Source organism: Saccharopolyspora sp. SCSIO 74807 (assembly GCF_037023755.1).
GTDB lineage: Bacteria > Actinomycetota > Actinomycetes > Mycobacteriales > Pseudonocardiaceae > Saccharopolyspora_C > Saccharopolyspora_C galaxeae.
This window is the reverse complement of the sequence record NZ_CP146100.1, coordinates 3,149,086-3,206,126: the sequence shown is the minus strand read 5'-3', so window position 1 is coordinate 3,206,126 and position 57,041 is coordinate 3,149,086. Positions and strand designations below refer to the sequence as shown.

The 57,041-nt window shown below is 69.3% G+C and carries 53 protein-coding genes and 3 tRNA genes (2 of these 56 only partly in view); 34 read left to right on the top strand and 22 right to left on the bottom strand.

The genetic code is table 11. The features are described from left to right. The 11 genes from V1457_RS14815 to V1457_RS14765 all read left to right on the top strand — a co-directional run. Positions 1-728 carry the 3' portion of a nitronate monooxygenase gene (locus V1457_RS14815; RefSeq protein WP_338604545.1) on the top strand. Its footprint begins 352 nt before the window's first position, so the window shows 728 of its 1,080 coding nt (coding positions 353-1,080); the start codon falls outside the window, past its left edge; the stop codon is at positions 726-728. A gap of 7 nt (positions 729-735) precedes the next feature. Beyond that, positions 736-1,938, top strand: a complete 1,203-nt coding sequence (locus tag V1457_RS14810; protein WP_200071051.1) for a YbfB/YjiJ family MFS transporter — start codon at positions 736-738, stop codon at positions 1,936-1,938. Positions 1,939-2,000: 62 nt separating this feature from the next. Next, complete coding sequence (locus V1457_RS14805) at positions 2,001-2,192, top strand: tautomerase family protein (protein WP_338604540.1); 192 nt, start codon at positions 2,001-2,003, stop codon at positions 2,190-2,192. A gap of 52 nt (positions 2,193-2,244) precedes the next feature. Further along, on the top strand, positions 2,245-4,179 hold the full coding sequence (locus V1457_RS14800) for an FAD/NAD(P)-binding protein (protein ID WP_233627643.1): 1,935 nt from the start codon (positions 2,245-2,247) through the stop codon (positions 4,177-4,179). A 114-nt stretch (positions 4,180-4,293) separates the two neighbouring features. Then, positions 4,294-4,698 (top strand): carboxymuconolactone decarboxylase family protein, encoded by a 405-nt coding sequence (locus V1457_RS14795; RefSeq protein ID WP_338604536.1) that lies wholly within the window; start codon positions 4,294-4,296, stop codon positions 4,696-4,698. Next, positions 4,691-6,199, top strand: coding sequence for an FAD/NAD(P)-binding protein (locus tag V1457_RS14790; RefSeq protein ID WP_338604532.1), 1,509 nt, complete (start codon positions 4,691-4,693; stop codon positions 6,197-6,199). Before V1457_RS14795 ends, V1457_RS14790 begins: the two co-directional genes overlap by 8 nt. A gap of 24 nt (positions 6,200-6,223) precedes the next feature. Continuing rightward, positions 6,224-7,033 (top strand): class II aldolase/adducin family protein, encoded by an 810-nt coding sequence (locus tag V1457_RS14785; RefSeq protein ID WP_200071047.1) that lies wholly within the window; start codon positions 6,224-6,226, stop codon positions 7,031-7,033. A 64-nt stretch (positions 7,034-7,097) separates the two neighbouring features. Beyond that, the gene (locus V1457_RS14780; protein ID WP_338604529.1) at positions 7,098-8,705 is read left to right on the top strand and encodes an acetolactate synthase large subunit; all 1,608 of its coding nucleotides are present in this window, start codon (positions 7,098-7,100) and stop codon (positions 8,703-8,705) included. Then, positions 8,695-10,245, top strand: a complete 1,551-nt coding sequence (locus V1457_RS14775) for a 4-hydroxyphenylacetate 3-hydroxylase N-terminal domain-containing protein (protein WP_200071045.1) — start codon at positions 8,695-8,697, stop codon at positions 10,243-10,245. Before V1457_RS14780 ends, V1457_RS14775 begins: the two co-directional genes overlap by 11 nt. A gap of 126 nt (positions 10,246-10,371) precedes the next feature. Then, the gene (locus V1457_RS14770; protein WP_338604526.1) at positions 10,372-11,388 is read left to right on the top strand and encodes a VOC family protein; all 1,017 of its coding nucleotides are present in this window, start codon (positions 10,372-10,374) and stop codon (positions 11,386-11,388) included. A 62-nt stretch (positions 11,389-11,450) separates the two neighbouring features. Beyond that, a complete protein-coding gene (locus tag V1457_RS14765; RefSeq protein WP_200071043.1) occupies positions 11,451-12,194 on the top strand; it encodes an SDR family NAD(P)-dependent oxidoreductase in 744 nt (247 codons plus the stop codon). A 118-nt stretch (positions 12,195-12,312) separates the two neighbouring features. Here the strand turns inward: V1457_RS14765 and V1457_RS14760 are convergent, their stop codons facing one another. After that, complete coding sequence (locus V1457_RS14760; protein WP_338604523.1) at positions 12,313-14,745, bottom strand: PEP/pyruvate-binding domain-containing protein; 2,433 nt, start codon at positions 14,743-14,745, stop codon at positions 12,313-12,315. 234 nt (positions 14,746-14,979) lie between these two features. On the opposite strand from V1457_RS14760, the gene V1457_RS14755 reads away from it, so the two are divergent. Further along, complete coding sequence (locus V1457_RS14755; RefSeq protein WP_295150888.1) at positions 14,980-15,714, top strand: SDR family NAD(P)-dependent oxidoreductase; 735 nt, start codon at positions 14,980-14,982, stop codon at positions 15,712-15,714. A gap of 55 nt (positions 15,715-15,769) precedes the next feature. Here V1457_RS14755 and V1457_RS14750 read toward each other — a convergent pair whose 3' ends face one another. Beyond that, positions 15,770-16,345, bottom strand: a complete 576-nt coding sequence (locus V1457_RS14750) for a TetR/AcrR family transcriptional regulator (protein WP_200071040.1) — start codon at positions 16,343-16,345, stop codon at positions 15,770-15,772. A gap of 834 nt (positions 16,346-17,179) precedes the next feature. Here V1457_RS14750 and V1457_RS14745 point away from each other — a divergent pair. The 6 genes from V1457_RS14745 to V1457_RS14720 all read left to right on the top strand — a co-directional run bounded on the left by V1457_RS14745 (position 17,180) and on the right by V1457_RS14720 (position 22,778). Further along, positions 17,180-17,563 (top strand): ectoine synthase, encoded by a 384-nt coding sequence (locus V1457_RS14745; RefSeq protein WP_338604520.1) that lies wholly within the window; start codon positions 17,180-17,182, stop codon positions 17,561-17,563. 74 nt (positions 17,564-17,637) lie between these two features. Beyond that, entirely contained in the window at positions 17,638-18,207 is a 570-nt protein-coding gene (locus V1457_RS14740) for a nucleoside 2-deoxyribosyltransferase (protein WP_338604517.1), read from the top strand. Then, positions 18,204-19,130: a hypothetical protein gene (locus tag V1457_RS14735; RefSeq protein ID WP_338604514.1), complete on the top strand. Its 927-nt coding sequence runs from the start codon at positions 18,204-18,206 to the stop codon at positions 19,128-19,130. The genes V1457_RS14740 and V1457_RS14735 overlap by 4 nt, the downstream gene beginning before the upstream one ends. Further along, positions 19,114-19,893: a creatininase family protein gene (locus tag V1457_RS14730; RefSeq protein ID WP_295150897.1), complete on the top strand. Its 780-nt coding sequence runs from the start codon at positions 19,114-19,116 to the stop codon at positions 19,891-19,893. The genes V1457_RS14735 and V1457_RS14730 overlap by 17 nt, the downstream gene beginning before the upstream one ends. Positions 19,894-19,943: 50 nt before the next feature. Beyond that, entirely contained in the window at positions 19,944-21,296 is a 1,353-nt protein-coding gene (locus V1457_RS14725; protein ID WP_295150899.1) for an ATP-grasp domain-containing protein, read from the top strand. 3 nt (positions 21,297-21,299) lie between these two features. Continuing rightward, the gene (locus V1457_RS14720; RefSeq protein ID WP_295150901.1) at positions 21,300-22,778 is read left to right on the top strand and encodes an MFS transporter; all 1,479 of its coding nucleotides are present in this window, start codon (positions 21,300-21,302) and stop codon (positions 22,776-22,778) included. Between the two features lie 234 nt (positions 22,779-23,012). Here V1457_RS14720 and V1457_RS14715 read toward each other — a convergent pair. From V1457_RS14715 to V1457_RS14705, 3 genes are all read right to left on the bottom strand, one after another. Then, positions 23,013-23,084: transfer RNA gene (locus tag V1457_RS14715), tRNA-Val, on the bottom strand. 67 nt (positions 23,085-23,151) lie between these two features. Beyond that, entirely contained in the window at positions 23,152-23,616 is a 465-nt protein-coding gene (locus V1457_RS14710; protein WP_200071039.1) for a peroxiredoxin, read from the bottom strand. A gap of 120 nt (positions 23,617-23,736) precedes the next feature. Further along, positions 23,737-24,171: a DUF3052 domain-containing protein gene (locus tag V1457_RS14705; RefSeq protein WP_200071038.1), complete on the bottom strand. Its 435-nt coding sequence runs from the start codon at positions 24,169-24,171 to the stop codon at positions 23,737-23,739. A gap of 220 nt (positions 24,172-24,391) precedes the next feature. Between V1457_RS14705 and aceE the strand changes: the two genes are divergently transcribed. Beyond that, a complete protein-coding gene (gene aceE, locus V1457_RS14700) occupies positions 24,392-27,220 on the top strand; it encodes a pyruvate dehydrogenase (acetyl-transferring), homodimeric type (RefSeq protein WP_407074766.1) in 2,829 nt (942 codons plus the stop codon). Positions 27,221-27,431: 211 nt separating this feature from the next. On the opposite strand, the gene V1457_RS14695 is transcribed toward aceE, so the two are convergent. Next, positions 27,432-28,070: a nicotinamide mononucleotide transporter family protein gene (locus V1457_RS14695; RefSeq protein WP_338604505.1), complete on the bottom strand. Its 639-nt coding sequence runs from the start codon at positions 28,068-28,070 to the stop codon at positions 27,432-27,434. A gap of 371 nt (positions 28,071-28,441) precedes the next feature. Here V1457_RS14695 and V1457_RS14690 point away from each other — a divergent pair, with 371 nt between their 5' ends. Then, positions 28,442-28,684, top strand: coding sequence for a DUF3263 domain-containing protein (locus V1457_RS14690; protein WP_200071035.1), 243 nt, complete (start codon positions 28,442-28,444; stop codon positions 28,682-28,684). 190 nt (positions 28,685-28,874) lie between these two features. Continuing rightward, positions 28,875-30,641: an FAD-dependent monooxygenase gene (locus V1457_RS14685; RefSeq protein ID WP_338604502.1), complete on the top strand. Its 1,767-nt coding sequence runs from the start codon at positions 28,875-28,877 to the stop codon at positions 30,639-30,641. A gap of 57 nt (positions 30,642-30,698) precedes the next feature. On the opposite strand, the gene V1457_RS14680 is transcribed toward V1457_RS14685, so the two are convergent. From V1457_RS14680 to V1457_RS14670, 3 genes are all read right to left on the bottom strand, one after another. Further along, positions 30,699-31,790, bottom strand: a complete 1,092-nt coding sequence (locus V1457_RS14680; RefSeq protein ID WP_295148418.1) for a maleylacetate reductase — start codon at positions 31,788-31,790, stop codon at positions 30,699-30,701. Between the two features lie 78 nt (positions 31,791-31,868). Next, entirely contained in the window at positions 31,869-32,777 is a 909-nt protein-coding gene (locus tag V1457_RS14675) for a dioxygenase (protein ID WP_338604498.1), read from the bottom strand. A 68-nt stretch (positions 32,778-32,845) separates the two neighbouring features. Further along, on the bottom strand, positions 32,846-33,790 hold the full coding sequence (locus V1457_RS14670) for an N-acetylmuramoyl-L-alanine amidase (RefSeq protein WP_295148421.1): 945 nt from the start codon (positions 33,788-33,790) through the stop codon (positions 32,846-32,848). Between the two features lie 198 nt (positions 33,791-33,988). Between V1457_RS14670 and V1457_RS14665 the strand changes: the two genes are divergently transcribed. From V1457_RS14665 to V1457_RS14635, 7 genes are all read left to right on the top strand, one after another. Next, positions 33,989-35,191: a CdaR family transcriptional regulator gene (locus V1457_RS14665; RefSeq protein ID WP_200071030.1), complete on the top strand. Its 1,203-nt coding sequence runs from the start codon at positions 33,989-33,991 to the stop codon at positions 35,189-35,191. Between the two features lie 169 nt (positions 35,192-35,360). Next, on the top strand, positions 35,361-36,311 hold the full coding sequence (locus tag V1457_RS14660) for an ACP S-malonyltransferase (RefSeq protein WP_338604492.1): 951 nt from the start codon (positions 35,361-35,363) through the stop codon (positions 36,309-36,311). Continuing rightward, a complete protein-coding gene (locus V1457_RS14655; RefSeq protein ID WP_200071028.1) occupies positions 36,308-37,288 on the top strand; it encodes a beta-ketoacyl-ACP synthase III in 981 nt (326 codons plus the stop codon). The genes V1457_RS14660 and V1457_RS14655 overlap by 4 nt, the downstream gene beginning before the upstream one ends. Positions 37,289-37,355: 67 nt before the next feature. Next, complete coding sequence (locus tag V1457_RS14650) at positions 37,356-37,595, top strand: acyl carrier protein (RefSeq protein ID WP_200071027.1); 240 nt, start codon at positions 37,356-37,358, stop codon at positions 37,593-37,595. Next, positions 37,592-38,839 (top strand): beta-ketoacyl synthase, encoded by a 1,248-nt coding sequence (locus tag V1457_RS14645; RefSeq protein ID WP_200071026.1) that lies wholly within the window; start codon positions 37,592-37,594, stop codon positions 38,837-38,839. Before V1457_RS14650 ends, V1457_RS14645 begins: the two co-directional genes overlap by 4 nt. A 34-nt stretch (positions 38,840-38,873) precedes the next feature. Then, entirely contained in the window at positions 38,874-40,322 is a 1,449-nt protein-coding gene (locus V1457_RS14640) for a carboxyl transferase domain-containing protein (protein ID WP_338604486.1), read from the top strand. Positions 40,323-40,460: 138 nt separating this feature from the next. Beyond that, complete coding sequence (locus tag V1457_RS14635) at positions 40,461-41,345, top strand: alpha/beta hydrolase (RefSeq protein WP_338604483.1); 885 nt, start codon at positions 40,461-40,463, stop codon at positions 41,343-41,345. A gap of 9 nt (positions 41,346-41,354) precedes the next feature. Here the strand turns inward: V1457_RS14635 and V1457_RS14630 are convergent, their stop codons facing one another. Together V1457_RS14630 and V1457_RS14625 are read right to left on the bottom strand one after the other, a co-directional pair. Next, the gene (locus V1457_RS14630) at positions 41,355-41,930 is read right to left on the bottom strand and encodes a hypothetical protein (RefSeq protein WP_338604480.1); all 576 of its coding nucleotides are present in this window, start codon (positions 41,928-41,930) and stop codon (positions 41,355-41,357) included. Positions 41,931-41,990: 60 nt separating this feature from the next. Beyond that, positions 41,991-42,494 (bottom strand): DUF3145 domain-containing protein, encoded by a 504-nt coding sequence (locus V1457_RS14625; protein WP_200071022.1) that lies wholly within the window; start codon positions 42,492-42,494, stop codon positions 41,991-41,993. Positions 42,495-42,892: 398 nt separating this feature from the next. Between V1457_RS14625 and V1457_RS14620 the strand changes: the two genes are divergently transcribed. Then, a complete protein-coding gene (locus V1457_RS14620; protein ID WP_338604477.1) occupies positions 42,893-43,750 on the top strand; it encodes a hypothetical protein in 858 nt (285 codons plus the stop codon). Between the two features lie 247 nt (positions 43,751-43,997). Here V1457_RS14620 and V1457_RS14615 read toward each other — a convergent pair whose 3' ends face one another. Further along, a complete protein-coding gene (locus tag V1457_RS14615; RefSeq protein ID WP_338604474.1) occupies positions 43,998-45,035 on the bottom strand; it encodes a hypothetical protein in 1,038 nt (345 codons plus the stop codon). Further along, positions 45,032-45,580: a SigE family RNA polymerase sigma factor gene (locus V1457_RS14610; protein WP_200071019.1), complete on the bottom strand. Its 549-nt coding sequence runs from the start codon at positions 45,578-45,580 to the stop codon at positions 45,032-45,034. Before V1457_RS14610 ends, V1457_RS14615 begins: the two co-directional genes overlap by 4 nt. A gap of 408 nt (positions 45,581-45,988) precedes the next feature. On the opposite strand from V1457_RS14610, the gene V1457_RS14605 reads away from it, so the two are divergent. From V1457_RS14605 to V1457_RS14590, 4 genes are all read left to right on the top strand, one after another. Then, a complete protein-coding gene (locus V1457_RS14605; protein WP_200071018.1) occupies positions 45,989-46,813 on the top strand; it encodes an LLM class F420-dependent oxidoreductase in 825 nt (274 codons plus the stop codon). A 296-nt stretch (positions 46,814-47,109) separates the two neighbouring features. Beyond that, positions 47,110-49,230, top strand: coding sequence for a carbon starvation CstA family protein (locus tag V1457_RS14600; protein ID WP_338604987.1), 2,121 nt, complete (start codon positions 47,110-47,112; stop codon positions 49,228-49,230). Then, positions 49,227-49,472: a YbdD/YjiX family protein gene (locus V1457_RS14595; RefSeq protein WP_200071017.1), complete on the top strand. Its 246-nt coding sequence runs from the start codon at positions 49,227-49,229 to the stop codon at positions 49,470-49,472. The genes V1457_RS14600 and V1457_RS14595 overlap by 4 nt, the downstream gene beginning before the upstream one ends. Positions 49,473-49,695: 223 nt before the next feature. Then, positions 49,696-50,175 carry a VOC family protein gene (locus V1457_RS14590; protein WP_295148905.1) on the top strand — a complete coding sequence of 160 codons (480 nt, stop codon included), beginning with the start codon at positions 49,696-49,698 and terminating at the stop codon, positions 50,173-50,175. Here V1457_RS14590 and V1457_RS14585 read toward each other — a convergent pair whose 3' ends face one another. The 3 genes from V1457_RS14585 to V1457_RS14575 form a co-directional block, all read right to left on the bottom strand. Beyond that, the gene (locus V1457_RS14585; protein ID WP_200071015.1) at positions 50,176-50,787 is read right to left on the bottom strand and encodes a pyridoxamine 5'-phosphate oxidase family protein; all 612 of its coding nucleotides are present in this window, start codon (positions 50,785-50,787) and stop codon (positions 50,176-50,178) included. A 114-nt stretch (positions 50,788-50,901) separates the two neighbouring features. Continuing rightward, positions 50,902-51,324, bottom strand: coding sequence for a nuclear transport factor 2 family protein (locus V1457_RS14580; RefSeq protein ID WP_200071014.1), 423 nt, complete (start codon positions 51,322-51,324; stop codon positions 50,902-50,904). A 28-nt stretch (positions 51,325-51,352) separates the two neighbouring features. Further along, positions 51,353-52,471, bottom strand: a complete 1,119-nt coding sequence (locus tag V1457_RS14575) for an NDMA-dependent alcohol dehydrogenase (RefSeq protein ID WP_200071013.1) — start codon at positions 52,469-52,471, stop codon at positions 51,353-51,355. A gap of 225 nt (positions 52,472-52,696) precedes the next feature. Here V1457_RS14575 and gdhA point away from each other — a divergent pair, with 225 nt between their 5' ends. Then, positions 52,697-54,055, top strand: coding sequence for an NADP-specific glutamate dehydrogenase (gene gdhA, locus V1457_RS14570; protein ID WP_374220947.1), 1,359 nt, complete (start codon positions 52,697-52,699; stop codon positions 54,053-54,055). Between the two features lie 215 nt (positions 54,056-54,270). Here gdhA and V1457_RS14565 read toward each other — a convergent pair. The 6 genes from V1457_RS14565 to dnaG form a co-directional block, all read right to left on the bottom strand. Then, positions 54,271-54,344 (bottom strand) — tRNA-Ile (locus V1457_RS14565). A 153-nt stretch (positions 54,345-54,497) separates the two neighbouring features. Further along, entirely contained in the window at positions 54,498-54,698 is a 201-nt protein-coding gene (locus tag V1457_RS14560) for a hypothetical protein (RefSeq protein WP_200070995.1), read from the bottom strand. Positions 54,699-55,039: 341 nt separating this feature from the next. Continuing rightward, positions 55,040-55,111, bottom strand: a tRNA-Asn gene (locus V1457_RS14555). Positions 55,112-55,211: 100 nt separating this feature from the next. Continuing rightward, positions 55,212-55,964, bottom strand: a complete 753-nt coding sequence (locus V1457_RS14550) for a trans-aconitate 2-methyltransferase (protein WP_338604465.1) — start codon at positions 55,962-55,964, stop codon at positions 55,212-55,214. Positions 55,965-55,988: 24 nt separating this feature from the next. Beyond that, positions 55,989-56,519 carry a hypothetical protein gene (locus V1457_RS14545; RefSeq protein ID WP_338604462.1) on the bottom strand — a complete coding sequence of 177 codons (531 nt, stop codon included), beginning with the start codon at positions 56,517-56,519 and terminating at the stop codon, positions 55,989-55,991. After that, positions 56,516-57,041 carry the end of a DNA primase gene (gene dnaG / locus V1457_RS14540; protein ID WP_338604460.1) on the bottom strand. It continues 1,367 nt past the right edge of the window, so the window shows 526 of its 1,893 coding nt (coding positions 1,368-1,893); its start codon lies off the right edge, out of view; it ends in the stop codon at positions 56,516-56,518. The genes V1457_RS14545 and dnaG overlap by 4 nt, the downstream gene beginning before the upstream one ends.

Below are 57,041 nucleotides of genomic sequence, written 5' to 3'. Positions count from 1 at the left end.
ATGACGACTGGGAGGCCAAGGTCGCGCTGCTGCTCGCCGACCCGGTGCCGGTGGTGAGCTTCACCTTCGGCTGCCCGCCCGCCGACGTCGTGTCCAGCTTGCACGACGTCGGCAGCGCCGTGGTGGGCACGGTCACCGGCGTCGCCGAGGCCGAGCAAGCGCAAGCCGCCGGAGTCGACGCGCTGTGCGTGCAGGGCAGCGAGGCGGGCGGGCACCAAGCATCGTTCAACGACGCCGAGGAGCGCACGACGCCGCTGGTGGACCTGCTCACCGCCGTGCGGGGGCGGAGTTCGTTGCCGCTGATCGGTGCCGGCGGCGTGATGAACGCCGAGCACGTCCGGGCAGTCCTCGACGCCGGTGCCGTGGCCGCGCAGCTGGGCACCGCGTTCCTGCGCGCGGCGGAGTCCGGCGCGAACCCCGGGCACAAAGACGCTTTGGTCGATCCCCGCTACAGCGAAACCGCGGTGACCCGCGCGTTCAGCGGCCGGCGCGCCCGCGGCCTGGTCAACTCGTTCATGCGGGAGCACGACGCCCAGGCACCCGCCAACTACCCGCACGTGCACTACCTGACCGCACCCCTGCGCGCCGCGGCGGGCAAGGCCGGGGACATCGACCGATTGAACCTGTGGGCGGGGACCCGCCACGAGCTGGCCGAAGCCCGTCCCGCCGGGGAAATCGTGGCCGCGGTCGCGGACCGACTCGCCACGCAGTCCGACCGAGGGCAGTGACCTGGCGATGACCGACAAACTGGGGGCCCGGATTTCCGAGGGAGCGGTGACGCCGTCCCCGCAGGGCTTGATCACCGCGGGTGCGCTGGCGTTGGCGGCCGTGATGGGGATCGGACGCTTCCTCTACACACCGGTCATGCCCGAGATGCAGCGCGCCGCCGGGTTGTCTGCACACGTGGCCGGCTCGCTGGCGACCGCGAACTACCTCGGCTACCTGGTCGGGGCGCTGGTCACGGTGTTCCTCGACGTCGCCAAGCTGCGCCGGCCGCTGCTGGTGGCGGGGCTGATCGGCAGCGCCGGATTGACCGCGAGCATGGCCGCCACGACTTCCGCGGCGCCGTGGCTGTTCATGCGCTTCGGCAGCGGGGTGGCGAGCGCGCTGGTGTTCGTGGCCGCCACTGATTTCGTGCTCGACTCGGTGCAGCCCGGACGACGCTACGCGGTCGGCTGGTTCTACGGCGGCGTCGGCACCGGGATCGCCCTGTCCGGACTGATCACGCCGCCGTCCGTGGATTTCGCCGGCTGGCGCGGCCCGTGGCTGGCCGGCGCGGTGCTGATCGCGCTCGTGATCCCGTTCGTGCTGCTGAAAAGCCCCGGTGGCGCCCGCCATCGACACGCGGCCGAAGCGGCACCGGCCGGGCCGGACCCGATGCGGCTGCCGTTCGCGCTGCTCGTCATCGCCTACCTGTTGGAAGGCGCCGGTTACATCATCACCGGGACCTACCTGGTGACCATCGTGGGCGAATTCGGCCCGGCTTGGCTGAGCGCGTCCGCGTGGGTGCTGGTCGGGCTCGCCGCCATCCCCTCCTGCCCGTTGTGGGCGTGGGCCGCGCAGCGCTTCGGGCAGACGTCGACGCTGCTGGGGTCCCTGCTGCTGCAAGCTGTGGGGCTCGCGTTGCCCGCCTGGAATCCGCATCCGGTGTCGGTGGTGATCTCCTCGCTGATCTTCGGCGGCACGTTCATGGCCATCGTCACGCTGATCATGCCCTTGGGCAGGCAGTGGGCCGGGCGTAGCGCCGCGGCCAGCGCACCTGTCCTGATCACCAGCTACGGACTCGGTCAGGTGCTCGGGCCGCCTGCCGCGGAGGCCATGTCGACGGGTGGTTCGCTCCTGCCCGCGCTATGGCTCGCGGGCGGGCTGGTGCTGGCGGCTGCGCTGATCGTGCTGCTGGCCGCTTCGCTGACCAGGAGGAGGCCGTCGCCCGGCTGACCGGGCCGCTCCTGCTACCGGCTGTTTCACGCCGCCATTCGGCACCGACTCTGGGGGTCAACTTGCCGTTCATCGTCGTCCGCATGCTCGAAGGCCGCGATGCCGAGCAGCGCCGGAAATTCGCCCGCGCCGTCGCGGACGCTGCGCAGCAGCACTTGCGCGCGTCCGCCACAGACGTTCAGGGCCATTTCGTCGACGTGCCCCGCACACATTTCTTCCGGGGCGGAACATTTCAATCCGATCTGGCCGATTGAAGCTAACCGCAGTTCTCAAATAAAGCCGTAGCGCACGCTGATAAATGGAAACTTGGGGGTTTCTGTGCGCCGTCATATCGAATTGTGCATCGTCGGCTGCGGTCCGCGCGGCACCGCAGTGCTGGAAAGAATGGCCGCGAACGCGGTCGCTCTCGAAATCGAAGCGTCGATCACCGTCCACGCAGTAGACGCATTCCCGCCGGGTCCTGGAAAGGTGTGGCGCGTCGATCAGTCCGGTGAACTCCTCATGAACACCGTGAGTTCGCAGGTCACGTTGTTCACCGACGACAGCGTGGTGTGCGACGGGCCGATCAGGCCCGGGCCGAGCCTGTACGAGTGGGCGCAAGCTGCCCACCACGACCAGCACGACGAGCAAAATCGCCGGGAAATCGCCGAGCTCGGCCCGGACGACTACCCGACCCGACGATTATACGGGCGCTACCTGCGCTGGTTCTTCGAGCGGGCCATCGCCTCTGCCCCGCCGAACCTGCGCGTTCAGGTCCACCAGGCCGAGGCGCGGGAACTCGACGACGAGCCCGACGGTTCGCAGACCGTCCTGCTTTCCAATGACGAACGGTTGCGCGGGCTCGATGCCGTCGTCCTGGCACAGGGCCACCGCCCGGCCGAGCCGACCGCTCAGGAGCAGCAGCTGCGCAGCTTCGCCGACGAGCACGGGCTGACCTACCTGTCCCCGGCCAACCCGGCCGATCTGCACCTGGACGACATCCCAGCTTCCGAAACGGTGCTGCTGCGCGGGATGGGCCTCAACTTCTTCGACCACATGGCCTTGTTCACCGCAGGGCGTGGTGGCCGCTTCGAACCGGATGGCGATGGACTTCGTTACCGGCCCAGCGGCAACGAGCCGCACCTGGTCGCCGGGACTCGCCGAGGTGTGCCGTACCACGCGCGGGCGGCGAACCAGAAGGGCGCGCACGGCCGGTACTTCCCGCGGTTGCTCACCGACGAGGTGATCGCGGACTTCCGGCGACGGGCGGACGGCGGCGATCCGCCGCACTTCCGCACGGACGTGTGGCCGCTGGTCGACAAGGAGATCAAGCTCCTCTACTACACCACCCTGCTGCGGGAACGCGCCGGCGAGCACGCGGCCGTGCTGTTCGAGAAGCGCTTCCTGCACGACGTGTGGCAATCCGAGCAGGAGCTGCTCTACCAGTTCGGCATTGCGCGAGGGCAGCGCTGGAGCTGGGACTGGATCGCCAAACCGTACGGGGACCGCGTGTTCTCCGGGCGGTCGGAGTTCCGCGACTGGTTGCTGGGCTACCTGCGCGCGGACGTTGCGGAGGCGGCCAAGGGCAATGTTTCCGGGCCGTTGAAGGCGGCGCTGGACGCCATGCGCGACCTGCGCAACGAGATCCGGCTGATCGTCGATCACGGCGGCATCAGCGGCACCTCCTACCGGGACGAACTCAAGCCCTGGTTCACTCCGCTGACGGCGTTCGTCTCGATCGGCCCGCCGATGCGCCGCATCCAGGAGATGATCGCGCTGATCGAGGCCGGTGTCCTGGAGGTGTTGCCGCCCGGCGTGCGGGTGGACGAGGACTCCGGGGCGTTCCGGATGTCTTCGGCGCACGCACCCGAGGACATCGTGCGCGGCCGGAACCTCATCGAGGCACGGCTGCCGGAACCCGGATTGCGGGGGACGGCGGACCCGCTCCTGCGGCACTTGGCGGAAACCGGCCAATGCCGCCGCTACGAGATCGGCGACCCGTCGGAACCGTATCTCAGCAACGGCCTGGCGGTTTCCGGACGTCCGTTCTTCCTCCAGAACGCGCACGGGCAGGGGCACCCCGCACGCTTCGCCTTCGGGGTGCCGATCGAAGCCGTGAACTGGGTGACCGCAGCAGGCGCGCGGCCCGGTGTGAACTCGGTGTCGCTGTCCGACGCCGATGCCGTCGCGCGCGGCGCGCTGAGCGCCGCCGACACCCGGAGGACTGCCGAGGCAGGCCCCGCGACCAGCGCACCGGCGTGATCCGCGCGCCGAGCACGCGCCGACCGCTGCACCCGCGAACTTCCACCACTACTGCGGGCATCCCCGCAACCGCCGCCGTTACCGGCAGGAACCGCAACGACGAGGAGGCAGAACGTGGACACCGATGACCGCTACCGCGCCGGTGATCGCGCCCGGCGAGAAGTGCTCGGCGACGAGTACGTCAACAACATGCTGCGCGGATGGAGTCCCGCAGCCCCGCTGCTGGAACTCATCACGGAGTACTCCTGGGGCTACCTGTGGAACCGCGATGCGGTGGACCGGCGCGCCCGAAGCCTGATCACAGTAGCGCTGCTGGTCGCCCTCAACCGGCCGCGGGAGCTCGAACTGCACGTCGGGGGTGCCCTGCGCAACGGGTGCACTGTCGAGGAACTGGCGGAATTGGCCTTGCAGGGCGCGGTCTACGCCGGGATCCCGTCGGGGATCGACGCGATGCACGTCATCAGGCGAGTCGCCGACGAAATGCACGGCTCCGCGCAGCAGGAACCCACCGATGGGTGAGGGATTGCGGATCGGCGTGGTGGGCAGCGGTGCCTCCGCGGTGTGCCTGCTCGACGCGCTCGCGCAGGCTGATTGCGAGCCGGGATCGATCACGCTGTTCGAGTCAGCCGAGAGCTGGTGGCGGGGCCGCCCGTTCCAGGACGACGACGCCGTGCTGCGGGTGAACGCACCACCGCAGGACATGTCCGTGCGCGACGGGGACACCGGTCATTTCGCCCGCTGGCTCGCCGTGCGCGGAGCGGCCTGGCACGAAGATCCGTTCACCGGCACGCCTTACTGCCCGCGCAGCGTTTTCGGCGAGTACCTGGAGGAATCGGCGCGGACGGCGCTGCGGCGGCTGGCCGAGCGAGGATGGTCGGTTCGGCTGCTCGGCGAGCGCGTGAATTCGGCGGTCACCTGCCACGGGGGCGTGCGGTTGCAGACCAGCAACGGACAGCAGGTGTGGGCCAGCCACGTCGTGCTCTGCGTCGGCGGCGGGCGGCCCGCTGATCCATACGGCTTGACCGGGCGACCGGGGTTCGTCGCGGATCCTTACCCGGTCGCGCACCGGTTCGAATCGGTGGCACCAGACACCGATGTGGCGGTGCTGGGCAGCGGACTGACCGGTGTGGACGCGGTGCTCGCGCTGGCAGCGCGGGGCCATCGCGGCCGCATTCACCTCGTCTCGCGCACCGGTGCGCTCCCGGCGGTGCGCCAGCGCCCGGTCGAGCACCCGCTGCGGTTGTTCACCCGGGAGCGCCTGAACGCTGCCGCCAGGCGCAACGAGACCATGACCGTGGGGCAGCTGACCGAGGTGATGCGGGCCGAACTGGCCTCCGCGGGCGAGGCGCTGGAAGCGGTGGCCGACGCCGTGCGCTCGTTGACCGCGGGCACTCCCGTATCGCGGCTGCGACGTGCCCTCGCGGGCGTCGATTCCCCGAGCCTGGCCCTGCGCATCGTTCAGCGGGCGGTGCCCGAGGCGGGCCCGGACGTCTGGACGCTGCTGCCCGAACACGAGAAGTCGGCCTTGACGCACTCGTGGCTGCGGACGGTGATGAGCCTTTGCTGTCCGATGCCGCCGACGAGCGCGGCCGGTCTTGTCGAGCTGGCCGAGTCGGGACAGCTGCGGTTCGTCCATGGAGTGCGCGGTGTGGCCAAGCCTTCCGGCGAACCGTTCCGGATCAGCGCCTCGGGCGGCCGGTACCGGGCGACCACCGTGATCAACGCGGTGCCTGCGCACCGGGCCGCCGCGGCGGACCAACCGCTGATCAAGTCGCTGGCCCGCCGTGGAATCGCCGAACTCCATCCCCGCGGCGGTGTGCGCGTCGACCCGTTCACCAGCCGGTTCGTCGTCGGCGGCACCGCTGATCCGCGGTGGTACGCGCTCGGCGACCTGGCCGGCGGCTCGCTGTTCTTCACGTTCGGAGTCCCGTCCCTGGTCGACCGCGCCCGCGACATCAGCAACGCACTTCTCGAGCACCTGCGGTCGCAATCCTCGATGACCCGGGTGCCGACCGCTTGAGCGGGAAACACAGGAAGGAAGCACATGAACGCCGCACCCCAGCAAGAGCAACAGCACCTCGCTGACACGCGCACCGGCCTGCCACTGCCCGGCGGTCCCGTCTTCGACTCCGCGCAGGACGAGCGCCGGGACCGGAAACGCCGGCTCGTCGCGGCCATCCGGCTGTTCGGCAAGTACGAATACGGAGAAGGCATTTCCGGGCACCTGTCGGTGCGCGACCCCGAACATCCGGAACACTTCTGGGCCAACCCGTTCGGCGTGTCCTTTCAGCAGGTGAAGGTCCGGGATCTGGTGCGGGTGGACGCGGCGGGCAACGTCGTCGAAGGCATGCACAAGATCAACCCGAGCGCGTTCGTCATCCACTCCAAGATCCACGAACTGTGCCCGGACGCGGTCGCCGCGGCACATGCGCACACCGAATCCTCCCGCGCACTGGGCGCGCTGGGGCGATTGCTCGAACCGCTCGACCAGGAATCCGCCGCCTTCTACCAAGACCAGGTGCTCTACGACGCCTACGAGGGACCGTCCATCACGATCGACCAGGGCCGCGACATCGCGGAGAAGCTCGGCGGGAGCCGGGCCATCCTGCTGCGCCACCACGGGCTGATCACCGTCGGTGCTTCGCTCGACGAGGCGGTGCACCGGTTCGTCACCTTCGACGGGTGCGCGCGGGTGCAGCTGCTGGCCGCGGCAGCGGGGCAGCCACTGCCCATGACCCACGAACAGGCGGTGAGCGCCAAGGCGGGGTTCGGCGACTCGCAGCTCGGCTGGTTCAGCTTCCAGCTGCTCTACGACGAGATCACCGCGGAACAACCGGACATGTTCGAGGAGTGAGCCCCGTGCGCAGAAATGGCGCGCCCCGGCGCGTGCTGACGCCCCCGAACACGTGGAGGACGGCGTGAACGGAGCACATGCCCTGTTGCGCACGCTGGTCGACTCCGGCGTCGACGTGTGCTTCATGAACCCGGGCACCTCGGAGATCCACTTCGTGCACGCGCTGGACGCCGTGCCTGAGCTCCGCGGCGTGCTGACGTTGTTCGAGGGAGTGGCCACCGGCGCGGCGGACGGCTACGCGCGGATCGCGCAGCGGCCCGCATCGGTCCTGCTGCACTTGGGCCCCGGGCTCGGCAACGGTTTGGCGAACCTGCACAACGCCTGGCGGGCTGGCACGCCGATGGTCGCGCTCGTCGGTACCCATGCGACCTGGCACGAGCGCTACGACGCCCCGCTGCAGTCCGACATCCGGCCGATCGCGGGCACGGTGTCCGGCTGGGTGCGCACCACCGGTCACCCGCGCGACCTGGCGCGAGATGCCGCATCGGCGGTGGCCGCGGCGCGCGGACCGGCCGGTCGGATCGCGACGCTGGTCGTGCCCGCCGACGTCGCCTGGTCCGAAGGGGTGGTGTCGGCGCCGCCGCGGGAAGCGCGGACTCCCGAGCCCGTCCGGGAAGCGGGGCTGGAAGCGGTCACCACGACGCTTCGGGACGACGCGGAACGGCCGTTGCTACTGCTCGGCGGTGCTGCCCTGGGCGAGCGGGGACTCCGCGCGGCGGGCCGGCTGCGCTCGGCGACCGGTGCGACGGTGCTCGTCGAGCGCTTCCCCGCACGGATGCGCGGCGGCGCGGACGTGCCGGCGTTTCCGCGGGTGGCCTACCCGCCTGCGGCCGCCGCGCAGCAACTCACCGGACACGACCGGATCGTGCTCGCCGGAGCCGATTGGCCGGTGACCTTCTTCGCCTACCCCGAGCATCCGGGCGACCTGGTACCGCCGGATTGCGAGGTCGACGTCCTGGCCGAGCCGGACCAGGACGTCGTTGCCGCGCTGGAAACCCTCGCCGACCGGCTCGCGCCGGGTCACCGCCCGGTCGGAGCAGCATGGTCCGCGCGACCGATGCCGACGAGCGGCCTGCTCGGCGTCGCGAACTTCGCCGGTGCGGTCGCGGCTGCCCTGCCGGAAAACGCCATCGTGGTCGACGAGGCCAACACGGCGGGTTCCGGCCTCCCGCAGGCGTTCGCGCGGGGTCCGGCACACGACCTGCTGACCGTCACCGGCGGCGCTATCGGACAGGGGCTGCCGGTGGCCACCGGCGCCGCGCTGGCCGCACCGGACCGGCCCGTGGTGCTGCTGGAAGCCGACGGCAGCGCGATGTACACCATCCAAGCCTTGTGGACGCAGGCCCGTGAAGGGCTCGACGTCACGACGGTAGTGATCAACAACGGCGCCTACGCAGTACTTCAGTCCGAATTGGACGGTGTTGGTCGGCCGGGCCGCCGCGCCCGGGAAATGCTCGCCCTGCAGCGCCCAGGACTGGATTTCACCGCGCTCGCAGCGGGCACCGGTGTCCAGGCCGTGCGCGTCCGCACCGCCGAAGAGCTCACCACCGCGCTCCGGCGAGCGGTGTCCGAGCCCGGACCGCAGCTGATCGAAGCCTTCATCGCACCCACGCCTGCTGCTGCGACCAGCATGCCTTCCCCGACTTCGCAGAGGACCACAGATGGCAGTTGAAGCGACCACTGATTCCGCCACCCGCAACGAGGTCCGCCCGTTCACCGGCACGCAATTCCTGGATTCGCTCCGCGACGACCGCGAGGTCTACATCTACGGCGAGCGCGTCGGTGACGTGACGGGCCATGCGGCGTTCCGCAACAGCGCGCGTTCCTTGGCGCAGCTCTACGACGCGATGCACGAACCTGCCGCAGAAGGCGTGCTGCGCGTTCCCACCGACACCGGGAACGGCGGGTTCACCCATCCGTTCTTCCGCACCGCCCACAGCGCCGACGACCTCCTGCAGGCCCGGGACGCGATCGCTGCCTGGCAACGCCTGGTCTACGGGTGGATGGGGCGCACACCGGACTACAAGGCGTCCTTCCTCGGAACGCTGGGCCCGAACGCGGAGTTCTACGGGGAATTCCGGGACAACGCGCGCCGTTGGTACAAAGACGCGCAGGAGCGCGTGCTGCACCTGAGCCACGCGCTCGTGCACCCGCCGATCGACCGAGACCGGCCCGCGGACGAGATCGCGGACGTCTGCGTACACGTCGAGCGGGAAACCGACGCAGGGCTCATCGTTTCGGGGGCGAAGGTCGTCGCGACCGGTGCGGCGCTGACGAACGCGACGTTCGTGGCGCACTACGGGATTCCGGTGCGGGACAAGCGGTTCGGGCTGGTGTTCATCCTGCCCGCGGACACCAGCGGGATGAAGTTGTTCTGCCGCACGTCCTACGAGCGGATCGCCGCGGCCACCGGTAGCCCGTTCGACTACCCGTTGTCGAGCAGGATGGACGAGAACGACGCGATCCTGGTCCTGGATCGCGTGCTGGTTCCGTGGGAGAACGTCCTGATGTACGACGCGGACGCGGCCAACTCGTTCGCTTCCAGCACCGGGTTCCTGGAGCGGTTCACCTTCCACGGATGCACCAGGCTCGCCGTCAAACTCGACTTCATCGCCGGCTGCGTGCTCAAAGGGGTGGAGATGACCGGCACCGGCGAAACCCGGTCCGTGCAGTCCCGGGTGGGCGAGATCCTCAACTGGCGGGACCTGTTCTGGGCCCTCTCCGACGCGATGGCCGGCTTCCCAGAACCGTGGACGGGCGGCAGCGTGCAACCCAACCTGCACTACGGGCTCGCCTATCGCACCTTCATGGGCACCGGCTACCCGCGGGTCAAGGAGATCATCCAGCAGACCTTGGGCAGCGCGCTGATCTACCTCAACTCGCACGCCGCCGACTGGCAGCACCCGGACATCCGGCCCTACCTGGACAAGTACGTGCGCGGCTCGCACGGCATCGAGGCGGTCGACCGGGTGCAGCTGCTCAAACTCCTCTGGGACGCGGTCGGCACCGAATTCGCCGGCAGGCACGAATTGTACGAGCGCAACTACGGCGGAGACCACGACAGCGTGCGCGCCCAAACCCTGTTCGCTTACCAGAAATCCGGCAGGGACGGCGAGCTGAAAGGTTTCGCCGAGCGGTGCATGTCCGAGTACGACCTCGATGGATGGACCCGGCCAGATCTGTTCGGCCCCGCCGACCGAGCAGCGCGTTGAACCTGGTCAGCGCCACCCGGACGAACGCCGCGACCACGCCGCTGAGCGGGTCGCTGCCGCGGGCGCCCGCGGCTCGTGTCCGCAGAAGTCCCTGCAAGGTCCCCACCAACCCCGAGGGAACCGACCATGCACGAAACCCGTCCGCACCACGAGATCGCCCATCTGGCCTGCATCGAGCTGTGCTCCCCGGACCCGGCGGGCAGCGAGTGGTTCTTCACGCAGCTGCTCGGCATGTACGTGACCGAACGCCGCGGCCAATCGGTCTACCTGCGCGGTTACGAAGACCCGTATAAGTGGAGCCTGAAGATCACCGAAGGCCCGACGCCGCGGATGGTGCACGCGAGCTTGCGGACCTCGTCCGCGGACGCGTTGCACCGACGGGTCCGAGCCGTCGCGGCCGCGGGACTCGGCGACGGGTGGATCGACGGCGACTTCGGCCACGGTCCGGCATACCGCTTCCACACCCCGGACGGCCACGAGCTCCGCCTGCTGTGGGAGACCGAGCAGTACCTCGCTCCTCCTGATCTGCGCAGCAAAATCTTGACCCGGCCGTCGAAGAAGCCGTTGCACGGGGTTCCGGTCCGGCGCATCGACCATTTGAACCTCATGGCCGCCGACGTCAGCGCCGTCCGGCGCACCTGTGAGGACCTGCTCGGGATGCGCACCCGCGAACGGCTCGTCGACGGCGACGCCGAGGTCGGTACCTGGATGAGCAGCAACAACCTCGGGCATGAGGTGGCGGTCATGCGGGACGCGCGGGGTGCGCTCGGTCGCTTCCACCACGTCGCCTTCTACTACGGCGTCGCGCAGCACAACGCCGACGCCGCCGAGATGTTCCGGGAGCAGGGCGTGCCCATCGAAGCCGGCCCCGATCGGCACGGGATCTCCCAAGGAGCGTTCCTGTACGTCTTCGAGCCGGGTGGCAACCGGGTGGAACTGTTCGGAGACCCGGGGGTGCTCGTGCTGGAGCCGGATTTCCGAACCAGGACTTGGACGATGGACGAGATCGATGTGGGCATGGCCATCGGCGGAGCACAACTGCCTTGGGAAACGTACTTCACCTACGGCACGCCTCCCGTGGAAGCGCCGCACGACGGCACCACGGGTGCCGCCACCTCCGATCCGGCTCCGGTGCCGGACTGACACTGCCGCACGCCGAACGATCGCATTCCGCACAGCACTTCCCCAGCGAAAGGATTTCTGCGGTGTCTGGACAGCTGAACGGCAAGGTCGCGCTCGTGACGGGTGCGAGCTCCGGCATCGGAGCCGCGATCGCCCGCGGCCTGGCCCGCGAAGGAGCCGCCGTCGCGATCGCCGCGCGCAGGTACGAGCGGCTGACGGCGATGGCCGACGAGCTCACCGCAAGCGGTGCGACCGTCCACCCCATCGCACTCGACGTGAGCGATGAGGACGCCTGCCGCGCCGCCGTGGAATCCACTGTGGACACGCTCGGCGGGCTCGACGTCCTGGTCAACAACGCCGGGGTGATGTTGCTCGGTCCGGTGGAGGATGCCGACACCTCGGACTGGACGCGGATGGTCAACACCAACGTGCTCGGCCTGATGTACTTGACGCACGCTGCATTGCCACACCTACTGGCGGCGCGCGGAACGCTCGTGCAGGTCTCCTCGCTGGCCGGGCGGGTCGTACGCAACGGGTTCGCCGGTTACAACGCGACCAAGTTCGCGGTCAACGCCTTCAGCGAATCGCTGCGTCAAGAGGTCACGGCCCGGGGCGTGCGGGTCATCGTGATCGAGCCGGGAATGGTCGACACTGAGCTGCGCGATCACATCACCCACGCGGCCACGCGCCGCTCCGCGAACGAGTGGGCGGCGTCGATGCGCCAGCTCTCCCCCGAAGATGTCGCTGATTCGGTCCGTCACGCCGTGCTCGCACCACCGCACGTATCCGTCAACGAAGTGCTGATCCGGCCGACGGACCACGTCTGAGGTCCGGCGACCGTTCCGCAGCACGCGCCGATTCCCGGTCGGGCTCGCACGAACGCCGCCGGCCCCGACGGGGCAAGAACATGCCGCGGCCCAGCAGGGGAATCCCGGGCGCACGGCCTCATTCCGGAGTGACCGTGCCCGAGGTCGCATCCACGGTGACGACCTGACCCGTCTCGATTTCCGCGGTCGCGTTCCGGACGCAGATCACCGCCGGAATCCCGTACTCGCGGGCGACCGTAGGACCGTGCGCCATGGGCGAGCCGGTTTCGGTGACGAGCCCGGCCGCGGTCATGAACAGCGGAGTCCAGCCGGGATCGGTCGTGCTGGCCACCAGGATCTCGCCGGGTTCGAGCCGCGCGTCGGCCGGATCGCGGACGACGCGCGCACGGCCGGTCACCTTGCCCGGGGAGGCGCCCAGACCGGTCATCGCGCCATCGGCGACGGCCTCGGGCGCGCCCGTCGCCTCCAGGTCCGTGCCGTCGGAAAGCACCGCGATCGGGACCGCACGTCGACGCATTTCCCTGGTGTGGCGGTACTTTCGTTCAACGGCGAGGTCCCGTTGGTCGGTTCCGCGCACCGCCGCTCGGATCTCGTCGAGGTCCAGGAACATCACGTCGCCGGCTTGCTCCAAGCGTCCCTGCCCGCTGAGATCCTCGCCGACGCGCAACAGCTGCGTGCGCATCGAGCTCAGCGAGTACAGCCAGGCGAACTTGCCGAGTTCGCGCAGGCCGGTGAGCCGGCGGGCGCGGCGCATGCAGAACCGGGCGAGGCGGGCACGGATCGGGCGCTTGCGACGGGCGCGCTCGTGGAGCTCGTCGATCATGGCCTCCGCGCGTTCCGCGGCTTGGGCGAACCGGCGGTCCGGAGCCTGCTCGGGATCGGTGATCCGCAGGTATCCGGCGATGGTCGACAAGATCTGCGTCGGATCCTCCGACCAGCGAGGCACCCCGATGTCGACTTCCGACGCAGCGCGGTGGCCGTAGCGGGACAGGAAGTCGTCCAGCCCGATGTCGGGGAGTTCGCCTGCCTGATAGCGGGTGGCGAGCTCCGCGGGCGGTGTGAACCGCAGCAGTTCCCGCTCCGGCTCGTCGAGGTCGGCGGCCAGCCGCCACAGCGCGAGGTCCATTTCGGTGGTGACGTTGTGCGGCAACCCGCCCAGGACGGTGTCCAGCTCGGCGTCCGTGGCGATGCCCTTGAGCAGCGCGTTCGGGAACTGGCTGACGACGATTCCGATGAACAGCGGCCAGATCACCTCGGACGCCGTCATGAAGTCCCGCTGCACCTGCTCGGCGAAACGCAGCCGCTCGGCGGTGCTCGCGGATTCCGGTGCCACGGCCCGGCGCTTGAGCTTCTCGGTGGTCCGGAAAGCGCGTTCGCGCGCGGCGGCGGGGAAGGCGAGGATCCGGATGAACTCGAACTTCGCCTTCGGCAGCACCCGCAGCCCCTTCTTGAGCAGCGGCGCAACGGGGAAGGGCAGACCGCCGGTGGTCGGCGCGAAACGCGGATCTTTCAGCAGCCGCCGCACGATCTCGACGTTGCGCGGCCCGTAGACCTCCATCATCCGCGGCAGTCGCGACCGGATTCGCTTGTTGCGCAACAGGTCCGAGAAGTCCATGAACAACCGATCGCCGACCGGGACGATCCCCATGGCATCGCCGAACGCACCGCCCGAGAGCCCGGCGGAGTCCATCCACAGCTTCGCGCCACGGGTCAGCGCCGACATCCCCGCCGGGGTGAAGGGCCGCAGCATTCCCTGCATGTGGCCCATCTCGAAGTAGACCCGCAAGTCATCGGTTTCCGGCGGCAGCGGGAAAAGTGTTGTGATGGCATGGGATTGCAGCAGCCACAGCCCGCCGTCCCGGGCGATGGCCCACTCGATGTCCTGCGGGCAGCCGAAGCTCTCCTGCACCGCGGCCCCGGCTTCGCGCAGCAGCTCCAGCTGATCGCGGTCCAGGCAACCGTCCGCCCGCGGCGGGGTTCCGTCGAGGACGTAGTGATCGGCGATGGCGGACCCGTCGACGACCGCCTCGCCCGATCCGGAAACCGCGTCCACGACCATGTCCGTCCGCGTCCCGGTGAGCGGGTTCGCGGTGAACAACACCCCGCCGGCCTTCGCATCGACCATCCGCTGCACGACCACGGCCATGTGCACGTCGGGGCCGACACCGTTGGCCTCGCGGTAGGCGACCGCCCGATCCGAGTGCAACGAATCCCAGCAGCGGCGGATCGCGTTGAGCAGCTCACTGGCACCGCTGACGTCGAGAAAGCTCTCCTGCTGCCCCGCGAAACTGGCATCGGGCAGGTCCTCGGCGGTGGCGCTGGAACGCACCGCCACCCGTCCGCCGCCGATTCGGGCGTAGGCGTCGAGGACTTCCCCTTCCGGGATCTCACCGGTCACGTGCGCTCGCGTGGTCAAGCAGAACCCTTGCGGCACCCGGAATCCGGCCTTGATCAACTCACCCAGGCCGGCGGCTTTCCCACCGACCAGTCCGAGCATGCTCGCGTCGATCTGCGCGAGTTCGATCACTTGGGAATCATTGCCGGTCGCCATCGCGCGGCTCCCGTCTCGTACGGCGATCACGTCTCAACACGCCGACCAGACTTCCCGGCACACCACGGCAAAGCCGATGGCCGGATGCTACTCCCGGAACCGCTCCGGTCAATATCGATCCGCCCAGAGCCCGCCGCCCGGTGCATGGTGGCGCGCGCCACCTTTATTGACCGCTCAGTCCAGATCGGGCAGAGTTATGGACGCAATGGTCCATAACTGAGGGAGGTGGGCGGCGTGGCCGTCCTGACCGGCAAGACCGCGGTGATCACCGGCGGCAGCAGCGGCATCGGGCTCGAGATCGCACGGGCGTTCCGCGACGAGGGCGCGAAGGTGTTCATCACCGGCCGCCGCAAGGAAACGCTCGACAAGGCGATCGCCGAGCTCGGCGCGAACGTGACCGCCGTCGTCTGCGACTCCGCCGTGCCCGCCGATCTCGACGCGCTCTACGAAACCGTCCGCGAGCAGGCCGGGCACCTCGACGTCGTGGTCGCCAACGCCGGTATCGGCATCGAGACCGCATTCGGCGAGGTCACCGAGGATCAGGTCGACGCCCAGTTCGCCACCAACGTGAAGGGAACGATCTTCACCGTCCAAAAGGCATTGCCGCTGCTCCGCCCAGGGGCATCCATCATCTTGACCGGATCGAGCGCCGCGACACGCCCGCCGCACGGTCTCGAGATCTACGCCGCGACGAAGGCTGCGGTGCGCAACCTGGCCCGCGGCTGGGCGCACAGCTCGCGCCGGTACGGCTTCCGGGTCAACGTGCTCTCGCCGGGCACGGTCCCCACTCCGGGCCTGCTCGATCTCCTCCCCGCGGAAGCTCGGGAACAGACCAAGGAAATGACCCCGCTGGGGCGGCTCGGCGCACCCGAGGAGATCGCCGCGGCCGCCACCTTCCTGGCCTCGGACGCCTCGAGCTACGTCAACGGCTCCGAGCTCGCCGTCGATGGCGGCGTCGCGCAGATCTGATGCCCGCCACCCGCCCTGCGGGCGACTTGGCGCCGTGAGGTGGCTACTCGGTGCACTACAGCAGTCGCCCCAGGGCGGACTCGGCCACAGCGGAGAGCGCGTCGACTCCCATGCCTGTCCGCCCGAGCGCGACCACTCCGAGCTGGGCGGCAAGAACCGCATGGGCGATCTGGCCGGGATCCGCATCGGGATCCACGTCGCCTTCGCGCTGGGCTCGCTCGACCGCCTCCGTCAGGACCTTGGCGGTCGCGTCGTAGCTGCGCCGGGCCTCGGCCGCAACATCCGGCATGCTCGCCGCCAGCTCGGCTGTGGTGTTGGCCAACAGGCACCCGCGCCGGGCGGATTCCGAGTCACAGCTCGGACCTCGCACGAACTCGCGCACCAGGTCGATGCCCCGCGGCACGGACGCCAGCCGCTCGTGCAGCATTCGGTCGTTCGCGTCGTTGTATTCGCGCAGCACCCGCAGGAACAAGTTGTGCTTGTCGCCGAAAGCTCCGTACAGGCTGCCCTTGCCGAGTCCGCTGGCGCGCATCAGATCGTCCACCGACGTCGCGGCGTAGCCCTTGTCCCAGAACACCTGGCGGATCGCAGCGACGACGCAGTCCTCGTCGAATTCCCGGGGGCGTGGCACGCCGCGATGATACGGGTTCTTGACCAACCAGGCCAGAAACCTGGGCGCCCCTCAGCACGACCTTGGCTGCAGCGCTCGTCGGTGAACAGGGGGAACGCTGAGCTGCACCACGTGCATGAGCGTGGCGAGCTGGGCGCGGGACGCGGGGCTATCGGACGGCTGCCGAACCCGATGCCGCAAGCGCCGGAAAGTCGAGCCGGATGGTCCGCCGCTGACGAGCATCACTCGGGAGGAACGCCGGGAACACAACGTCGTCGGACTGGCACAGCTGGTCGCACCCGGCTACCCGGGCAATCGGTCGCCGGGTTCCACGGCTGCCACGGCCTGCTGCTGATGCGAACCGGGGTCGCCGACCGGTGGTGCCCGCGTTCTCCGCAGAAAGATCACTCGGCCGCGTGAAAGTTCGACGCAGGCATTTGAGCCCGACGACAGTCAAGATCCATGGCGGTTGAGGCACCAGACGAGAAATTGACACGCCTGGTTGCACAAAAAGGGTAGCGCTGGGCACAGCGCGTGATCCACAAGCCTTTTCGGGAGCACCCGAATTCAGCGCATCGGCTAAATGTCGTTCATATGGCGCAACGCACTCGTCGATCGGCCGGACGGCAGCCAGATGAGTCAATTTCCTCGTTTCCCGAACAACGTGCCCCCATTCGCGTGTAATACACCTCTCGGTGAATTGCACCCACTAGAGTAGCGTGATCCGAAGTCGTTGCATCGGACCCCGCCCCCAAGTAGGCTCAATTCAAATTTCAATCACCCCTGTCGCTAATCAGTTTCGTATCGGAACCCGAGGTGAAATCGGTTTGATACGCGCGAAACCAGAGGACGTGCATGTACGTACGGAGCATTGAGGAAATCATCGATACCGAGCGGGATGTGGACTGGGGAAACGGTAAGAGCTACCGCCTGCTACTTGAGTCCGACGGCATGGGATACACGGTTTGCCACACGGTGGTCAAAGCCAACACCAGTTCAAAAATTCGCTACCGGAATCACCTGGAAGCCTGCTACTGCATCGCCGGCGAAGGCGAGGTCGAGGACCTCAACGGAAACCGATATCCACTTTCTCCTGGCGTCTTATACGTCCTGAACGATCACGATGAGCATTACCTGCGCGGCGGCGACAACAAGGATCTAGTGCTGGCCAGTGTATTTAATCCGCCCCTCAAGGGGCCGGAAAAGCACGACCTGAGCCGCCCTGATTCAAGCTATTAAGACATACCGGCACAGCTCGTCCGCGCAACCCACGAGTACCTACTCAACGAAACGAAGAGGCCCCTGGAAAGAACATGAATACACAAATTGCGCACAACGGCGTCGACCTTTCCGGGGTCAACGTTTTCGTCGGAGGACCCATCCAGCACGCCATTCAGGGCGACGGCTTCCACGCATCACTTCGTGAAACCATTTCACGTGTCATCGACGCCGTGCAGGATTCGAATGGAACCGTTTTCTCGGCGCACTTGGCGGAGAAATTCGGCGACGATACTTCCCTGTTCACACCGGAACAGGTGTCAATGCGTGATTTCGGCTGGATGGGACAGTGCGATGTCTTCATTCCAGTCCTCCCCACCGGGCAAGAGGAAGAACTGCTGCGCACTGACGGAACGCACGTCGAGCTCGGTTGGGCATCGGCGTTGCGGAAGCCGATTGTTCTAGTCACGCCGCTGCCGATCAATCCGACGGCCAGCCACTTGCTGCGCGGGCTGCCCAGAGTGGGCAACGTGACGATGCTGGATCTCGCAGCAGTGGTCGAGCGGCCGGAGTCACTGTTGGACGTGGTGGGCTCGGTTACCGTGCGGCCGCAGGTGATCGCACCGGCGGTGACCGGGGACGCAGCGGGAGCGGCGCTCCGATGAGTGAGCCCGCTAATCGATCTGCGGTCGAAGTCCTGGGGCTTACCCTGTCCTCGCCATTGGTCGTTGGTTCGGGTCTGCTGACCGATCAGGAACGCAATATCCGTCGACTGCTCGCCAAGGGCGCGGGAGCGGTGGTGACCAAGACCATCCACCCGGCCCCGGGCGTCCTGGCCAACGAGCGGTTGCTGCGCATTCCCACCGGGATGCTGAACAGCACGACATACTCGCGGCGCGCGGTCGACGAGTGGTGCGGGATCATCAACCGCTTCGCCGAGCAAGCCCTACCCGTCATCGTCTCGATCCACGCTCGAAGCCCTGGAGAACTCGGTGCACTGGCAGAGCAGGTCGTCAATGCCGGAGCTCAGGCCCTTGAGCTGGGAATCGCGTGCATGAACGAGGACGAGACGTTCGAGGACACTCCTGACCGCGTGTACCAGTACACGGCACAAGTGCGCGCACGCGTGTCGGTGAAGATCAGCGCCAAATTGGCGATCGGTGGCGATACTCGAGGACGCGCCGAGGCGGCGATCTTCGCAGGAGCCGACGCGATCACGTTGAGCGACACGATTCCTGGCCTCGCGGTCGAGACCGACAGCGGGCAAGTGCACCTCGGTGATGCCTACGGTTACTCGGGCCCCAGCCTCAAGCCGATGGTCCTTGCCGAAATCTTCGCGTTGCGCAACGCCGGATTTGACTCGCCGATTCTGGGGTCAGGTGGCGTGCAAACCTGTGATGACATCGTCGACTACCTCAGCGTGGGGGCCAATGTCGTTCAGGTGTACACGGCATTGCACAGGAACATGTACGACACGTTGGTCGACTTACACGAGGGATTGACCTCGTGGTTGGACAACCGTGGCACCACGCCCGCCGAACTGTTCGGACGAAGTCTCGACAGGGAGAACCATGCGCACGCGAAGTAGTACGCCGCGGAGCTTTACGGATGTCACCAGCGCGGAAGCGACGAGCACGGCAACAGAGGCGACTCTGGTGTGGGCGATCGGCGGGATCGAACAGCACGGTCCTCATCTTCCACTCTCGGTCGATTTCGACATCGCGGATGCCTTGGCGCGACAGGTCGCTGCCGAGTTGGACGGTTACACACTGCCGTCGCAGCCGATTTCGGTTCGGTCCCTGCCGCAAAGCGGTGGTGGGCTGGCTTTCCCCGGCACGGTGTTCGTCCACGGGACGTCGTTCGTGCACTACATCACCAACGCGCTGACCTCGCTGGCCGAACTGAGGCCTCGACGAGTCGTCGTCCTCAACGGTCACTACGAGAACGAAGTGTTCCTGTTCGAAGCGCTCGACATGTGTCGGTCGAGCGGGAAGCTCGACACGACCGCAGTGCTGGCGTTGAGCTGGTGGAGCGCGGTGCAGGGATCCTGGACCGCCGAGCACCTTCCAGATTTTCCCGGTTGGCATGCCGAACATGCAGGCCTCACCGAAACCAGCCTGATGATGTTCCTGCGCCCGCAGGCGGTTCGAGAGGACCGGCCGGAGCACGACGCACCGCCCCCGGCCGGTGTGTACGCGCATCCGGTTGATGTCGACCGGATTTCGCACAACGGTGCCCTATCGTCCACCGCCGGAGCGTCCGCGGAGATCGGCGAAGCGCTCTTCTGGCACGTCGTCGACAACATCTGCGAGCTGGTGCGATCTCCGCACCGGAAACCACGGCAGCGTTGACAGCGACCCACGGCGCGGACACGGGATCGACCATCGCAGGAGACGCGTTCATGACCTTTTCCGAGCAAGTCCCCACTGTATGTCTCTGCAATGCCGTCGACACGTTGCGCGGCATCGCCGATCGCGCCCACAGCGCGGAGGAAGCGAACCTCATCCTTTCCGAATCGTGCTACCAGCAAGACCAGGCTTTGTTCTGGGAACCGGGCAGGAAGCTCATCGTGACGGCTGAGCCCATAGCCGAACTCGCCTGGCAAACGGACTTCCTCGGGTTGGAGGGCATCTCGAACACGAGCCCACGTCACGCCTCCACTGCACTGTTCACCGACGTTGCCGAGGACCAGTGCATTGTGCGGGACCTCGTTTCACATGCAGGTTCCGGAGGCCGGCTCCGGCTGATACCGCACACCACGACGCCCGAGTTGTGGAAGCTGGTAGACATGCTGGAAACACAGCACGGTCTGCGCATCGAGCTTCCCGAAAGCACCGTGAACCAGGCATTACGCGACTACCTGGACACCAAAATCGGCTTGCGCGCTCTCGCCGAGGAGTGCGGCCTGCAGGACACCGCGTGCCGGGTGGCACGCGGTGCGGCGTGCACTACCCGGCAAGAGGCGGCTGAAGCCGTGGAAGGGTTTCAACGATCCGAAGCATCCTGCATCGTCAAGGCGGACCGAGGTGAGGCCAGTGTCGGCCTGCTCATCTTCCGGCCAGGTGACAGTACGACGACGGTGCGTCGCGAGTTGGAGCAGTGCGCGTTTTATGGTGACGACCCCATCGTGGTGGAGGAGTACATCGAGGGCGCCGGGGTGGTGTTTCCGTCGGTCGAATATGTCATCTCCGGCGACCCCGCGGTACCGCCACAACTCACACACATTTGCCTTATGCTGTTCGAGGGAGCCACCCAGCTGCGCGGGAATGTGACGACCGCGTCGCTCGGCGAGCACCCGTGGCACTCGAACTTGATCGCAGGTAGCGAGATCATCGCCCGTGAACTGCAACAGCGCGGCTACCGGGGACACTTCGGAATCGACGCGGTCGCCCGTCCGGACGGCACGGTCTTCCTCCTGGACCTCAACGCACGACGCACGGGATCCACACATGTCCACGACTTCGGCGTCGGCTTTTTCGGCGACGATTACCGCGACCGCGTGACGGTCGGAAACTACGACTTCTACGGGCTGCCGCACGACGTCCCGCTGAGCTCCGTCCTGAGCGGACTCGGTTCCCTCGCGGCTCCTCCCGGCGCAGGCGACGAAGGTGTCGTGCCCTGTGAGCTCACAGGGTTGCGCACCGGCAGGCTCAGCTGCTTGATTTTCGCTTCGACGCTGAGCAGGTTCGAAGCCGTGGTAGAGCAGGTTCGCGCCGCCGTCGCTACGATCAACGCTGAATACGATTCACGGTAGGAAATGACAGAACACACGCGCCGTTGGCTGATCCTCGGTGTCGTCGCCGGATGCTACTTTCCGGTGGCCGCTGATGCGACGATACTCAACCTGGCGATTCCGTCGCTGAACAACGCCTTGGGAACGAGCGCCCAGGACATCCTCTGGATCGCGAACATCTACCCATTATTGATGGTGGGACTGGTTCTTGTGACCGGCCCACTCGGTGACCGGATCGGGCATCAACGGCTGCTGCTCTGGGGGTTGGTGGTGTTCGCGGCCGCCTCCGCCGGATGCGCGTTCGCATCGACCCCTGCGGCACTCATCGCCGGGCGTGGAGCGCTCGCGGTCGGCGCCTCAGCCATCATCCCGGCCACCCTGTCGATCATCCGGCAAGTGTTCGTGAACGCCCGTGAACGCGCCTTTGCCATTGGTGTGTGGAGCGCCGTCGCTTCCGGGGGCGCCGCACTGGGGCCGCCACTCGGGGGGATCCTGCTCGAATACTTCTGGTGGGGCAGCGTCTTTTTGATCAATATTCCGATCGCGCTCGTCGCGTTGCTGGGGGTAGGTCGGTTGCTCGGCAATCACCCCGCCCCTCAGCCACCGAAGTGGGAGGCATTGTCACCGGCCTTGGGCGTGGCCGGGATCGTCTGCGTCGTCTACGCGATTCAGGCGGCCGGACATGCGGGCTCGTCCCTCGCCTCGATCGTGGTCCCCGCGACGATCGGAGTGGGTGTGCTCACCGTGTTCACCCGACGACAGCTCTGGATGGCCGACCCCATGCTGGATCTCCGGCTGTTCCAGGGAGCCACGTTCCGGTTCGGGGTCCTACTCGCGGTGGTCCCGGTCATGATCATGGTCGGTTTCGAACTGCTGCTCGCCCAAGAACTCCAGTTCGCCGTGGGGCTGACACCGCTGAGTGCCGCCATGGTCCTGCTGCCCATGCCGCTGGCGGCCTTCGTCGCCGGACCGAGCGGCGGTTATCTCGTCGCCCGCTTCGGGATGCGCCTGGTCGTGCCGGTCGCCCTGGGCACAGCGGCGCTCGGCTACTTCGGACTCTACGTCGGCTCCTCGCGAGTCGAATGGCTCGTCCCCTGCCTGCTCCTGATCGGCACCGGCCACGGAGCGGTCATGACCACCGCCTCAGACGCGATCATGACCAGTGCGCCCGCCGACCGCGCCGGCAACGCGGCCTCCGTCGAATCCGTGTCGTACGAACTCGGCGCCGGCCTAGGTATCGCCGTGCTGGGCAGCCTCATGGCCTGGCTGTACACCGCGCGCTTCCCCCAGCCGCTGGGCGGTCAGGTTCCCGAGTCGGCCTCGCATTCCATCGGCGAAGCCATGCGAGTGGCCGAGGACGCCACCGGCGGGACAGCGGAGCTGATCGTGACGGCAGCGCGAACCGCCTACACCGACGGCTTCCGGGTGGTGATGCTCGTCGCCGGCGTCGTGCTCGTCGCGCTCGCGTTGATCGCTTCCAGGTCCCCGCGGCCGCAGAGTTGAGACCACCGCGACCTCGGTGGCGATCAGGACGTTCGGCCCGTTGAGGACGGGCACTACGCCTCGGAGTTCTCGGACAGAGATCCAACAGGGCATCTGCGCCGAGGGAACGATGCAGCGTTTCGGCGGACAGAACGAGTTCGTGTTCGCCGGAAGTTGTTCGTGAGCATCAGGCCCCGTTCGAACATCTCGCGAAAACCCGGCCGGAAGCTCGTTTCGCCGACCACACGGCGAATGTGGGCGCAGCTGGGCTCGAACCAGCGACCCCCTGCTTGTAAGGCAGGTGCTCTTCCGCTGAGCTATGCGCCCCGAACGGTGGCCGGCCCGCGTCCGGCCGTTCGGCCGGATCACCGTACCGGTCGGCCACCGCGCCGAGTCAGTCGGCCAGTTCGGCCAGGGCCTTCTTCCACACGTTCTGGTCGCGGGCCTCGCCGGGCTGGTTGACCTCGGCGAAGCGGACCTTGCCCGCCGTGTCGATCAGGAACGTGCCGCGCAGCGCCATGCCCGCCTGCTCGTTGAACACGCCGTAGGACTTCGCCACCTCGCCGTGCGGCCAGAAGTCCGACAGCAGCGGGAAGGTGTAGCCCTGCTGCTCCGACCACGCCTTGAGCGCGAACGGGGTGTCCACGGACACGCCGATCACCTGCACCTGGTCGTTCTGGAACTCGGCCAGATCGTCCCGGACCTGGCACAGTTCGCCCTGGCACACCCCGCTGAAGGCGAACGGGTAGAACACCAGCAGCACGTTCTTGCCGCCCCGGAAACCGGACAGCGAGACCTGCTCCTTGTTGTAGTCCGGCAGCGTGAAGTCCGGAGCCTCGGCGCCGACCTCGACCGTCATGCGCGCACCCTTCTGTTCGGCCGTGAGCACGTACGCCGCCGAACCTACACCGGCCGGACGCACCGGGGCACCGGTGGCACAGCGGCCACCGGTGCCCCGGTTCGGATGTTGCGCCCGTCCTCAGCGCTTGGACTTGGCTTTTCGATAGCCGAGCCTGGTGCCCATCCAGGCGTCTCCCAGATTCGCGTTGGAGGTCTGGGCCAGGTTCGACGTGGACGCGGCCTCGGCGATGTCGCTGGGCTCGACGTAGCCTTCCCGGCCGGTCTTCGGCGTGAGCACCCAGATCACCCCCTCGTCGGCCAGGGGCGTCATGACGTCGAGGAGCGTGTCCGTCAGGTCGCCGTCACCGTCGCGCCACCACAGCAGCACGACGTCGACGACCTCGTCGGCGTCCTCATCGAGCAGTTCGCTCCCGCAACGTTCCTCGATGGAGGCACGAATGGCGTCATCGACGTCCTCGTCCCAACCGATCTCCTGAACGACCATCTCCGGCTCGATGTCGAGCCTTTCGGCGACGTCGACTTCGCTCTTGCCGGCGTCTCCCGCGGCCACCACGGCGTTCTCACTCCTCCAATGCAGGCGGTGCGATGCGAGCACCGCACCCGGTTTGGCAGATCTGGCCGATAGCGAACACTGCCGACCGCTTCCGGCGCAACTGCTGGGCGCACGACACGCCGGAGCGTGGCGTGAAAACTCGACTGTAGGCGCACCCGTCCAGGTCAGGCCAGCACGGTGCCGGGTCCGCCCGGTGACGGTGTGCGCACCGGCCACGAATATGGGGGACGATGGCGGTGGCGGGCACCACACGGCCCGCGAACGCACGCAAGTCGAGGAGCTTCCTTTGTCCGCGCAACGCAACGACGGCACCCCGCAACGGGTCCGGGTCATCCGCGACGGCCTCGCCTCGCACCTGCCGGACATCGATCCGGAGGAGACGCAGGAGTGGCTGGATTCCTTCGACGCGATGCTCGGCGATTCCGGCCGGCAGCGCGCCCGCTACCTGATGCTCCGGCTGTTGCAGCGCGCCCGTGAGGGCGGTGTCGGTGTGCCGTCGCTGACCAGCACCGACTACATCAACTCGATCGCCACCGAGCAGGAACCGTGGTTCCCCGGCGACGAGGAGACCGAACGCCGCTACCGGGCGTGGATGCGCTGGAACGCGGCGGTCATGGTGCACCGCGCGCAGCGGCCCGGTATCGGGGTCGGCGGGCACATCTCGTCGTTCGCCTCCTCGGCCAGCCTCTACGAGGTCGGCTTCAACTGGTTCTTCCGCGGCAAGAACGACCCGGGCGGCGGCGACCACCTCTACATCCAGGGCCACGCCTCCCCCGGCATCTACGCGCGCGCCTACCTGGAAGGCCGGTTGACCGAGGACCGGCTGGACGGGTTCCGCCAGGAGTACTCGCACGCCGGTCCCGGCGGCGGGCTGCCGTCCTACCCGCATCCGCGGCTGATGCCGGACTTCTGGGAGTTCCCCACCGTTTCCATGGGCCTCGGCCCGATGAACGCGATCTTCCAGGCCCGGTTCAACCGCTACCTGCACGACCGCGGCATCAAGGACACCAGCAGGCAGCGGGTGTGGGCGTTCCTCGGCGACGGCGAGATGAACGAGCCGGAGTCCCGCGGGCTGCTGCACGTGGCGGCCAACGAAGGTCTGGACAACCTGACCTTCGTGGTCAACTGCAACCTGCAGCAGCTGGACGGGCCGGTGCGCGGCAACGGCAAGATCGTCCAGGAGCTGGAGTCGTTCTTCCGCGGCGCGGGCTGGAACGTCATCAAGGTGATCTGGGGCCGCGAGTGGGACCCGCTGCTGCACGCCGACCGGGACGGCGCGCTGGTGAACCTGATGAACACCACCCCGGACGGCGATTACCAGACCTACAAGGCCAACGACGGCGCTTTCGTGCGCGAGCACTTCTTCGGCCGCGACCCGCGGACCAAGGACATGGTCAAGGACCTCACCGACGACGAGGTGTGGGCGCTGCGCCGCGGCGGGCACGACTACCGCAAGGTCTACGCGGCGTACAAGGCCGCGACCGAGCACCACGGGCAGCCGACGGTCATCCTCGCCAAGACCATCAAGGGCTACGGCCTGGGTGCGCACTTCGAGGGCCGCAACGCCACGCACCAGATGAAGAAGATGACGCTGGACGACCTGAAGCTGTTCCGGGACAGCCTGCGCATCCCGATCTCCGACGAGCAGCTCGACGCCGATCCTTACCTGCCGCCGTACTACCACCCGGGCGAGGACGCCCCCGAGATCCAGTACCTGCGGGAACGCCGCAGCAAGCTCGGCGGTTACCTGCCGGAGCGGCGGGTGAAGTCGAAGGCGCTGGTGCTGCCGGGCGACCAGGTCTACGACGGGGTCCGCCGCGGCTCCGGCAAGCAGGAGGTCGCCACCACGATGGCCTTCGTCCGGCTGCTCAAGGACCTCGCCAAGGACTCCGAGGTGGGTCCGCGGATCGTGCCGATCATCCCGGACGAGGCGCGGACGTTCGGCATGGACTCGATGTTCCCGTCGCAGAAGATCTACAACCCGCTCGGGCAGTCCTACACGCCGGTGGACTACCGGCTGATGCTGGCCTACCGGGAAAGCGAGCAGGGGCAGATCCTGCACGAAGGCATCAACGAGGCCGGCTCCAGCGCTTCGTTCATCGCCGCGGGCACGTCCTACGCCACGCACGGCGAGCCGATGATCCCGATCTACATCTTCTACTCGATGTTCGGGTTCCAGCGCACCGGCGACAACCTGTGGGCCGCCGGGGATCAGATGGCCCGCGGGTTCATCCTCGGCGCCACGGCGGGACGCACCACGCTGACCGGTGAGGGCCTGCAGCACGCCGACGGGCATTCGATGCTGCTGGCCGCGACGAACCCGGCGGTGGTGGCCTACGACCCGGCGTACGCGTTCGAGGTCGCGCACATCGTCAAGGACGGGCTGCGGCGGATGTACGGCGAGGAGGCGGAGAACGTCTTCTACTACCTCACCGTTTACAACGACCCGTACCAGCAGCCCGCCGAGCCGGAGGGCGTCGACGTGGACGGCCTGCTGCAGGGCTTGTACCGGTACCGCCAGGGCGAGAGCGGGTCGAAGCCCGCCCAGATCCTCGCCTCCGGTGTGGCGCTGCCCGAGGCGGTGCGGGCGCAGCAGCTGCTGGCCGACGAGTGGGACGTGCGGGCCGACGTGTGGTCGGCGACCTCGTGGTCGGAGCTGCGGCGGGAAGCCGAGGACGTCGACCGGCACAACATGCTCAACCCGGAGGGCGAGCAGCGGGTGCCGTACGTGACGCGGGCGCTGCAGGACGCCGAAGGCCCGATCGTGGCGGTCAGCGACTGGATGCGGGCGGTGCCGGACCTGATCCGCTCGTGGGTGCCGGGCGAGCTGGTGAGCCTGGGCGCGGACGGGTTCGGGTTCTCCGACACCCGGCCAGCGGCGCGGCGGGTGTTCCTGGTCGACGCCGAGTCCACCGTGGTCGCCACGCTGTCCGCGCTGGCACGGCGGGGCGAGGTCGAGCAGTCCGCGGTCGCGGAGGCGGTGCGGAAGTACCGGCTGCACGACGCGCAGGCGGCCGGTCCGCAGACTTCGGAGTCCGGGGACGCCTGACGGCCGTTCGCACGGGTGCTCGGCGCGAGCCCGCCCGAGCACTCACGGGCGTTTCGGAGTGAACGGACCTTCGCCCGGCATGGGCGCCGTTCACTCGGCTCGATTCGTCCGTGGCGTGTCGGCGCGGGCCATTGCGCGACCGTGAGTGACCGGCCTGTTCGTCCGACCAGTTTGGATGAGCAGGCCGTTCACTCCGATCAACCTCGCTGGGTCATGCACGGGCAGGCGCCGCGCGCTGCACCCTCGCGGTGCGGTTCCAGCTCCACCAGCCGTGGATCACCAGCGCGGCGAACACCACGTAGATGGCCGCGCTGAACCACAGCCCGGAAGCCATCTGCAGCGGCACGCCGACGGCGTCCACCGCCAGCCACACCAGCCAGAACTCGACCAGCCCGCGGCCCTGCGCCCAGAACGCGACCGCGGTGCCGACGAAGATCCAGGCATCCGGCCACGGCGCCCACGACGCGTCCAGCGCGCTCAGCAGCAGCGCGAAACCGGTCGTGGCCAGCGCCAGCGCGCCGAGCAGGAGCCAGCGCTCGCGTGCGGTGCCCTTGCGCACCACCACGCCGTAGACCGGGTCGCTGCGCCGCGTCCAGGCCCACCAGCCGTAGACGGAGATCAGCAGGATCACGACCTGCCGGATGGCCAGCCCACCGAGGTGCGCGCTCGCGTAGACGGCGAACAGCAGCACGGTCGCGGCCACCTGCACCGGCCACGTCGCCAACGTGCGCCGTTGCGCGAGGAACACGACCGCGAGCGCGCACAGCTGACCGACCAGCTCGGCCCAGGAGATCTGCTGGCCCAGCACGGTGATCCCGTTCTCCAGCAACCATTCCGCGACGACCCGCACGACCTGCTCCCTCCACACGGCGCGGAACGCGGCGGGCGCTGCGGGACGCACCCGCCGCCGCGCCCGTGCGCCGCCTCCCGGCCGCACTCGCACCGCCGGTCCCGGAGTTCCACCGGGTCCGTCCTATTCGGACGATCGGTTTCGCCGATCCGCCGGTTCGGATTCGCACCGCGCCCCGGAGCGCGCGTTTCCTGCCGTGCTCAACATCGTCCGCCCGCACGGCTGTTCCGGCGGATTCGGGTGGTTCGGATCACAGACTCCGATCGGCTGATCGAACACTCGTGCGCTTGCGGTTAGACTTGACCTCGGCCGGCGATCGAACAAGCCGCAGACTCGACAAGCCGCAGACTCGACCGGAGGGGGCGCCCGGGATGAACGACACCGATCGCGCCATCCTGATCTTCGAGGGCGAGTTCTGGCGGCACCGCGGCAGCAAGGAGCGGCTCATCCAGGAGAAGTTCGGGATGTCGCCCGCTCGCTATTACCAGCGGCTGAATCGCTTATTGGACGAGCCGGAGGCGCTCGCCCAGTACCCGGTGCTGGTCAACCGCCTGTTACGCAGGCGAGCCGAGCGCGCGCAGGGCCGCACTTCCACTCCGCCGCGCGCGAGCTAGGCCCGGATGCCGGTTCGGGCGGTGCGCGAGGCGTCGCCGCCGTACGCCGACCACATCCGAGGCACTTCCGGCAATCCGGAAATTCGTCGCGGAAGTCTCACCGCGAACCTCTAGCGCGGAAGTTGATCTTTGGACAAGATGTCCGCCACGTCGCCGGGACCGTCCCGGCACCGCGGCGGAAGGAGTCGGCGTGGCCACGGTCGAAACGGACGTCCTGGTGGTCGGCAGCGGCCCGGCGGGCGCGTCCATGGCGCTGGCGTTGAGCCGGTACGGCATCGACAACATCGTCATCACCCGCTACGGCAACCTGGCGGCCGAACCACGCGCGCACATCACCAACCAGCGCACGATGGAGATCTTCCGCGACCTCGGCGTGGAGCAGCAGGTCCGCGCCCAGGCCACCCCGCAGCACCTGATCGGCACCACGACCTACTGCACCTCGCTGGCCGGTGCGGAACTCGGCCGGGTGCGCTCCTGGGGCAACGAACCGCTCGTGCAGGCCGCGCACGAACTGGCCAGCCCGTCGCGGATCTGCGACATGCCGCAGTACCTGCTGGAGCCGGTGCTGGTCGACGCGGCCGTCGCGGGCGGCAGCAAAGTCCGGATGGAAACCGAATACCTCGGCCACACCCAGGATTCCGACGGCGTCGAGGTCCGCGTGCGGGACCGGCTGCGCGGCGACGAGTACACCATCCGCGCCCGCTACCTCTACGGCGCGGACGGCGGGCGCAGCCTGGTCGCGAAGAACTCGCAGCTGCCGATGACCGGCCGCTCCGGCGTCGCCGGGAGCATGAACATCGTCTTCCGCGCCGACCTGTCGCAGTACGTCGCGCACCGCCCGAGCGTCCTGTACTGGATGTTGCAGCCCGGTTCCACCGTCGGCGGCCTCGGCATGGGCACCATCCGCATGGTGCGACCGTGGAACTTGTGGATGGCGATGTGGGGCTACGACATCGAGCAGGGCGCGCCGGAGTTGTCCGAGTCCTACACCCGCGAGATCGTGCGCGACCTCGTCGGCGACCCGGAGCTGGACGTCGAGATCGTGCAGAGCTCGGCGTGGACGGTGAACCACGAGTCCGCCGACGTGTACTCGGCGGGCCGGGTGTTCTGCGGCGGCGACGCGGTGCACCGGCACCCGCCGTCGAACGGGCTCGGGTCGAACACCTCGGTCCAGGACTCCTACAACCTGGCCTGGAAGTTCGCGCACGTGCTGCGCGGCACGGCGAGCCCGGCGCTGCTGGAGAGCTACACGGCCGAACGCGCGCCGATCGGCAGGCAGGTGGTGGATCGCGCGAACCAGTCGATCGCGGACACCTCGTGGATCTTCGAGGCGCTGCAGGCCGGCGCGGCGACCGACGCGGACCAGGTGCGCTCCGCGATCGAAAGCCTGCGGGCGACCACGCCGGAAGCCGAGAAGCGGCGCCGCGAGCTGCGCGAGGCGATCGCCTTCAAGACCTACGAGTTCAACGCGCACGGCGTGGAGCTCAACCAGCGGTACCGCTCGAACGCGGTGGTCCCCGACGAGCAGGGCGGGGCCGACCCGCTGGATTCCGCCTCGGACACCGAGTTGCACCACCTGCCCTGCACCGCGCCCGGGGCGCACTTGCCGCACGCCTGGCTCACCGCGGCGGGCCGCGAAGTGTCCACTCTGGACATCGGCGGCAGCGGCCGGTTCGCCCTGCTCACCGGGCTCGGCGGGGAACTTTGGCAGGACGCGGCCGAAACCGTCGCGGAACGGCTCGGCGTGCGGATCGAAGTAGCCGTGATCGGACCGGGATGCAGGTACGAGGACCCGTACGGCGACTGGGCACGGATCCTGGAGGACGACGGGCTCGGTGAGCCCGGCGCGCTTCTGGTGCGACCGGACAACTTCGTCTGCTACCGCACGACCGGGCTGCCCGCGGATGCGGGATCGGTGCTGGCCGATGTCGTGGCGCAGGTGCTCGGCCGAGCCTGATCGCGGCTCGACATCGCGCGGTCGCGCGACATCGCGCCACGAGACGACCGGCGCGCCTTACCGGACGCCGGTGGGGAACTTGCCCTGCCACAGCTCGTCGAGCAGTTCGGCGACCGCGTCCACGGTCAGCGGCCGCGGGTTCGGGTAGGGACCGGCCACCACCCGTTCCGCGATCCCGCGCAGCTGCTCCCGCGCGACGCCCAGCTCGGCCAGCGACCTCGGCCCGTCGTACCCGCGGGCCAGGTCGGCGACCGCCGCGACCGGATCCGGACCGGCAGACCGGGCCAACCGGTCGAACGCGGCCGGAGCGGACCGCCGGTTGAACGCCATGACGTGCGGGAGCAACATCGTGTGCAGCTCGGCGTGCGGCAGGTCGAAGGTTCCGCCGAGTGCGTGCGCGAGCTGGTGGTGCAGCCCCATCCGGGCCTGCGCCAGGCAGCTGCCCGCCAGCCAAGCCGCCGATTGCAGGCGTTCCCGGGCCTGCGGGTCCTCCGGGGCGACGAGCACGTCCGGCAGCGCTTCGAGGATTCCGTTCGCGGCCTCGGTGGCCAGCGCGCGGGTGACCGGGGTGGTTTCCGGTGCCCACAACGCCTCGACGGCGTGCGCGAGCGCGTTGACGGCGCTGGTGCGGGTCAGGCCGACCGGCATCGCGAGCGTGAGATCGGGGTCGTAGACGATCGTGCCCGGGGCGAGCGCGGGATCGCGGCGAGTCGTCTTCACGCCCTGCTCGGTCTCGCCCAGCACCGGCGTGGCCTCCGAGCCCGAGTAGGTGGTCGGCACCGCGATCTGGGACGCCCCGGTCCGCGCCGAGACGGCCTTGGCCAGGCCGATCGCCGAGCCGCCGCCGATCCCGACCACGCAGTCCGCACCGCCGGCTCCGATGAGCTGCATGACTTCCGCGGTCACCGCCACCGGCGTGTGCGGGGCCGGGCGATCGAAACGCGCCGCGAGCCGCTGCCCGAGCGCTTCGGCCGCCCGGTCCGCGGAATCCGCGGCGGACGGTGCCGCCACCAGCAGCGCCCGGCGTGCGCCGAGCCGCGCGGCTTCGTCGGCGATGCGCTCGCTGGATCCTCGGCCGAGCAGCACCCGGGTCGCGAGAGTTTCGTGCACGGCTACTGCGGCCGCCTCGTCAGTGGCGCGGTCTGCCATCGTCTCCTCGTTCAGCGTCTTCCCCGGCCCGGGCACTGCTGCCGGCGGCAGGCACGTCGACGGCGCCGGCGTCCGCGCTCATTCTTGCGCGCCGTGTTCGAGCCGGTCGATCGTGACGGGGAAGTCGACCCACCGGAACGGGACCGGCAGGCCGGCTTCGGCGGCCCGCTGCGGGTCGTCGACCGTGGCGAACTCGTGGATCAGGCTGGGCTTGACGCCGAACACCGCGTCCGAATCCAGGTACGGCGTCCCCGCCACGAACATGTGGGTGGTCAACGTCCGCATCCCCGGCGCAGAGACCTCGAAGTGGATGTGCGCCGGGCGGTTCGGGTGCCGCGCGGTGGCGCGCAGCATCCCGCCGACCGGGCCGTCGTCCGGGATCGGGTAGTGCCTCGGCACGATGCTGCGGAACCAGAACCGGCCGTCCTCGTCGGTGGTGAACAGCCCGCGCAGGTTGTGCTCGGGCAGCTCGCCGGGCCGCTGGACGTCGTAGAAGCCTTCGTCGTTCGCCTGCCACACGTCGACGCTCGCGCCCCCGACGGGTTCGCCCGCCGGGTCGAGCACGCGGCCGGTGACCAGGCAGGGCTCTCCCTTGCCCTGCTGGTCGATGTCGTCCCCGAGTTCGCGCGGCGGTGAATCCACCACGTGGAACGGTCCCTCCACAGTGGATTCGGTGAGCTCCGCGCCGCTGCGCTGGTTCAGCGTGTCGACCAGCATCGACACCCCGAGCACATCGGAGAGCAGGACGAACTCCTGCCGGGTGTCGGTGCAGGTCTGGCCGGTCTCGGTGAGGAAGCCGATCGCCGCCTGCCACTCCTGCGGGGTCGGCTCGACGTCCTTGACGAAGCCGTGCAGGTGCTCGACCAGCTTCGTCAGCACCGCGCGCAGCCGGGGATCGGGGGTGTTCGCGAAGCTGCCCGCGACGATCTCGGCAGAGCGCTGTTCGTCGAACAGGGCCGAGGGACGTCCGGTGGTCGGTTCGGTCATGGGTCCGTCGTTTCTCGTGCGTGCGCGGTCGGCTCGTGCGTGCGCGGTCGGCTCGTGCGGCACCGCGATCAGGGGTTGGTGGCGCGGGCCTGCTGCTCCGGGGAGAGCTGGCGGGATTCCTGGATGCGCACGAGTTCGGCCAGCAGCGGTGCCGCCTGCTCCGGCGGCAGCGCGGTGAACGCGGCCTTGATCGCCTCCGGGTCCTGCGCGGGCGCTTGCTGCGGCACCGCACCGGCGGGCGCGGCCCGCCCGTCCTGCTGCTGGTCAGGGCTCTGCTGCGGAGCAGGCGTTTCCCGCGCGACCAGCACGTTGACCAGGTCCACCAGCATCGCCACCGGCGTGCGCGGCCCTAGCATGGTGTTCCACCCGGTGATCTGACCCTCCGGTCCGCGCGGCCCGAGCAGCTCGTTCTCGATGCGGCGCAGGATCGCGTCCTGTTCAGGGGTCATCTCGGCGTCCTCCTGTCGGGTGTTGGCCAGTTCGGCGCGGAAGCGTTCCAGATCCACGTGCCCGGGGTCGATCTTGCCGGTGACGCTGGTCTCCTTGTGGCCGCGCGCCGCCTCGGGCGGTGCGCCGAGGTGCTCCAGCACGGCCCGGGTCGCGGTCAGCGCCGCCGAGTACTGCTCCGGGCTCGGCCCCTGCTCGACGCCCTGGTAGTCCCACTCGAAGCCGACGTAGAGCACGTTGCCGTCACCCGCGGGCACCGGCCCGGACTCCTTGGCCCGCCCGGCGTGGTTGGCGCGGCCCGCGGCGATCAGGTGCACCACCCCGTCGAACCCGATCAGCCCGTGGCACAGCGGACCGGCCAGGTCCTCGCGTCCTTCCACGACCAGGTCCAGGCTCGGCGCCGGGTTCTCGTAGGAGGCTTCGGTGGCCGTGTGGTGCTCCAGCACGCCCACCGGTTCCGGCGGATCACCGGAGTCGGCGGCACGCTGCTGCCAACCGGGCGTCTCCTGGACGGTCAGTCCGGCCGCCCGCAACACGTCCGCGAGCCACACCAGCGGCAACGCCATGTCGATCACTCCCCCGCGCGTGCGCGTGCTGTGCGTGCCATCCTGTCCCGCCTTCGGCCGCGTTGACCACGCCCGACCGGATGAAATACCAGCGAACGGAGCCTGCACGACGCCGCGGTAGCCATCGGCCCGGCGAGCGCGAGCGCATCCCGCCGCACCCTCGCCGACGGGCTCGGCCGACGTGCGATTCTGTGCCGCATGGAATCCGAAAGCGCAGGTGATCCAGGCGAGCGGGTCTCCGCGAGCACGCTGCGCGCCCTGGAGCGGGCCTCCGGGGACCTGGCCACCGCGAGCATCGGCGCGATGGAGCAGCGGCTGCCGTGGTTCCGGCGGTTGCCCGCCGATCAACGCGCGAGCGTGCTGCTGGTGACCCAGACCGGGGTGTCCAACTTCGTCGCCTGGCTGCAGGACCCGACCGAGGCGATCCGGCTGACCGCCGAAGCCTTCCGCGCCGCGCCGAAGGACCTGTCCCGCTGGGTGAGCCTGCGCCAGACGCTGGACCTGGTGCGGGCCGCGATCGACGTGTTCGAGCAGCGCCTGCCGGAACTGGCCGCGCACGACGCCGAGCGCACCGCGCTCACCGAGTCGATCCTGCGCTACACGCGGGAGATCGCGTTCGCGGCCGCGACCTCCTACGCGGCGGCCGCGGAAGCCCGCGGCGCCTGGGACGCGCGGCTGGAAGCGCTGGTCGTGGACGGTATCGTGCGCGGCGACCCGGAGGAGTCGCTGCTCTCGCGCGCCGCCGCCCTCGGCTGGGAGCAGGGCTCGGAAGCCACCGTGGTCGTCGGCACCGCTCCCTCCGACGACCCGCCGACGATCGTCTACCAGGTGCGCAGCCGCGCGGCCCGAGCCGGACGCCCGGTGCTGCTGGGCGTGCAGGGCACCCGCCTGGTGGTGGTGTTCGGCGGTTCCTCCGGTGAGCGGGCCACGCAGGAAGCCGCGGCCAAGCTCACCGAGGCGTTCGACGAGGGCCCGGTCGTGGTCGGCCCGACCGTGTCCACCCTGTCCGAGGCGCACCGCTCCGCGGCCGACGCGATGTCCGGCCTGCGCGCGGTGGTGGCCTGGCCGACCGCGCCGCGCCCGGTGCTGGCGGAGGACCTGCTGCCGGAACGCGCGCTGGCCGGTGATCCGGAGGCGGAGCGGCAGCTGGTGGAGGGCATCGTGCTGCCGCTGGTCGACGCGGGCGGCGCGCTGATGGAGACCGTGGACACCTACCTGGAACTCGGCGGCGTGCTGGAGAGCTGCGCGCGCCAGCTGTACGTGCATCCGAACACCGTGCGCTACCGGCTGCGGCGAGTGGCGGAGCTGACCGGGCGCACCCCGTCGAACGCCCGCGACGGATTGGTGCTGCGAGTGGCGTTGTCGGTGGGCAGGCTCGCCCGCGCCCGCGGGCTCTGGTGATTCTCCCGCTGTTGAACCAGCTGTCACCGGACCGACATCCTCAACAACGATTCGCGTTCCAGGATGCCCGAATCGGGGCTGTCGTTGTAGACACTCCACAAGATTGCGCTCCGGACTTCGTCCGTGGCGACATCACGCCGATCTCGCCGCGACATGTGTAGTGGCAGGTGTGATCGCACTTCTCGCCCCCGGACAGGGCGCGCAGTCGCCCGGAATGCTCGCGCCGTGGCTCGAACTCGACGGCGCCCGCGCTCGCGTGCAGGCCTGGTCCGAGCGCGCCGGGCTGGACCTGGAGCGGCTGGGCACCACCGCGGACGCCGACGAGATCAAGGACACCGCCGTCACCCAGCCGCTGGTGGTGGCGCTGTCCCTGCTGGCAGCCCAGGATCTCACCAGCCGCCACGACATCCCCGCCAACACTCCGGTCGCCGGGCACTCGGTGGGTGAGCTGGCCGCCGCCGCCATCGCCGGGGTGCTCTCCCCGGACGACGCGGTCGCGCTGGCCGCGGTGCGCGGCCGGGAGATGGCGGCCGCGTGCGCGCTGGAGCCCACCGCGATGTCCGCGGTGATGGGCGGCGACCCGGAAGCCGTGGTGGAGCACCTGACGAGCCTCGGGCTGGACCCGGCCAACCGCAACGGTGCCGGTCAGATCGTCGCCGCAGGCCGCAAACCCGCGCTGGAAGCGCTCGGCGAAGAACCGCCGGCGGGCACCAAGATCCGCCCGCTGCCGGTGGCCGGGGCTTTCCACACCCGGTTCATGGCCCCCGCCAGGGACGCCTTCGGCAAGCAGGCCGACGACGCGGCGGCCGCGCCGCCCAAGCTGCCGCTGCTGTCCAACGCCGACGGCGCGGTCGTGGAAGACGCCGACGAGATCGTGCGCCGCCTGGTCGAGCAGATCACCCGCCCGGTGCGCTGGGACTCCTGCATGAGCACCCTCGCCGAGCGCGGCGTCGGAGCCGTCGTCGAACTCCCCCCGGCGGGCACCCTGACCGGGCTGGTGCGCCGCGAGCTCAAGGGCACCAAGACGGTCGCGCTGAAAAAGCCCGAAGACCTCGACAAAGTCGCCGAACTGCTGGACGCGGACCGCACCGGCGCCGACACCTCCGGGAGCGATGCGTGAGCACACCCACCCTGCGCCAGTCCGCCGGCCCGGCGGCGACCAAGCTGCTCGGCTTCGGCAGCACCCAGGGCAACCGGGTGGTGACCAACCACGACCTGGCCGAGGTCGTCGACACCAACGACGAGTGGATCCAGCAGCGCGTCGGGATCGTCAGCCGCCGCCTCGGCGATGACGACCAGAACGTCGTCACGATGTCCATCGAGGCCGGTTCCAAGGCGATCGCGAACGCGGGCCTGACCCCGGCCGACGTGGACCAGGTGATCATCGCCACCTGCACGATGCCCGGCGGCATCCCGAACGCCGCGGCGCAGGTCGCCGACCAGATCGGGATCACCGCATCGGCCGCGTTCGACCTCAACGCCGCCTGCGCCGGGTTCTGCTACGCGCTGAACACCGCATCGGACCTGGTGCGGGCCGGTTCGGCGGGCCGGGTGCTGGTGATCGGCGCCGAGCGGTTCCAGGAATGGCTGGACTGGGAGGACCGCGCGAACTGCATCATCTTCGCCGACGGCGCGGGCGCGGCCGTGGTCGGACCGGCCGACGAACCCGGCATCGGGCCGGCCTCGCTGGGCAGCGCGGGCGATCTGGTGGACACCATCTACCTGCGCGATGGCAAGTACATCTACCAGGAAGGCCAGTCGGTCTTCCGGTGGGCGACCACGCAGATCGCGCCGGTCGCCAAGCACGCCGTCGAACTCGCCGGACTCGAACTGTCCGATGTGGACGCACTGGTCGCGCACCAGGCGAACCTGCGCATCGTGGAAGCGATCGCCAAGAAGCTGCAGAGCCAGGGTGCCCGCGACGACCTGGTGATCGCCCGTGACATCGTGCATTCCGGCAACACCTCCGCCGCTTCGATCCCGCTCGCCATCGACCACATGCGGTCGGCAGGCGAGATCTCCAGCGGGGACGTGCTGCTCCTGGTCGGCTTCGGGGCCGGACTGTCCTACGGCGGCCAGGTCGTCATCTGCCCATAGCGCGATCGCGCTCACCAGTACCGCCGCGGGCGCAGCTCCGCGGTGCACCAACAAGGAAGGAACCACCGTGGCGAACGAGGAAATCACCAAGGGACTCGCCGGGATCGTCGAAGAGGTCGCCGGGGTAGACGCCGAGGACGTGGCCGTCGAGAAGTCGTTCGTCGACGACCTGGACATCGACTCGCTGTCGATGGTGGAGATCGCCGTCCAGGCCGAGGACAAGTTCGGCGTCAAGATCCCCGACGACGAGCTGGCGAACCTGAAGACCGTGGGTGATGCGGTGGACTACATCACCAAGAACGCATGACGGCGACCGAGGTCGTCGTCACCGGGCTGGGCGCGACGACGCCGCTGGGCGGCGACGTCGCGTCCACCTGGGACGGACTGCTCAACGGGCGCAGCGGGACGCGCAGGCTCGAAGCGGAGTGGGTCGAGACCTACGACCTGCCCGCCAAGATCGGGGCTCCGCTGGCGGTCGATCCATCCGAGGTGCTGCCGCGGGTGCAGCTGCGCCGGCTGGACCGCTGCGAGGCGGTCGCGATGATCGCGGCGCGGCAGGCGTGGAGCGACGCGGGCTACGAGATGCCGACCGACGAGCACGAGCCGGTCCAGCCGGAGCGCCTCGGCGTCGCGCTGGGCACCGGCATCGGCGGCCCGATGACGCTGCTGGAGCAGGACGATCTGCTGGAGAACCAGGGGCTGCGCAAGATCTCCCCGCTGACCGTGCCGATGCTGATGCCGAACGGCCCGGCCGCGCACGTCAGCATCGAACTGCGGGCGCGCGCGGGCGTGCACTCGCCCGCCTCGGCCTGCGCGTCCGGCGCGGAAGGTCTGGCGCGGGGCTGGGAGATGATCCGCAACGGGCAGGCCGACGTGGTGGTGGCAGGCGGTGCGGAAGCCTGCATCCATCAGATCACCGTCGCCGGGTTCTGCCAGGCCCGGACCTTGAGCACCCGCAACGACGATCCGGAACACGCTTCCCGCCCGTTCGACACCGGCCGCGACGGGTTCGTGCTCGGCGAAGGCGCCGGCGTGGTGGTGCTGGAAAGCGCCGAGCACGCCAAGGCCCGCGGTGCGCGGATCTACGGGCAGCTCGCCGGGGTGGGCATCACCTCCGACGCGCACCACATCACCGGCAACCACCCGGACGGCATCGGCCAGATCAACGCCATGGTCCAGGCCGCGCACACGGCCGGGTTGTCGCCTTCGGAGGTCGAGCACGTCAACGCGCACGCCACCTCCACGGTGGTCGGTGACGTGGGCGAGGCCGCGGCGATCCGCAAGGCCGTCGGCGACGGCGTCACCTTGACCGCGCCGAAGAGCGCGCTGGGGCACCTGGTCGGCGGTGCGGGCGCGGTGGAGAGCATCGCGACGCTGCTGTCCATCCACACCGGACAGATCCCGCACACGCTGAACCTCGAGGAGCAGGACCCGAAGGTCGAGCTGGACGTGGTCACCGACAAGCCCCGGCAGGTCGCGCTGTCCACCGCGGTCAACAACTCCTTCGGTTTCGGCGGGCACAACGTCGCGCTCGCGTTCACCAAGGCCTGAGCACCCGATCCGCCACACCGACCAGGGGGAACCGATGACCGCATTGGACGACCGACCGAGTACCGCCGAGGCGCCCGAGCCCGCTCCGGCCGACTCCCGCGACCCGCAGCTGCGGCTCGCGCAGCTGCTGGACGCGGGTTCGATCGAGCCGCTGCACGAGCCCGACAGCAGCGGCGTGCTGGCGGTGCGCGGGCGCATCTCCGGCGTCAAGGTGATCGTCTACTGCACCGACGGCACCAAGATGGGCGGTGCGATGGGCATCGACGGGTGCCTGCGCATCGTGGACGCCATCGATGCCGCGGTGCGGGACCGGTGCCCGGTGCTCGGGGTGTGGCACTCCGGTGGCGCCCGGCTGCCCGAAGGCGTGGAGGCGCTGGACGGCATGGGCCAGGTGTTCGCCGCGATCATCCGCGCTTCCGGGCAGGTGCCGCAGATCTCCGTGGTGGTCGGTCCCGCCGCGGGCGGTGCCGCCTACGGGCCTGCGCTGACCGACCTGGTGATCATGGCGCCGGACGGGCGGGTGTTCGTCACCGGACCCGACGTGGTGCGCAGCGTCACCGGTGAGCAGATCGACCAGGAGGGGCTCGGCGGCGGCGAGGCGCACGGCACCAAGTCCGGCGTCGTGCACGTCGTCGCGAACAGCGAGAACGACGCCTACGACCGCGCCCGCCGGTTCACCGGCCTGTTCGCCGCACCCGGCGTGTTCGACCCCGCTTCGGTGCAGGATGGCGAGGATCTGCGGGCGCTGCTGCCGGATCGGCCGCAGCGTGCCTACGACGTCAAGCCGGTCATCTGCGGCATCCTGGACGAACGCGAGGACGGCTCCGCGGAATTCGAGGAGCTGCAGGCCAAGTGGGCGCCGAACATGGTCGTCGGCCTGGGCCGCCTCGGCGGCCGCGCGGTCGGCGTCATGGCGAACAACCCGTTGCGCAAGGGCGGTTGCCTGGACTCGCTGTCGGCCGAGAAGGCGGCCAGGTTCGTGCGGCTGTGCGACTCGTTCGGCATCCCGCTGCTGGTCATGGTCGACACCCCGGGCTACCTGCCCGGCCTCGGGCAGGAGTGGGGTGGCGTGGTTCGACGTGGCGCGAAGCTGCTGCACGCCTTCGGCGAGGCAGTCGTGCCGCGGGTGACGCTGGTGCTGCGCAAGTCCTACGGCGGTGCGTACATCGCGATGAACGCCCGCTCGCTCGGCGCGACCACCGTGTTCGCCTGGCCCGAGGCGGAGGTCGCGGTCATGGGCGCCAAGGCCGCCGTCGGCATCCTGCACCGCAAGGCGCTGGCGGCCGCACCCGCGGAAGAACGCGAAGCGCTGCAGGACAAGCTCGCAGAAGAGCACGAGCGCGTCGCGGGCGGTGTCGACCGGGCCGTGTCCATCGGTGTCGTCGACGACGTCATCGAGCCCAAGGACACCCGCCGCCGCGTCGCCGAAGAGCTCGCCGGTGCACCCGCTGGGCGCGGCAGGCACGGCAACATCCCGCTCTGATCGCGAGCACGACAACGGCCCACCCGGTTCTTGCGGGTGGGCCTTCGTCATTTCCACGGCGCAGTTTGTGCGCTGCCGAATTCGGGTATTCCAGCTGCGCGCGATGCCGTTGATGCGACCCGAGGAGGTGGCGCGGAAATGGTGAGCCTGCACAGCAAGGCCGTCATCGCGAAGTACTGGCTCACCGGGCAGAAACGCATTTTCCGCACCGCCGGAAACTTGCGCCGAAGCGCCGAGGACAACCAGTCCGAAGCGGCGCAATTGCCGGATTGGCTGCGCGAACGGCACGTGGTGACCGGAAGCGACGTGCGCGGCCACCGCTGCTTCACGATCCGCCCGCACCGGCCGCAGAGCTCGCGGCACATCTTCTACCTGCACGGCGGCGCTTACGTGCACCAGGTGGAATCGGCGCACTGGCGATTCTTCAGCCGCCTGGTGGACGAGACTTCGGCGACGGTGACGATTCCGCTCTACCCGCTGGCTCCCAGGCACCAGTACGACGAAACGCTCGCGATGGTGTGGGAAGCGCACGAATCAGCGCTGCGCGACGTGTCCCCCGCCGACCTGGTGATCATGGGCGATTCCGCGGGCGGCGGGCTGAGCCTTTTCCTCGCGCAGCGGCGGAAATCGCAGGGCCGTGCGCAGCCGCGGCGCATCGTGCTGATCTCGCCGTGGCTGGACATCACGGTCACCCACCCCACGATGCCGGCGCTGGACCGGCACGACCCGTTCCTCGGCATCGAGGGGCTCCGGGAAGCCGGCCGCCTGTATTCGGACGGGCTGAATCCGCACGATCCGCGGGTGAGCCCGATTTACGGGGAACTCACCGGATTGGCGCCGCTGAGCGTGTTCATCGGCACCCGCGATGTGCTGCTAGCGGATTCCCGGCGGCTGCGGGCGCTGGCCGCGCAACGCGGCGTCGAGCTCGACTACGAAGAATACCCGGGAATGTTCCACGGCTGGATCCTGCAGGAACTACCCGAAGCCCACGAAGCGACCCGCCGGATCGCCGCGCGGTTCTGATCGGGCCTCTCAGCACGGTCGGGCGACCGCCGCCCCGGGTGGCGTGACGTCCACCCGGAACGCCCCGGAGTCCAGCACCACCGGATACACCACCGACCAGTTCAGGCAGGGCTCGTTCATCCCGGAAGGAGCGTCGCTGGGTTTCTGGGTGCTGACGAAGCTCAGCAGCAGCCGCAGCGAGTCGTTCGGCCCTGGTTCGATCCGGTGCACCTTGATCGCCGAATCCCGCGTGCTCTCGTATTCGCGCTTCCACTTCGCTTCCGGCAGCTGCCGCTGCTTGGCCTGCACGACGGTGTTCTTCCAGGTGTCGTACTGGCGCATGTTGATCGCGTTGAAGTGCAGCTGCAGCGTCCAGTGGATCTTGCTGCTGTCCGGGTGGGCCTGCGCGTCCGGGGAGAACTCGATCTCGGTGAGCCCGGAGTTCTGCGGCTGCGCCTTGGGCGCCTGCCCGGCCGAAGCGGCGCTCGGACGCGCCGTCGCGCGGTCCAGCAGCAGCCCGCCGACCACCGCGCCGAGCAGCACGGCGATCGCGAGGGGCGCGCCCCACTTCAACCAGGACAACCGGGCGGGAGATCTCGACTGCACGCCGATCAGGCTCCCACAACGCACCGGCAGCCCGGGGCGCACCCGGATACGAACCGCCGTTCAGCCCACCCGGTGCAGCCAGCTGACCGGTGCGCCATCGCCCGCACCGCGGAACGCTTCCAGCTCTTCGTCCCAGGCCGAGCCGAGCAGCTGGTCGACGCGGTGGGTGAACGAATCCGGGCCGCGGCTGTTGGCCGCGAGCGTGCGCAGCTGGTCCTCGCTGACCACGATGTCGCCGTTGGCGCTGGTGCAAGCCCACCACAGCCCCAGCCCGGGCACGTGGCAGAACCGCTGCCCGTCCACCCCGGGACTGGGATCCTCGGTGATCTCGAAACGCAGCATCGGCCAGGCGCGCAGCGCGGTGACCAAGCGCGAACCGGTGCCGGGTGCGCCGCTCCAGGTGAGTTCGGCACGCAACTGCCCGGCCGCGGCCGGTTGTGCCGTCCAGCGGAGTTCCGCCCGGATCCCGAGTGCGCTGGACACAGCCCACTCGACGTGCGGACAGACCGCAGACGGCGACGAGTGGACGTAGACCACGCCACTTGTGCTGCCACGGGTGCTCACTGCTGACCTCCGCTGTTCGACGAGGGACGTCTTCCCCTACGACCTCGCCACCGGCGTTGCCCGGTCACCGCTGCGCAAGCGGGTGACCCACAGCGTGCGGCGTCATTCTGCACGTGCGATGAGCGCGGGCGCCAGACGAAGTTGATGAAGGCCCCGACCGGGGAACCGCCCGCACCGGCCGGGGCACCACCCCGCCTGGTCTCGGCGGCGCGGGATCGTCGCAGATCGAGACGCTGCGCGGCGGATCTTGCGCGCTCGGAAGGAGCAATCGCGGCGGTACTCCGGCCGGGGGCATTACCACTCTTTCGGAGGAGGGTGCGCGAGAATGCGGTGCTGCCCCGGCCGCGCTGCTGGGCCGGGCGCCGGTAGGGGACCGGATTCGCCGAACGGAGACAGCGATGCGCGTGGTGCGGCTCGGCAAGGAGCCCAGCGAGATCGGCGCGGACGTCCGCGCGGCCATTTCGGCTTGGGGCGCGGGCGACGGCGTGCTCGGCGGGATCGCGCTGTTCGGCGTCCGGCCGCCGGGCGGGCCGCGCGAACTCGATGCCGTGCTGGTGCTGCCGCACGGGATCGTGGTCGTCGTCGGCGCCGACCTGCCTGCGGCCGCGCTTCGCCTGGAAGCGCCGGTGCGGACGCCGTGGACGGTCGACGGCTGGCCGCTGCTGCGGTCGCACGGCGCGATCAACCCGGCGGTGGAGGCGCTGGAATCGGCCTCCGCGCTGGCCCGGGGCTTGCAGTCGCGCGGAGCCGAGCCGCTGCCGGTCAGCGCGATCGTCGCCGTGGGCCCCTACGTCGAGCGGATCACCCAGCCGACCAGCGATCTGCACCGCGGAGTGCGGGTGGTGCATCCGTCGACGACGACGATGCTGGCGGCGGTTCGCGAGTTGACGACCTACCAGCGGGCCTGCGGCGTCGAGCCCGCGCGGCGGTTGCTCGAGGCCGTCGATGCGCGAGCGGGCGGGCGCTCGGTGTCCGAGTTGACCACCGAGGGGTTCCCGGACGCGGTGGCGCCAGACATGGCTTCGGCGAACACGATGCTGATCCCGAAGATCGCGCAGGAGCCCGCGCCCGGGAAACCGCGCGGCCACCTCGCCCGGCTTTCGGCATCGCCCACCCGCAACCGCTGGCTCGCGGTCGGCGTGGCGGCCGCGGTGGTGCTCGTGGCCGTCGTGCTGCTCGTGTTCACAGGCGGCGGTAGCGCGCAGAACAGCCTGGTCCAGCAGCTCGACGGCGTGCACGTACCAACGAATGCCTGAGAACGAGCGGGCAGGAACGGGCGACGATCTCCTCACCCCTGGCGAGATTCGCGCGTCGGTTCCGACCAACGGATGGGGTCCGACCAGCAGATGAGTCCGGCTGAGAGGGATCTTGGCCGACGCGCGCCCGCGTCGCCGGGTGCGAGCGGGCGGCTCCGAGTCCTGCGGCGGACGGGGTTCGCCCGTTCAGAGCAGCACCGGCACGTTCGGCGGGCGGCGGGCCGGGTGACGGCCGCAGGCCGGGGAGTCAGCCCCAGAACGTCCCGGGTTCGGCCGCGCACTCCCCGGACGGCGCGCACGCGCGCGGCACCGGCCGCACCGCGGACCCGTCGACGAGCCACTGTCCTCCCCCGGTGACCGAGATCAGGAACCGCCCGAGCGGGTCGGTGGACAGCTGCAACCGCTCCGGACCGGGCAACGCACCGAGGTCGACCGGCGCACCCGCGCCGATCATCTCCCCGTTCTCGTCGACGGTGGTGATCCGCACCCGCCCAGATGAGCCGTCGCACGCGGCCGGGCTCAACGCGGCGATCTTGCCGCCGGACCAGGTCACCGCCAACGGGCCGCAGGTCCCCGCGGGCAGCGCGAGCGGCCGCATGGTGGTGGCGCCAGGCGGCACGACTCCCAGCTGACTGTCCGCACCGGACGAGGTCAACACCGCCAACCGGCCGTCACCGCCGAGCGCGAGGTCGGTCACCCGCTGTCCCGCGGGCACCGGGATCCGTTGCTCCGCACCGCTTCCGGACACCACGACCTGATCGGCGTCGACGTGCGCGACCCGGCCGCCACCGGCCGCGAGCACCGAGCCCGGGCGGGTTGCGTGCGCGACCCGCCACCGCGTTCCGTCCGCGGAGACGCCGACGACGTCCTCGCCTCCACCTGCCGGAATCCGCGCGAAAATCCGCACGCCGTCCGCGGCCGGCGCACCCCGCACGGGCGCACCGAGCTGCGCCAGCGGGCGCACTTGCCGGCCGGAGAGCACGTCGTACGAAGCCAGCTCCCCGTCCGCGGAAGCGGCCACGTAGCTGTTCGGCGCGACGCTGACCGGCTCCGGACGGCGCGGCGCACCGGGCAACGCCACCAGCGCGACCAGGAACACGGCCGCGGCCGCGACCGCGGCACCGCCGACCGCGAACAGCGGGCGCCGCGGGGCCTTCCGGGTATGGCGCCGCCGCGCGGCGAGCAGCTTCGCCAGCGCATCGCCGCGCGGTTCGACGTCGTCCACCAGCGCGTGCAGGCCGCTGCGCAGTTCGGCGGCCTCCGGCGCGCCTTCTCGTTCGTTCACACCCGCTCCCGCAGCAGATCCGACAGCCGCGCCACCCCGCGCGAGCAGTACGACTTCACCGCGCCCTGGCTGACGCCCATCAACTCCGCGGTGCGCGCTTCGCTGAAGTCCGCGTAGTAGCGCAGCACGACCGCTTCCCGCTGCCTGCGGGGTAACTGCGTGAGCGCGTCGGCCAGCACCGCCCGGTCCAAGCCGCGGCCGGTGTCGTCCGGGCGGGAGTCCTCGGTGGCGATCCGGGGCTGGTAGCGCTTGGCGACCTTCCGGCGCCGCAGCACCGACCGAGCGCGGTTGAGCACCGCTTGGCGCAGGAACGCCAGCGCCTTGTCCGGGTCGCGCAGCCGCGCGCGGGAGTCGTAGACCCGCACGAAGGCGTCCTGCACGATGTCCTCCGCGGCAGCCCGATCGTCCACGAGCAGCACCGCGATCCGCAGCAGTTGCCGGTAGTTGTCCTGGTAGAGCTCGGTCAGCTTGGTCGTCAGTTCATCCATGGCCGCCAGCCCGTCGCCCGGCCGGGCGGTCACGGGCAATGCGATCGAAACCGTCACATCTGTCCATGACGCCCAGACCTCCTTGGCGGTTGGCAGCCGACGCATACCGGTTTCGCAGCCGAGACGCCGACCGGTGGAGGAGGTCAGCTTATCGCCCGCCGGACGCGCGATTACGGAGTGGATCGCCGGGGACACCGCGGGTGCCGGATGGACGGGTCCTGTTCGGCCGGTCGCGGCAGGCCGAACGGCACCGCCCGGCGGTTGCGCACTGCCCCACCCGCACCGATCTGTCCGAATTGGACATACGCGACTCCGGTTGCGCGCGCCGGAGATCGACGATCTCCGGGACCACCGCGGCACCACCGACGCACCCGATGCCGCGGCGGTGGCGGTCGACTACCGTCGGCGAAGCAACCGGCGCGATCGGATGGGAGGATAGGCGGCCTCCCGGCCGCCTCAACGGCCATGAAATTCGGCATCTCGACGTTCAACACCGACGAGGGCATCGGCCCGGCGGAACTCGGTCGCGCGCTGGAGCAGCGCGGGTTCGACGCGATGTTCCTCGCCGAGCACACGCACATCCCGGTCAGCCGGGAGACCCCGTACCCGGGCGGCGGCGACCTGCCGCGGATGTACTACCGCACGCTGGACCCGTTCGTGAGCCTCACCGCGGCCGCGGCGGTCACCGACAACCTGCTGCTCGGGACCGGGATCGCGCTGATGATCGAGCGGGACCCGATCACCACCGCCAAGGAGGTCGCCAGCCTCGACCTGGTCTCCGGCGGGCGGGCGCTGTTCGGCATCGGCGCGGGCTGGAACCGCGAGGAGATGCGCAACCACGGCACCGACCCGCGCACCCGCGGCGCGCTGATGGACGAGCGGATCCGGGCCATGCGGGAGATCTGGACGAAGGACGAGGCCGAGTTCCACGGCGAGCACGTCGACTTCGACCCGATCTACGCGTGGCCGAAGCCGGTGCAGCGCCCGCACCCGCCGATCTACATCGGCGGCGAGAGCGACCGCGCGTTCCGGCGGGTGGCCGAGTACGGCGGCGGCTGGCTCCCCCGCGCAGGTGTCGAGAACCTCGGCGACCTGATCAGCAAGGTCCGCGACCAGGCGGGCTGGCGGGTTCCGGTTTCGCTGTACGCCGCGCCGCGCGAGGCGGTCGTGGAGGAGTACGAGCAGGCCGGGGTGGACCGGTTGCTGTTCTACCTGCCGACGGAGCCGCGCGACGAGTCGCTGGCGCGGCTGGACCAGTTCGCGTCCGTGGTGGCCAAGCACAACGGCTGAGCCGGGGCGGGGCCACCGGTGCGGCGGTGGCCCCGGCGCAACATCCCCGGCCGCAAATGTGCGGGCGACCGGCGAAGTCTCTTACATCCCGATTACTTCCCGGTCTTCCACTGGACATCGAGGACATCGCAGGCAGATCCTTGCGACTGCTTTGCACATCAGTGCGATCAGATCAGCACGATGCGCCCGCGAAGATCGCGATCGCAGAACGGAGTCCGGGGACGGTGGCGAGCACGACGACAACGGCGACCCCAAGCGGCGGGTCACCGCAGCGACGCAAGTGGAGCCCTGCGCAGATCATCACGTGGGTGCTGGTGGCGGCGGTCGGCGCCGTCGCTTGGGGGGTCATCGCGATCAGCCGCGGCGAGGAGATCTCCGCCGCCTGGCTGGTGTTCGCCGCGCTGGCCTCGTACGCGATCGCCTACCGCTTCTACGCCCGGTTCATCGCGAAACGGGTGCTGCGGGTGGACGACACCCGCGCGACCCCCGCGGAACGGCTGAACAACGCGACCGACTTCCAGCCGACCGACCGCCGGGTGCTGTTCGGCCACCACTTCGCCGCGATCGCCGGTGCCGGGCCGCTGGTCGGCCCGGTGCTGGCCGCGCAGATGGGTTACCTGCCCGGCACGATCTGGATCATCGTCGGAGTCGTGTTCGCCGGTGCGGTGCAGGACATGGTGGTGCTGTTCTTCTCCACCCGGCGCAACGGGCGCAGCCTCGGGCAGATGGCCCGCGAGGAGATCGGCCCGGTCGGCGGTGCGGCGGCGCTGGTCGCGGTGCTCGCCATCATGATCATCCTGCTGGCGGTGCTGGCGCTGGTCGTGGTCGGCGCGCTGAAGGGCTCGCCGTGGGGCAGCTTCTCGATCGGCATGACGATCCCGATCGCGCTGTTCATGGGTTTCTACCTGCGCTACGTGCGGCCCGGCCGGATCATCGAGACCTCGATCATCGGCATCGTCCTGCTGCTGCTGAGCATCGTCGGCGGCAGCTGGGTCGCCGACTCCGCGCTGGCCGAGACGTTCACGCTCACCGGCAACGAGGTCGTGTTCGCGCTGATCGTCTACGGGTTCGTCGCCTCGGTGCTGCCGGTGTGGATGCTGCTGGCACCGCGGGACTACCTGAGCACGTTCATGAAGGTCGGCGTCATCGTGATGCTGGCGATCTCGATCGTGATCGCGATGCCCGCCATGAAGACCGAGGCGGTCACCGAGTTCGCCTGGAACGGCCAGGGGCCGGTGTTCGCGGGCGCGCTGTTCCCGTTCGTGTTCATCCAGATCGCCTGCGGCGCGCTGTCCGGCTTCCACGCGCTGGTGTCCTCCGGCACCACGCCGAAGCTGATCGAGAAGGAGTCGCAGGTCCGGGTCATCGGCTACGGCGGGATGCTCACCGAGTCCTTCGTGGCGATCATGGCGCTGGCCGCGGCCTGCATCATCGACCCCGGCATGTACTACGCGATGAACATGCCCAGCTCGGCGCTCGGCGACTCCGTGCAATCCGCCTCGCAAGCCGTGGCCGGAATCGGGTTCCAGATCAGCCCGGAGCAGCTCGCGGCAGCGGCCGCCGCGGTCGAGGAGCAGACCCTGGTCGGGCGCAGCGGCGGCGCACCGACTCTCGCGCTCGGCCTGTCCGATGTGTTCTCGCAGGTCATGGGCGGCGACGCGATGCGGGCGTTCTGGTACCACTTCGCGGTCATGTTCGAGGCGCTGTTCATCCTGACCACGGTGGACGCGGGCACCCGGGTCGGCCGCTTCATGCTGCAGGACACGGTCGGCAACGTGTGGAAGCGCTTCGGGGACGTGACCTGGAAGCCGGGCATCTGGCTGTCCAGCGCGGCGATCGTCGGCGGCTGGGGCTACTTCCTGTGGGCCGGGGTCAACGACCCGCTGGGCGGGATCAACCAGCTGTTCCCCCTGTTCGGCATCGCCAACCAGTTGCTCGCGGCGGTGGCGCTGGCGGTGGCCACCACGATCCTGATCAAGCGCGGGCGGGCTAAGTACGCCTGGGTGACGATCGTGCCGCTGGCCTGGGACGCGGTGGTGACGCTGACCGCGAGCTGGCAGAAGGTCTTCTCCCCCGACCCGAAGCTCGGCTTCTTCGCCCAGCGCGCCTCGTACCAGGCGGCGATCGATGCGGGCCAGACCAGCAAGGGATCGGCGAGCACCGTCGACGAGATGCACAAGGTGGTCACCAACTCCACTGTGGACGGTGTGCTCAGCGTGCTGTTCGCGGTGCTGATCATCATCGTGCTGGTGGACGCGATCCGGGTGTGGATCAAGGCGCTGCGCACGACCGAGCCGCTTCCGGACACCGAGGTGCCGCACACCGAGTCGCAGCTGTGGGCGCCGTCCGGGCTGATCCCCACCGCCGAGGAACGGCAGCAGCAGCGCGAGCGCGCGGAAATCGGGGCGGGCACATGAGTTCGCCAGCAGGCGCACCCGGGGCGCGGGGTTCCGCGTCCCGGGCGGCTTGGGCCCGGTTCCGCAGCGCAGTGCGCTCGGGCTGGCAGATCCTGCGCGGCATCGTCGGCGAAACGGCCTACGAGCGGTACTTGGAGCACCACCGCGCGCACCACCCTGCCGGCACTCCGCTCGGCGAGCGGGAGTTCTGGCGGCGGCACGTCGATCGCGGCGACACGAATCCCGGTTCGCGCTGCTGCTGAAGGGACCCCGTTCCTCCGTGCGGCGCTGTTCCCGCTTCGCCCGGTCACGGCTCAGCTCGGGTGGTGCTGATCATTCGCAACGGCATCTTCCTCGGCCGGCCGCTGCTCGTAACGTTGCCCTGCTCTCGCGGTACCGCCCCGACCGGTACCGCTGTCGTTCGCGATGAGTTTCCCCGGCCCGCGGAGTCCTCATCGGGACAACGCAGCTACGGGAGGCAAGCCCATGAACAAGATCACCGCGTGCCTGTGGTTCGACGGTCAGGCCGAGGAAGCCGCGGAGTTCTACACCTCGATATTCGAGGACGCCCGGATCGTCGAAGTCATGCGCAACGGCGAATCCGGGCCAGGACCGGCGGGCAGCGTGCTGACCGTCGAGTTCGAGCTGTTCGGGCGGCGATTCGTCGGGCTCAACGGCGGCCCGCTGTTCCACTTCACCGAAGCCATCTCGCTGATGGTGGACTGCGAGTCGCAGGAAGAGGTGGACCGGCGCACCGAGCAGCTGCTCGCGGGCGGCGGTGAGCAGGGACCGTGCGGCTGGCTCAAGGACCGCTTCGGGCTCTCCTGGCAGGTCGCGCCGCAGGAGCTGTTCGAGATGCTGCGCGACCCGGACCAGGCGCGCACCGACCGCCTCAAGCAGGCGATGTACACCATGCACAAGCTCGACGTGAAGGCCCTGCGCAAAGCCTACGAAGGCACCGCCTGATCACTCCCCGAGCCGGGCCCGCAGCGCTGCGTTCTCCGCTTCGAGCTGGTCCACGCGGTGGTTCAGCTTGGCCAGGTCTGCCGCGGAGTAGCGGTGCGGGATGTGCTTCGGGCAGTTCCAGTCGTAGCCCTCGACGTTGATCAGCACCAACCGTTCCACCCGGCCGTCGGTGCGCGGCTCGCTCAGCTCGGCGGTCAACGCCGGGTCGTCGTCGAGGCCGCGCACCTGCGCGCGCCCGAACAGCTTGAGCCTGGTGCGGTGCGCGTAGTCCATGAAGAACATGGCGACCCGGTCGTCGCCGCGCACGTTCCCGTCGGTGATGTACTGCCGATTCCCCCGCACGTCCGCGTACCCGAGCGTGCGGGGGTCGAGCACGTGCAGGAACCCGGGCGGACCGCCGCGGAACTGCACGTACGGCCAGCCGGTCGCACCGACGGTCGCGAGGTAGCAGCCGTCCCGCTCGCTGATGAACGCGGTCTCCCGCTCACCCAGCGGATCCGGGTCGGCGCCCACCGCCGAGCCCAGGTCCCTGCGGTGCGGTGGGCGGCTGCCCTGCTCCACCTGCATGTCCCGGACCGCGTCGGTGAACGCCACGCGCGCGTATCGACTCATTCCCGCCTCCTCGGACATCACGGTGCCAAGGCGGGTTCGCCGGTACAACGATCTCGGCGATGAACCGGCTCACAACATCGATTCCGGCGGCTTCCCGGAAAATGCGCCGCGCGCTCAACCGGGCATCTGCACCGTGGCGCCCATGGCCTTGGCGAAGACCATCGGGTCGAAGTACTCGGCGAAGCGCGAGATCAGGCCGTCCTGCACGGTGAACCACGAGATGTAGTTGTTCCGGTACGGCAGCCCGGTCGACCTGATCGTGGAGTCGCTGGTGTAGGTCGCGAGGTAGGTCGGCTCCCCCTCCAGCCTGGTGATCCGGTAGTCCCGGAAGTTCAGCGGCGTCACGAGCGAGAACATCCCGCTCATGGCCTCGGACACCGCGTCCTTGCCGGAGATCTCCTGCGGAATGCCCTCCGGGGCGAACGGCAGGAGCATGACGACTTGCGGATGGAACGTGGCGGTGAGGGCTTCGTGGTCCAGCTCCCCGACCGCGTCGAGGTAGCGGCGCACGACCTGCGCACCGTCTTCGATCCCCATCCGGACTCCTTCCCTCGGCGCCGGCGGATCAATCGAACATGATCACGCCGCGGATGTTCTTGCCTTCCCGCATGTCCGCGAACGCGCGGTTGATGTCGTGCAGGTCGTAGGTGCGGGTGATCAGCTCGTCGAGCTTGAACCGCCCGTTGCGGTACATGTCGGCGATCAGCGGGATGTCCGTGCGCGCGTTGGTCGTGCCGTAGAGCGAGCCCTGCAACCGCTTGCCGGACATCGCGAGGGTGAACAGGTTGATCTCGGTACTGGTCTGGGCGACCGGGGCGGCGGAGGTCAGCACCAGCACGCCACCGCGTTTGGTCAGCACTTCCGCGGGCGCGAGCACGTCCGAGTAGCAAACCCCCACGGTGACGATCACCCGGTCGGCCATCTGCCCGTTGGTCAGGCCTTCGACGATCGAGGTGGCTTCGGCCGCGTCGGCGGCGGTGTGCGTGGCTCCGAACAGTGCGGCCTGGTCGCGCTTGTAGGAGACCGGGTCGACGGCGACGATGTTCTTCGCGCCGCGGTGCACCGCGCCCTGCACCGCGTTCATGCCGACTCCGCCGACGCCGAAGACGACGACCGTGTCGCCGAGTTCGATCTCCGCGGCGTACACCGAGGAACCCCAGCCGGTCGGCACGCCGCAACCGATCAGCGCCGCCTTGTCCAGCGGGATGTCCTCGTCGATGCGCACCGCGGCGTCCAGCGGAGCCACGACGTAGGGGCTGAAGGTGCCCAGGTACGACATCGCCCCGACGCCTTGCCCGCGCGCGTGGACGCGTTTGGTGCCGTCCGGCGCGTAACCGGCGAGCACTCCGGCGCCGAGCGCGCACATGTTCGCCTTGCCTTTGACGCACATGTCGCAGTGCCCGCAGGACGGCAGGAAGGACAGCACGACGTGGTCGCCGACTTCGAGTTCGGTGACGCCGGGCCCGACCTCCTGCACCACGCCCGCGCCTTCGTGCCCGCCGAGGATCGGCTTCCAGTCCAGCGGCAGGTCGCCGGTGTCGAGGTGGTCGTCACTGTGGCAGATTCCGGAGGCGGCCAGCTTGACCAGCACTTCCCGTTCCTTCGGCGGGTCGAGCTCGATCTCCTCGACGCTCCAGCCGGATCGGGTGCCCGGTTCCCAGAGCAGGGCTCCTTCGGTCTTCATTCGGACTCCTTCGTCGCCGTTGACGGGAGCAAGCGTGACCGCGACCACACGGCAGGTCAAGGATTTTGATTATATTCATGATAATGATCTTGTCGCAGTGTCGCGAGCAGCTCCGACCCGGGCGACTGGCCAGCGCCTCACCAGGAGTGAAAGGATGGCGAACGCTCAACAGTACGAGCGTTCTGCAACGACGCGTGCGCGCACTCACCGACGGAGGTGCGAACAGTGACCAGCCCTGACGTGAACGGCCTGCGCCTGACCGCCGAGATCTTCGGCTCCATTCAGGACCGCGACGGCCACCAGCCGGAGTTCAGCCAGGCGGTGCACGAGGTGCTGGAATCGCTGGAACCAGCGCTGAAGCGGCACCAGGACTACTTGGACGCCCGAGTGCTCGAACGGTTGTGCGAGCCGGAACGGCAGCTGATCTTCCGGGTGCCGTGGCAGGACGACTCGGGCGAGGTGCGCGTCAACCGCGGTTTCCGGGTGGAGTTCAACTCGGCGCTCGGCCCGTACAAGGGCGGGCTGCGGTTCCACCCGTCGGTGGATCTCGGCGTCGTCAAGTTCCTCGGTTTCGAGCAGATCTTCAAGAACGCGCTCACCGGCCTGCCGCTCGGCGGCGGCAAGGGCGGTTCGGACTTCGACCCGAAGGGCAAGTCGGACGCCGAGGTCATGCGGTTCTGCCAGTCGTTCATGACCGAGCTGCACCGGCACCTCGGTGAGTACACCGACGTGCCCGCCGGGGACATCGGCGTCGGCCGCCGCGAGATCGGCTACCTGTTCGGCCAGTACAAGCGCATCACGAACCGCTACGAGTCCGGGGCGCTCACCGGCAAGGGCCTCAACTGGGGCGGCTCGCAGGTGCGCACCGAGGCCACCGGCTACGGCACGGTGTACTTCGTGCAGGAGATGCTGCGCGCCCGCGGCAGCGGGTTCGACGGCAACCGGGTCGTGGTGTCCGGCTCCGGCAACGTCGCCATCTACGCGGCGAAGAAGGTGCACGAACTCGGCGGCACCGTGGTCGCGATGTCCGACTCCGCCGGTTACGTCGTCGACGAGTCCGGCATCGACCTGGAACTGATCCGGGACATCAAGGAGATCCGCTCGGACCGCATCAAGGAGTACGCCGACCGGCAGTCCCGCGCCGAGTACGTGGACGGCGGTTCGATCTGGGACGTGCCGTGCGCAATTGCGCTGCCGTGCGCTACGCAGAACGAACTCGGCGGCGACGCGGCCACGACGCTGGTGCGAAACGGCGTCGTCGGGGTCGGCGAAGGCGCGAACATGCCGACCACGCCGGAGGGCATCAAGGTCTTCCAGGACGCCGGTATCGCGTTCGGACCCGGCAAGGCCGCCAACGCCGGCGGTGTCGCCACCTCGGGCCTGGAAATGCAGCAGAACGCTTCCCGCGACTCCTGGCATTTCGAGTACACCGACACGCGGCTGTCCGAGATCATGGCCGACATCCACCACGCCTGCCAGGAAACCGCGGAAACCTTCGACGCCCCCGGCAACTACGTCCTCGGCGCCAACATCGCCGGCTTCACCAAGGTCGCCGACACGATGCTGGACCTCGGCGTCATCTGAACCCGGGCTGCACACACTCGTCTCGCGCCCCGCTTTCCCGACTGGCCCAACGGCCGGCGGGACCGCGGGGCGTTCGTGCATCCGCAGGCGCGCACCTCGAACCACGCGGCCGCCGCTGAGGGCGTGCAGGCAGGTTCGGGGAACTACTCGCACCCGGTCTCGCACCGGAGCGCGGCGATTCGATCTCGGCTTCAGTGTCGACGCAGGTCATGCGGTGGGGCAGGTGGGACTTGAACCCACGGCTGACGGATTATGAGTCCGCTGCTCTAACCTGCTGAGCTACTGCCCCCGATGGCGTGATGAAACGCTCCCCAGCGTGATCGTAGCGAGGGGTGGCGGTGGGTGGCGCAGCGGGTTGCTTGCACGACCAGGCGAAACGGTCGGGGGCCGGACGCAGTAAGGGCCGGCACCCCGCGGGGTGCCGGCCCGGTTCGCGGCGTTGTCACATGAAGGCGGTGACGTCGAAAGCGCCGGTCAGCTGTCCGATGATCACGATCGCTGCGAGCAGCGCGCTGACCGCGGCCACGGTCAGCACCGAGAGCATGACCAGATAGACCAGTGCTTTGACCGGCTTCGGCAGCTGGTTCAGCGTGGCCATGTCGGGCAGCGCGAAGTGGTCCTTGCCGATCCCTGGAGCAGACATCCTGACTTCCCCCGTCCTGGTTTTCGTCCCCGTTTGCGTGCACCACTGCCCCGAGGACGTAGGGCAATGGGAGTCTCGTTGGTTCTAACGCACCGTGAATCGATCCGGCTCACCGGCCGAGGCCGGTCGGCCGCCCGATCATGATCACGGAAACCGGCCGTGACCTGCACGGAAGCCTTCGTACAGCGCGGGACGTCGCGTCGCTGCACGAATCAGATCGCGCGGCCGACCAGGATCGTTACCCGACTCTGATCGCCTCGACACCTGTTCGCCCGAAGAGGTGGAACGAGGTTTGCGGATCTGCAAAAAGGGGCACCGGAACGGTGCCCCTTTGCGCTGTGCTCCTCCGACTGGACTCGAACCAGTAACCTTTCGGTTAACAGCCGAATGCTCTGCCATTGAGCTACGGAGGAATATCTATTTGGGCGCCAGCCCCGTTGCGCTGACGTCGTCTACTTTAGCGCATCCGGCGGGGAGGTCTCACACCCCCCTCCCCACCGGCATCCGCTCAGGTCACAGGCGATGCGCGACGGCGAACACGCGGCGGAACGGGAACCACGTCGTGCCATCCGAGCGCCGCGGGTAGGCGGCTCGCAGGCGTGCGCCGAGTTCGGCGCGGAACTCCGCCCATCCCTGCTCGTCGAGGCTCGCCCGCACGGGACGCAGGGCCGTGCCGCTGAGCCACTCCAGGACCGGGTCCGGGCCCTCGAGGCGCTGCACGTAGGTCGTCTCCCAGGCGTCCACGCCCAGTCCGAGGTCTGCGATCAGCTCGGCGTAGCCCTGCGGACCCAGCACCGAGTCGGCGCGCAGCAGTCCTTCGGCGGCCCACTGCGGCTGCGCGACCAGCTCGCGGATCGCCGCGTAGGACGGGGAGTCGAAGTTGCCGGGGACCTGGAACGCGAAGCTCGCGCCCTGCGGCAGCTCGGGCAGCCAGCTCCGCAGCAGCTCGGGATGCTCCGGCACCCACTGCAACACCGCGTTGCACAGCACGACGTCGGTGTCCGGGCTCGGCTTCCAGTCCCGCACGTCCTCCACCTGCGCGTCGACGCCGCGCGCACGGGCGGCCTCGACCATCTCCGGGGACGAGTCGGTCGCCTCCACGGCAGCGTCCGGCCAGCGAGCGGTGAGCAGCGAGGTCAAGTTCCCGGCACCGCAGCCGAGGTCGACCACTCGGCGCGCGCTGCGTTCCGGAACGCGGGCGAGCAGGTCGTGCGCCGGGCGGTCACGGTGCGCTCGGAACGACAGGTACTTGTCGGGATCCCACACGACATTCACAGTACGGCCGTACTGCTAGCTGCGTCCACCGCCGCGCAACCGCTCCGCGACCTCGGCCGCGAGCGATGCCAGCTGCTGCTCGTCGGTGCCCGGATCGGCGCGGACCTGCAGCACGACGCCGTCCCGGCCCGGCACTTTGCGCTGCACGAAGCGCGCGCCGCCGACCGGCAGGTCGCGGTGCTGGGTGTTGCGGATGGAACCGGTGATGCGGGAGTGCACGACCTCCGGCAACCGGCCCGCAGCGGTGAGGCGCAACCGTCGCGGCGGCAGATCGCGCAGCAGCACGGCCGCGCCCGCGGCACCGGACTCCTCGGCTTCGACCAGCGCGAGTGCGCCTTCGTTCCACGTCGCCTTGCTCAGCAGGTGCCAACCCACGCGACGGCCCTCCGGCAACCACAGCCCCAAGTGCGTGGCCACCAGCGGCCCTTCCGGCGCGTGCGCCACGGCCAGCACCACCTCGTCCTCGGTGAGCCGGCCCGCGAAGTCCGCGGGCACCTCGGCCGTTCCCGACAGGCGGGCGGCGAACCGGCGAAGCCAGGAGATCACAACGCACCCATCGCCTGCTTCAGCAACGACTGCCGGTATTGCTCCAGCGCCAGCATGTCGCCGAACAGCGAGTTGTACTCGTCCGGGCTCTCGGTGGGCGAAGTGCGCTGCACCCGCGACTTGATGTCCGCGATCTGCCTGCCGACCATGATCTCCTGCAGGCGGGCGATCACCGCCGTCGCGTACCGCGGGTCCTCCTCGGACTTGGTGTCCGGGGTCTCCACCGCCAAGGTCGTCAGCAGCCGCCGGGTCACCTCGTCCGAGCACTCCTTGCCGACCGCGTCGACCAGCAAAGCACCGGATAGCCCGGACATCGTGCCGCCCGCGGCCACGATCGCCTGGTGCAGCTTGCCGTAGGCGTCCTCGGTGAACGCCTCCCCCGGCAGCGAGTCGTAAACCGGCCCGGCCAGCGCCGGCACCTGCAGCGCCAGCTTCAAGGTCTCCCGCTGGCACCAGCGCGGGTCGTCCCGGCTCGGACGTTGCGGCAGTTCCACGTCCATGCCCAGCGAATCCTGGTCCGGA

Coding starts and splice junctions, on each gene's coding strand:
- V1457_RS14585 (WP_200071015.1), bottom strand. CDS start 50,787: ATGAGTCGATACGCGCGCGTGGCGTTCACCGACGCGGTCCGGGACATG.
- V1457_RS14770 (WP_338604526.1), top strand. CDS start 10,372: ATGCACGAAACCCGTCCGCACCACGAGATCGCCCATCTGGCCTGCATC.
- V1457_RS14710 (WP_200071039.1), bottom strand. CDS start 23,616: ATGACGGTCGAGGTCGGCGCCGAGGCTCCGGACTTCACGCTGCCGGAC.
- V1457_RS14760 (WP_338604523.1), bottom strand. CDS start 14,745: ATGGCGACCGGCAATGATTCCCAAGTGATCGAACTCGCGCAGATCGAC.
- V1457_RS14590 (WP_295148905.1), top strand. CDS start 49,696: ATGAACAAGATCACCGCGTGCCTGTGGTTCGACGGTCAGGCCGAGGAA.
- V1457_RS14785 (WP_200071047.1), top strand. CDS start 6,224: ATGAACGCCGCACCCCAGCAAGAGCAACAGCACCTCGCTGACACGCGC.
- V1457_RS14620 (WP_338604477.1), top strand. CDS start 42,893: ATGCGCGTGGTGCGGCTCGGCAAGGAGCCCAGCGAGATCGGCGCGGAC.
- V1457_RS14670 (WP_295148421.1), bottom strand. CDS start 33,790: ATGGCGTTGCCGCTGGTGTGGCTCGCGGACGTGTTGCGGGCGGCCGGA.
- V1457_RS14720 (WP_295150901.1), top strand. CDS start 21,300: ATGACAGAACACACGCGCCGTTGGCTGATCCTCGGTGTCGTCGCCGGA.
- V1457_RS14665 (WP_200071030.1), top strand. CDS start 33,989: ATGGAATCCGAAAGCGCAGGTGATCCAGGCGAGCGGGTCTCCGCGAGC.
- V1457_RS14560 (WP_200070995.1), bottom strand. CDS start 54,698: ATGTCTGCTCCAGGGATCGGCAAGGACCACTTCGCGCTGCCCGACATG.
- V1457_RS14595 (WP_200071017.1), top strand. CDS start 49,227: ATGAGTTCGCCAGCAGGCGCACCCGGGGCGCGGGGTTCCGCGTCCCGG.
- V1457_RS14790 (WP_338604532.1), top strand. CDS start 4,691: ATGGGTGAGGGATTGCGGATCGGCGTGGTGGGCAGCGGTGCCTCCGCG.
- V1457_RS14640 (WP_338604486.1), top strand. CDS start 38,874: ATGACCGCATTGGACGACCGACCGAGTACCGCCGAGGCGCCCGAGCCC.
- V1457_RS14605 (WP_200071018.1), top strand. CDS start 45,989: ATGAAATTCGGCATCTCGACGTTCAACACCGACGAGGGCATCGGCCCG.
- V1457_RS14635 (WP_338604483.1), top strand. CDS start 40,461: ATGGTGAGCCTGCACAGCAAGGCCGTCATCGCGAAGTACTGGCTCACC.
- V1457_RS14645 (WP_200071026.1), top strand. CDS start 37,592: ATGACGGCGACCGAGGTCGTCGTCACCGGGCTGGGCGCGACGACGCCG.
- V1457_RS14730 (WP_295150897.1), top strand. CDS start 19,114: ATGCGCACGCGAAGTAGTACGCCGCGGAGCTTTACGGATGTCACCAGC.
- V1457_RS14680 (WP_295148418.1), bottom strand. CDS start 31,790: ATGGCAGACCGCGCCACTGACGAGGCGGCCGCAGTAGCCGTGCACGAA.
- aceE (WP_407074766.1), top strand. CDS start 24,392: ATGGGGGACGATGGCGGTGGCGGGCACCACACGGCCCGCGAACGCACG.
- V1457_RS14675 (WP_338604498.1), bottom strand. CDS start 32,777: ATGACCGAACCGACCACCGGACGTCCCTCGGCCCTGTTCGACGAACAG.
- V1457_RS14575 (WP_200071013.1), bottom strand. CDS start 52,471: ATGAAGACCGAAGGAGCCCTGCTCTGGGAACCGGGCACCCGATCCGGC.
- V1457_RS14740 (WP_338604517.1), top strand. CDS start 17,638: ATGAATACACAAATTGCGCACAACGGCGTCGACCTTTCCGGGGTCAAC.
- V1457_RS14735 (WP_338604514.1), top strand. CDS start 18,204: ATGAGTGAGCCCGCTAATCGATCTGCGGTCGAAGTCCTGGGGCTTACC.
- V1457_RS14690 (WP_200071035.1), top strand. CDS start 28,442: ATGAACGACACCGATCGCGCCATCCTGATCTTCGAGGGCGAGTTCTGG.
- V1457_RS14580 (WP_200071014.1), bottom strand. CDS start 51,324: ATGGGGATCGAAGACGGTGCGCAGGTCGTGCGCCGCTACCTCGACGCG.
- V1457_RS14725 (WP_295150899.1), top strand. CDS start 19,944: ATGACCTTTTCCGAGCAAGTCCCCACTGTATGTCTCTGCAATGCCGTC.
- V1457_RS14775 (WP_200071045.1), top strand. CDS start 8,695: ATGGCAGTTGAAGCGACCACTGATTCCGCCACCCGCAACGAGGTCCGC.
- V1457_RS14745 (WP_338604520.1), top strand. CDS start 17,180: ATGTACGTACGGAGCATTGAGGAAATCATCGATACCGAGCGGGATGTG.
- V1457_RS14810 (WP_200071051.1), top strand. CDS start 736: ATGACCGACAAACTGGGGGCCCGGATTTCCGAGGGAGCGGTGACGCCG.